This is a genomic window from Sorangium sp. So ce117 (assembly GCF_051524395.1).
Lineage (GTDB): Bacteria > Myxococcota_A > Polyangia > Polyangiales > Polyangiaceae > Sorangium > Sorangium cellulosum_B.
Window position 1 is genome coordinate 7,359,765 of sequence record NZ_CP150309.1, and the last position, 57,671, is coordinate 7,417,435.

Here is a 57,671-nt window from a genome sequence, read left to right on the forward strand (position 1 = left end):
ACCCGAGCACCATCGACGCCGCCAAGAACATCGCAATGAAGAGACGACGAACCATCACGTCCCTCCGGAGAAAGGCGGCTCGCGCCACCCGTTCTCCTCGGTGAACCACGGAAGTATCGCGACGCGCCTGGCGTCCAGACAATCCTATCCTTGGCCAGGACGGTCGCGAGATCAAGGGCTGTTTGGCCCCGGATGGCTCATGCAGGACTCATGACGAGAGCGACGACGTCGCCGTTTCGCGCCGCTTCGCCGCCCCGAGCGCTCATTTCCAGACACACGGCGGCGCGCGAGGCTGGCTGAGCGCCGGGCGGGTTCAGGCTCAGAAGAGGATACCGAGATACCAGCGCACCGTCTGTGCGGTCTCGAGATCGATCTTCTGGACCGCGTCATCACCCCTGAGCTGGCCGAGCCCGCCGAGAGGAAACAGCACGCCGTACTGCACTGCCGTGTAGAAGCCGCCCATCTTGTCGGGGTCGTCGTTGAGCGTCCCGTCCTTGGACTGGAAGTACAGCTGCGCGTTCAGCTCGATGCCGAGATCCCGGGAGTTGCCGGGAGCCTGGAGGAACTCGGAGGCGCGGCTCCAGATGGCCGCGGCGCCGAGGCCGGCGCGCTGGCCGTTCTTGTCGCGGGCGAAGTCCCAGTCGACGCCAGGGCGGAAATAATAGGCGCCCTGGACCCGAGAGAGGATGTTCCTGAAGAGGATCTGGTCGACCCGGTAATCGGGGTGGAAGCGGAATGTCGAGTACGTGCGATCGGTCGAGTTCTGGGGATCCATGGCCCCGAGCTGCGTCCCCCGCGGCTCGAGGGCGGGCGCGTCGTCGTCGCCGGTCGCGTACCCGAAGCCGAAGTGGACGCGCAGCCGGCCCTCCATCTCGGTGAGCTCGGCCTGCGTGGCGAGCCCGAACTGCCGGACGCCCCAGCCGGTGTCCTTCGGCGAGATGACGTTCGCATAATCGCTCTCGCCCTGCCCGCGCAGATCGAGGGATCCGTAGATCATCGCCGCCTCGAGCTCGAAGCGGAACTTCTTGTAAAGGAGCTGGAACCACACGTCGGGGATGATCATCTCCGCACCCCGATGCACGTACCCCGCAGCGACGTTGTCGGCGCTCTGGCCGAGCGCCGCGGACGGGGCGGTGGTGGTGGTGTCGCCGGCGGTGACGTCGTTCGCCAGCGTCTGCTGCCGGTAAGCGAAGTAGACGCCGCCGTTCATGACCATGTTGCCGCGGGCGAGCTCGAGCTTCTGGAGCTCGGGATTCTTGCGGCGGACGGCGACGAACACGTACTGATCGACGTCATCGGACTGGGCGAGGTCGTACGGCTGGCCCTCGAGGTCCTGGATCGACGCGCTCGTCGCGCCCTCGTTGGCCCAGTCCCACGCGCCGGCGAAGTAGATGTCGTATTTCTTGATGCCCGTGACGAACATCAGCCGGTCGACGGTCGACTGGTAGTCTGAGTCGTACCCGTCACCGCTGTTCGCCACCATCCCGAGGCCCCAGTGGTTCGGCATGCGGCCGAAGCGGAGGAGGCCGACGGGGGTCATGTACTCTCCCCAGATCCGTTTGACGGAGATCGAGTCCTTCGTCGAGTTGATGCCGGCGCTGGGCGCCCACTGGGTGCTGGAGAAGGCCCCGAGCGGCGAGTAGCCGCCCCGGCGGGCGACCTGGTAGCCGCCGCCCGCCGCCGGCTGGTTGGCGTAGCCGTCCGGGGTCGAGCCGAGCACCACGTTGTCGAGGAGATCGACCTGAGTGAGGATGCGCAGGTTGTCGCTGATGTGCAGCTCGGGATTGAGGCGGAACCGCATGTTCGCGCCGGCCTGGGTGTCGTTCTTGCACGAGTCGAACGAGCGGGTGCCGCCGCTCGTGGTCTCGCTCGGGTTGCAGAGCGAGATCGTGCTCTCCTTGTAGGAGTTGTCGGCCGGCTGCGGCCAGAGCGCCTCATTGCGGAGGCCGATGCGGCCGAGGGCGAAGCTGTTGAAGAGCTCCCAGCGGAGCCGGTAGTAGCCGTGGAACTCGAACGTCGGTCGCGCGTGAGACCACCAGTCCTCGGCGTAGACCTCGCTGGGCCGGGCGCCGATCTCCGCCTGGATCGCCTGTCGCTCGGGCTGCTCGGCCGCCGCAGCGGCTGCGGGCGCCTCCGAGGCCGCCGGCTGCGGCGCGGAGGGAGCGGCCGTGTCGGCCGGCGGCAGGAGCGGCTGGCGCGCCGCCGGGGGTTCGGGCGTCTCGGCGCCGGCCGGCGCCGCGCCGGGCTGCGCAGGCGTTGCGCCGGGCTGGGCCGGCGCGGCGGGCTGCGCTGCGGCGGGGGGCGCTGCGGCGGGCTGTGCCGGTGCGGCGGGCTGCGCTGCGCCGGGCTGGGCCGGCGCAGCGGGCTGGGCCGGCCGGCGTGCCGGCTGGGCGGACGCGGAAGACGCGCCCAGCACGAGCGCGAGCGCGAGGCCCGACCGGAGGCGACGGCGAGGGGTGCCAGGGCGGCACGACGTACCCGGAGACCGCGACGAGATGGGCATCTGCTTGGTTTCGTTCGCGCGTTTTCGCCCCGCGCGCAGGAAGAGGTTGAAGATCCGAGCTCTCGGTGGCCCGGAGGCCGGGGGCCGATGTCTCACGCCCGGCCTGTGTGGTCAAGGCACCGCTCGGCCCCAGGCCCTGGAACCCGGTCACGGCTGCACACCCGGGACGCATCGGAGCAGGGGCCACCGGCGCCACCTCAACCCCGGTCGGCTGGCAGGGACGGCTGGCGGGGCCACCTCAACCTCAGTCAGGGTGGCGGGGCCGGCCCAACCTCGGTCGGGTCCGCCTCAACCTCGGTCGGGTCCGCCTCAACCTCGGTCGGGTCCGCCTCAACCTCGGTCGGGTCCACCTCAACCTCGGTCGGGTCCACCTCAACCTCGGTCGGGTCCACCTCAACCTCGGTCGGGGCCGCCTCAACCTCGGTCGGGGTGGGCAACGCGCTGACGAGGCCAAGACGCGCCAGCAACGCCCGCGGCTGCGCCGCCGCCGGCGTCCCCGCTCGCGCCAGCGCCGTCGCCGACCGCGCCGCCGCCGCTCTCACCTGCGCCGCCGGAGCCCCGATCCCGCCTCACCTGCAGCGCACGGCCGCGCGGACGGGGGGATCTCGCCGTCCTCCCCTCTGGATCTCTCGCCCGAGCTGAGCGACGCTCTCGCCCGCAGCATCCCGCTCCCGCCGACGGAGCCATGGAGAAAGCGCTCATGAACCGGACACTCATTGCACTACCCCTCGCGCTGTCGTCGCTGCTCGCCGCGGGCTGCGGCCACTCCGAGCAGGAGTGGAAGTCGCAGCTCGACAAGTACAACCAGCTCCAGAACCGGAGCCAGAAGAGGGAGGCCGAGCTCGAGAAGGAGCTCGCCGACGCGAAGCAGCGCGTCGAGGAGCTCGAGAAGAAGCTCGCGGACCAGGGCGCCGACATCTCGAAGATGAGCTCGACGCTGGAGGATCGCGAGAAGGCGCTGGCCGAGTACAAGGCGCGCGCGAAGCAGCTCGAGGCGATCCAGGCGCGGTTCGACCTGCTCCGGAAGAAGCTCGAGGAGCTCGTCAAGCTCGGCCTGGAGGTCCAGGTCCGCAGGAACCGGATGGTCATCTCGCTGCCCGGAGACGTCCTGTTCGACTCGGGCAAGGACACGCTGAGCAAGGACGGCCAGCAGATCCTGAAGAAGATCTCGGACGTCATCCGGGGCGACAAGTCGCTCGTGGACCGCGACTACCAGGTCGCCGGGCACACCGACAGCCAGCCCTACAAGAGCGGCCCGTTCCAGGACAACTGGGGGCTGTCGCTGATGCGCGCCCGGGCCGTGCTGCTGTTCCTGATCGGCAAGGAGGGCCAGCTGCCGACGAGGCACTGGAGCGCGGCCGGGTTCGCGGACACGGACCCCATCGCGAGCAACAACACGCCGGCCGGCAAGCAAAAGAACCGCCGGTGCGACCTGATCGTCCTGCCGGACGTCGACGAAATGCTCGACCTGACGAAGCTGGCCACGAAGTAATCCCCGGCAGAAGAGGGGCCCGGGGCGCCGCTTCGTGCGCCACGGGCCCACCAGCGTCGTTCGACGCCCGAGCAGCGCGAGGGCTCAGCCGCCGAGCCACTGCCGCGCGAGCTCGAGCGTGCGGGCGTTGTCCGGCACGTCGCGGAGGAAGCGCTCGCGCCAGGCCGGATCGCTGAGCTGCTCGGCGCGCGCGAGCAGCGCCGTCCTGGCCGACGCGATCGCTGCCTCGGCCTCGGCGCGCCTCCCGCTCGCGGCGAGCGCCTCTGCATAGGTCAAGCGGACGAGCGACTCGCCCTCTTCCAGCGTGCCAAACTCTGCCAACCGCGCGCTCGCCTCGGCGGCAGCCCGCATCGCCTCGTCGATGCGCCCGAGCTCGATCAGCACTCGAGCGAGGATGGAGAAGGCCTGCACGCAGAGCGTCGGCGCGCTCTCGAAGAGCGCGATGGCGGCGCGCGCCTCGCGCTCGGCGGCCTCGTGGTCGCCCATGGCGAGGGCGATCTTCGCCAGGTAGCAGCGAGCGAAGAGCTCCGTGCGCACCATGCCCGCTCCCTGGCTCGACGTGACCGCCTCCTCGGCGAGCGCCCGCCCTTCGGCGAGCTGACCACGGTACCCGAGGACCTGCGCGAGGTTGGCCTGTGCAGAGACCTTCAGCTCATCCAGGTGCATCCGGTCGGTCGCCACCACGGCTGTCCGCAGCATCGACTGCGCCGTCTCGAAGTCGCCGAGCTCCATGCACACGGCGCCCAGGCTCGTCCGGGCGCTGAGCGCGTTGCGATGATCGCCAGCCTGCTCGAAGGCGAGCAACGCGGCTTCCTGGCTGCCGGCACAGGAGCCCAGGTCGCCTCTGCACATTTCGTAGGCCGCGCGCGCGTCGTTGAGGTGCGCGACCACATCGAGATCCCGCGCTGCCATGTCCGCGAGGGCGCGCTGCACCACATCGAGCAACGCGGCGCCTTCGGCGTACCGCCCCCCCAGCGCCAGCGCGCTCGCGCCCGCGGACAGACAGCGGAGCTTCGCGCTCTGCGCGTCGCCGGAGGCGGCCACGCCCACCGCCTCGGTCGTCCAGCGTCCGACCTCGTCCAGCCGACCCAGCTTGGACGTGGCCCACACCAGGGGGATGATGGCCGAGAACCACGCCGCCGAGCCGCGCTCCACCAGGCCCAGCGCCTCGCTCCCCCGCTCCGCGGAGAGCGCGAGATCGCCGCGCCACACATGAGCCTCCGCCTGGACCCAGCGGAGCCTGCCGGCGGCGTCCCCGGCCGCGCCGCAGCCGAGCCCCCGGTCGGCCCGCGCGATCGCCGCGTCGAGATCGCCGCCGCGGAGCGCCTCCTCCGCCGCGCGCAGGTACGCCTCCGCCGCCCGCGCCGGCGCGCCGCCGAGCTCGAAGTGCTCCGCCAGCACCGTCGCGTCCGCACCGCCAGCGCGGGCCAGCCAGTCGCCCGCAAGGCCGTGCCCGACGCGGCGGTCGCGCTCGGTCAGCATGCCGTAGGCCGCCTCCCGCACCAGCGCGTGCCGGAACTCGTATTCCACCTCGCCCGCGACCCGCGCCTCGCGCCGCCGCACCAGCAGCTCCCGCCGCCCCAGCTCCGCGAGCGGCTGCGCCACCGGCGCCCCGCCCACCAGGGCCGCGATGGCGCCTTCCCACGACGTCTCGCCGAACACGCTCGCCGCGCGCAGCACCCGCCGCTCCTCCACGCCCAGCGCCTCCAGCCGCGCCTGCACCATCGCCAGCGCCGTCTCCGGCATCCCCTCGCCCCGCCCCTCGGCCACCGCGCGGATCTGCTCCTCCAGCACGAACGCGTTGCCCTCGGCCCGCGCCAGCAGCTCGTCCACCTGCGCCGCGCTCACGCCGTCGCCCAGCACCTCCCGCACCAGGCGCTCGCTCGCGCGCCGGGGCAGCGCCGCGAGCCGCAGCCGGAGCCCGACCCGCTGGCGCCAGAGCTCCGGAAACAGCTCGTCCACCTCGGGGCGCGCCAGCGCCAGCACCAGCAGCGGCAGGTCCCTCGCGTGCTGGAGCGCCGCGTCGATCAGCCGCACCGTCGGCAGGTCGCCCCAGTGCAGATCCTCCAGCACCAGCAGCACAGGCTGCCGCTCGCACTCGGCCCGAACGAAGTCCTCGAACGCCTGGCGGATGCGGTCGCCCATCAGCACCGGGCTCTGGCGCGCCGCCTGCAGCTGCACATCGCCCTCGTCAGGGAACGGCGCCCCCACCAGCTCGCCGAGGAACGCCGCCACGTGCGGCCCCTTGCTCCCGAGCCCGCCGAGCCGTTCTACCCGCGCCAGCACCTTGCTCCGCCGCACCTCCAGCGCCTCGCCGTCGAGCAGCCCCATGGCGCGGCGGAGCGCCTGGGCGAGCAAGCCGAACGCCGAGCCGGCCGCCATCGGATCGGCCCTGCCGATCCAGACCTCGGCGGCCTCGCGCTGCTCCTCGATGGCGCGCAGGAACTCCCAGGCGAGGCGCGACTTGCCCAGGCCCGCGGCCCCCACGACGACCACAGCGCTCGCGGCGGGCTCGTCCACGCAATGGCGCCACTCGGCCGCGAGCTGCGAGAGCTCTCGCTCGCGCCCCACGCACGGCGTCGGCTTCCCGAGCAGCCTCGGCACCGTGTCCGGCTCCTCCTTCCGGCCGCGCAGCCAGCATCCTTCGGGCCCCCGCGCCGTATCGAAGCGGCTCGCGAGCAGGCTCGCCGTCGCGCTGTCGAGCCGGATACCCCCGGACGGCGCGCCGTCGCGCCCCACGATCAGCTGGGCCACCCGATCGACCAGCTCACCGACAGGCAGCCTCCCCTCGATCTCCGCCAGCCCCGTCGCGACCGACATGGGCGCGCCGCCAACCACGGTCCGGAGCGCGAGCGCGCAATGGGCCGCTCGCACCGCGAGGTCCGTCGGAGACTCGGCCCCCGACAGCGCGATGAGCAGCCACTTCGACTGCAGGACATCGAGCCTCCCCCCGTGGCGCGCCGCGATGTCCCGCAGCGCCTGGGCCTGCGCGACCCCGTCGGCCTCCGCCAGCGTCGCGCCGGTCTCCTCGCTGCCATGGGCGGCCAGGATGACGCACATGACCCGCCGCTCCGACGTCGTGATCTCCTCGCCGGGCGCGCGCGGCGCCGCGACCGCGCTCCCTCCCGCGGCGAGCCCCTCGCCGTCGAAGACGGCCAGCTCCGCCGCGACGGCGGCGCCGTCGCGCGGCCGGTGCTCCGCCGACTTCGACAGCATCCGGGCCACGAGGCGCTCGAGCGGCTCGGGGATGCCGTCGCGCAGCTCCCCGAGCCGCGGCGGCTCTTCCAGCACGACCTTCACGAGGAGCGACAGCAGGTTGTCGCCCAGGAACGGCCGGCGCCCCGCGAGGCACTCGAACAGGATGCACCCGAGCGCGAACACATCCGCCCGGGCGTCCACCGGCGCCTCGCCGCTCGCCTGCTCGGGGGCCATGTACCCGGCCGTCCCAAGGATCGCTCCGGGCGCTGTCAGGCTCTGCGTGAGCCAGAGCTCGCGCGCGATGCCGAAGTCGAGCAGCGTCGCTCGCTCGACCGCGCCGCCCACCAGCATCAGGTTGCTCGGCTTCAGGTCGCGGTGGACGATGCCCTGCTGGTGGACCGCGCCCAGCGTCGTCGCCACCTGCGCCGCCAGCGTCACGCTCTCCGCCATCGAGAGCGGCCCTTGAGCGAGCCTCTGCTCCAGCGTCACGCCCTCCAGCCACTCCATCGCCAGGTACGGCTGTCCTGCGCCCGTCGTCCCGTGCGCCACGTACCGCACGACCCCTGGCAGCCGGAGCGTGACGAGCGCCTTCGCCTCCCGCGCGAACCGGCGCAGATCGCTCGCGCTCGCGCCTTGGAGCACCTTGAGCGCGACCGCCTCCCCCGACCGCCGGTCCCGCGCGCGATAGACGTCCCCCATCCCGCCGGATCCGGCGAACCGCTCGATCTCGAACCGATCCTCGACCACGTCCAAATCGCGCATTGCGTCTGCGATGTCGTTCACACGGGCCTCCAGCGACGGCCCTCACCCGCAGGATCACGGTGCCCTGTCGGGAGCAAAATGTAATTTACACCACGATCACCCCGGCGTGTGGCCGATCTCGGGCGCCTGGATCGCAGAGCGACCCCAACGCGCTCTGGTGCTCGGGCGCCCGGGGACATTCGCGACGACAGCGCGTTCCGGTGCCCGGGCACCGAGCACCTGGCCCGCCGCGCAGGGCAGCGCGCGGCGTGATCTCAACCGCCGAGTCGGATCCGGAATGTCGAGGCAGGCTCGTTTCCGCACGCCGTTCCCGGCCGGCAAGGCTCGACCTCGACGCGGTATTCGCCGGGCTCGTGATCCTTGAGCGGCACACGGAGGCGCTGGACCTGGCCGCCCTTCCATGGCCCCGGCGCGAACACCTCGGGCCGCGCCGCCGGAGGCGCCTTGTCGACAGCGTACACGCCGATGCGCACGGACTCCGTATCTTGGCCAAAGGCGATCTCGACCTCCAGGGTCCCGTCGATCCGGCGCCCGAGCGCGGTGAGCTGCCTTGTCCCGACGACCCTCGCCTTCACGCGCGCGAGCGTGGTGCCCGAGGCGGCGGCCTCCTCGCTCGCCATCACCGCGGGCGCCTCGGCGGCCCCGCGCAGCGGCCACGCGAGCGGCAGCGTATCGAGCCCGCCGAAGAGGCGCGGGCGCTGCGCGTGAGTGCGGTCCTGCGCCCTGTTGAACGCCAGGCCGAGCGTGACCGCCTCGCGCTCGGGATCCACTGCCGCCGGGTCGGTCCAGGCCTCGACGAGCGCCTGCGTGAACACGCTCCCGCGCGGCGTCTCGGCGGCGTCGCTGCCGGCGCTGGCCGCGGTGACGACGCCGATGCGCTCGCTGTGGTCGTGCTCCACGCCGAGATCCTCGGGCAGCGAGAAGGCGCCGGCGCGGCCCGCGTCGAGGATGACCAGCACGCGTCCCGCCTTCGAGGCGGCGATGGCCTGAAAGAGACGCGCGGCGGGCAGCGCGTTGCGAGGATCGGCGGGCCTGGCGGGGTCGAAATCGATGGGCAGGAGGAAGCCCTCGCCGCGCTGGTCGAAGCCGTGACCGGCGAAGTAGACGAGCAGCGTCTCCCCCTCGGCGGCGCCGGCGAGAAAACCGGTCACGGTCGCCTCCAGGTTGGCCGCGTCGAGGTCCTTGGAGGCCTTGATGCGGTCGTCGTCGAGCGCCCAGCCGTCGCTGCGCTGCAGGGCGCGGCGCATCGCGTCCACGTCGGCGAGCGCGCCCGGGAGGCGCTTGACGCCCGGGGCGCGGTACGCGGCGTTGCCGATCAGCAGGGCGCGCGGGCGGAGCGCGCGGGCGCGGAGGTCGGGCTCGGGCCGGATGTCGGCGCGGGCGCTCTCGCCGCCGGGGCCGAGCACGTCGAGGCGGTGGGGCGCCGTGGACCTGTCGCCGAGGAGGAGCTCGACCTCGTACGCGGACAGGGCGGTCGGGCTCGGGGTCACGCCGCGCACGTCCCAGCGGCCGTCGAGGCGCACGCGGGGGACGCCGCGCGGGGAGAAGAGGGTGGCCCGGACGAGGACGTGCCCCTCGGCGGTGCGCGTCGCCGACGGCGGGCTGACGCCGACGTGGGGGAGCCCTCCGAGCGTCGTGACCTTGCGGGTGGCGGGGTCCTCGAAGCGCAGGCCGAGGGCGGCGCCGCTGCCGGAGCTGATGAAACGGCCGTCGGCGAACGCCGTGGCCCAGCTGCCATCGCTGAGCGGGAGGAGGTGGGCGACGAGGTCGCCCGACGGGAGCGCGCGCACCGAGACGCGGCCGTGGCCGAGGGCGGCGATGAGGTGCTTGCCGTCGGGCGTGGCGGCGAGGGAGTGGATGGGCGCGTGCTCCTCGATGCGGAGCGGCGTTGCGGCGGCATCGGCGTGAATCGACCAGCGGGCGAGCACTTCGTCGGCACCGCCGGCCCAGAGGTGCTCGGGCGTGAGGACCAGCGCGTGGACCTGACGTTTGAGCCCCTCGAAGCGGCGGGGCGGGGCGTCGCCGGGCTCGGCGTCGCGGACCGCGACGGTGCCGTCGGTGCCGGCTTCGGCGAGCCAGCGGCCGTCGGGGCTGTAGGCCAGCGCCATCACGCTCTCTCGGAGCATGGTCGCCCTTGGCCAGGATGCGTTCCGGTCTTCCTCCTGGACAAGGCTCACCCGGAGCACTCGTCCTGTCATCCCGGCGACGACCGCTTCAGGACGGCCGGGGTCCACGGCGAGGGCATAAAGCGGCCGCTGCTCGGAGAGCAGCGTGGCCGGCGCCCCGCCCTCGCCAAGCGGCAGGCGCGTCAGATCCCCTGCCGCATCGGCCGACAGGACGGACATGCCGTCAGGGCTGGGGCGGACCGCCCAGGGGAAGTTGCGCAGCCGGCCAATCCGACGAGGGGGAGCGCTGGAGACGCCGGGCATCGCGACGACGGCATGGTCGAGACCTCCAGAGACCCAGCCGCCATCGGGCAGCGCGGCCAGCGCGGTCACCTCGCCCGCGTGTGCGGACCACCGGCTCGCGAGCGACCACGTGGCCGTCGACCACGCGCTGACGTTGCCGGCGCCGTCGCCGACGAGCACGGCTTGCCCCGCCGCCACGCTGCGCATCCGCCGCTGCGCGATCCCCAGCTGCCGCACGGCGAGCTGGCGATCCGCGCCCGTGCAGTCCGCGACCCTGGCGAGCGCGACCGAGCCATCGTCGCCGGCCACCGCGAACCAGGTCCCGGTGGGGTCGAACGCAGCGGCGAAGAGGCCCGCAGATCGCTTCAGCTCACACCGGAGCGACCTGTCGGCGAGGCGGAAAACGCGAGCGCTGCCGGTGGCGTCTCCGGCGAGCAGCAGATCGCGCCGCGGGCTCACGGCGAGCCCGTACACCCAGCGCTCCAGCGCGCCGAGGCGTTCGATCGCGCCGCCGGGCTGAAGCAGCGTCACCTCGCCCTCGCCGCCGAGCGCCAGGAGCCCGCCGGGCAACGCCACCGCGCTCGCGGCGTCGTACCGGGCTGTCACCGCTTGTCGCCCATTCCACACCACGACACCGGCGTTCCCGCCCGCGAATGCGCGCCCGTCGTCGAGGTAGCCCGTGGCCCACACGACGTTGCTCTCACCAGGGCGGATGAGCGCGTCCTGCTCGAGGGTGGCCGCACCCGAGCCCAGCTCCCAGGCCCTCGCCACACCGGAGAGCGTACCGACGAGGATCTCGCCGCCATCGGGTCGCACGCTGAGCGAATTGACGGCATCGGTCGGGCTCAGGACTTCGAGCCGCCGCCGCTCGCCGCTCTTGCGATCCCAGACGAAGACCTCGCCGCCCCAGCCGCCGCTCACCACCGCGCGCCCGTCCGGCAGGAACGCACAGCCACGAACCCATCCTCCGTGCCCCTCCAGCCGCTGGACGACCTGGCCGGTCGCCACATCCCAGACGAGCAGCACCCGATCCTCGCCCCCGGACACGATCTGCCGACCGTCCGGCGAGAACGCCAGGCAGTTGACCTTCGCAATGTGCCCCTCCGGCTTCGCCAGCCGCGCTCCCGGCGGCGGCCAGACCTCCGGAGGGGCGGCCGGCGTGAGCTGCGTTCGCTGCGACGACGCCGGCGGTGCGCTGCTGCAGCCGCCGATCGCCGCCGCCAGGGCGATCGCGCCCAGCCCCGCCGCGCCGCTCCCGAATCGCCCGTTCGACATTGCCACGCATCCTATCCCATCGAGGTTCGCCGCCGGGCGAACGCGACCGGCGTCGCCGCGCTGGTCCCCCGGCGCCGCCGCCCTTAGGCTCACCGCCGCGATGCACCGCTGGTTCAACACGGCAGGCCCCTGCAATCCGGCCGATCACTACATGCTCCCGGCCGAGGAGCGCCTGCCCGGGGTGCGCGAGCTCATCGATCGCAAAGCCTGCTTCATCCTGCACGCGCCGCGGCAGATCGGAAAGACGACCTCGCTGTTGACGCTCGCCCAGGCGCTCACGCGGGAAGGGCGCTATGCCGCGGTGCTTGTTTCGATGGAGGTCGGCGCCCCCTTTCCGGACGACCCCGGCGCAGCGGAGCTCGCGGTGCTCGCGGAGTGGCGCCGCATCGCGGGGTGGCAGCTCCCGGCCGAGCTCCAGCCGCCGCCTTTCCCGGACGTGCCCCCTGGCCAGCGCATCGGGGCCGCCCTGCGCGCCTGGGCCCAGGCCGCACCGCGGCCCCTCGTCATCTTCCTCGACGAGATCGACGCCTTGCGAGATACGACGCTGATCTCCGTGCTACGTCAGCTCCGGAGCGGCTATCCGGGTCGCCCGCATGGCTTCCCGCACGCGCTCGCCCTCATCGGTCTGCGCGATGTGCGCGATTACAAGGTCGCATCCGGCAACAGCGACCGCCTCTGCACGTCGAGCCCGTTCAATATCAAGGTCGAGTCGCTCACGCTGCGCAACTTCACCCGAGATGAGATCGCCGCCCTCTACGCCCAGCACACGGCCGAGACGGGCCAGAGCTTTCACGCGAGCGCCGTGGATCGGGCCTTCGAGCTCACCCAGGGTCAGCCGTGGCTCGTCAACGCGCTCGCCCGTCAGCTCGTCGACGTCCTGGTCAAGGATCGCGCGCAGCCCATCACGGCCGCGGACGTCGATCGCGCCAGGGACATCCTGATCGAGCGGCAGGACACGCACCTCGATAGCCTGGTAGAGCGCCTGCGCGAGCCGCGCATCCGCGCCGTGATCGAGCCCATGCTCGCCGGCACCACCCTCGGCGATGTGCCCGAAGACGACCGGCGCTTCGCGGTCGACCTGGGCCTCCTGCGCCGAACGGCGGAAGGCGGTCTCGTCATCGCCAACCCCATCTACCGCGAGATCATCGTCCGTGAGCTCGCGAGCGGGGTGCGCGACTCGCTGCCGCGCATCCCGGCGACCTGGCTCACTCAGGACGGCCGCCTCGACGCCGATCGCCTGCTCGACGCCTTTCTCTCCTTCTGGCGCCAGCACGGCGAGCCGCTGCTCAGAGCGGCGCCCTACCATGAAATCGCGCCACACCTCGTCGTCATGGCCTTCCTCCACCGCGTCGTGAACGGCGGCGGCAGCATCGAGCGCGAGTACGCTATCGGTCGGGGCAGGATGGATCTCTGCGTTCGTTATGCCGGCGAGACGCTCGCGATAGAGCTCAAGGTCTGGCGCGACGGCCGGCCGGATCCCCTCGCCGAGGGGCTCGCTCAGCTCGACGAGTACCTCGCCGGGCTGGGGCTCCATCGCGGGTGGCTCATCCTCTTCGACCAGCGCTCGGGACAGCCTCCGATCGCCGAGCGCACGCGCCGCGAGCACGCGTTGACCCCCGCGGGACGCGAGGTCGTCGTGATTCGCGCCTGATCTCTCCGGGGTTCAGCGATGCGCGAGCCCACGCCAGGGGCTGCCTGCGCCTCCCGCCACCTCGGCGTGGGTCGTTGATCACAGCGCCGCCGCTGCGCTGGAACGCAGCACCTCGCGGGCACTCTGGCCAACCTTCGTGGCGCACCGGGACATGGCATGTGTGCAGGGTGCATCGACCTCGCCCAGCACCCGATCGTTCACCCGCCGAGCCACTGCCGCGCGAGCTCGAGCGTGCGGGCGTTATCCGGCACGTCCCGGAGGAAGCGCTCACGCCAAGTCGGATCGCTGAGCTTTTCGGCGCGCGCGAGTAGCGCCGTCTTGGCTGACGCGATTGCACCTGCAGCTTCTGCGTGCCTGCCGCTCGCGGCGAGCGCCTCGGCATAGGTCAGGCGGACGAGGGACTCGCCCTCTTCCAGCGTGCCAAACTCCGAGAGCCGCGCGCTCGCCTCGGCGGCAGCCCGCATCGCCTCGGCGGTGCGCCCGAGCCCGAGCAGCGTGCGCGCGAGGACGGAGAAGGCCTGCACGCCCAGGGTCGGCGCGCTCTTGAAGAGCGCGATGGCGGCGCGCGCCTCGCGCTCGGCGGCCTCGGAATCGCCCTTGGCGAGGGCGATCTTCGCCAGGTAGCAGCGAGCGAAGAGCTCCGTGCGCACCAGGCCCGCTCCCTGGCTCGACGCGACCGCGTCCTCGGCGAGCGCCCGCCCCTCGGCGAGCTGACCACGGTACCCGAGAGCGTGCGCGAGGTTGGCCTGCGCGCTGAGCTTCGCCTCGTCCAGGTGCATCCGGTCGGCCGCCTCCATGGCTGCCCGCAGCATCCACTGGGCTGTCTCGAAGTCGCCGAGCTCCGTGCACGTGGAGCCCAGGCACAACCGGATGCTGCACGCGTTGCGATGATCGCCAACCTGCTCGAAGGCGAGCAACGCCGCTTCGAGGCTGACAGCGCCGGCGCCCAGATCGCCGGTGCAGATCGCGTGGGCCGAGCGCGCCTCATGGAGGTGCGCGACCGCCTCGAGATCGAGCGCTTCCACGCCCGCGATGGCGCGCTGCGCAACGTCGAGCAGCGCGGCGCCTTCGGCGTACCGTCCCCCCAGCGACAACGCGCCCCCGCCCACGGACAGGCAGCGGAGCTTCGCGCTCTGCGCGTCGTCGGAGGCGGCCATGTCCACCGCCTCGGTCATCCAGCGCGCGACCTCGTCCGGCCGCCCCAGCTTGGACGCGCCCCATACCATGGGGGTGATGACGGAGAACCATGCAGCCGAGCCGCGCTCCAGCAGGCCCAGCGCCTCGCTCCCCCGCTCCACGGCGAGCGCGAGATCGCCGCGCCACACATGGGCCTCCGCCTGGACTTGGCGGAGCTTGCCAGCGATGTCCCCAGCCGCGCCGCAGCAGATACCCCGCTCGGCCCGCGCGATCGCTGCGCCGAGATCTCCGCCGCGCAGCGCCTCCTCTGCCGAGCGCAGGTATGACTCCGCCGCCCGCGCCAATGCGCCGCCGATCTCGAGGTGCTCCGCCAGCACCATCGCGTCCGCCCCGCCGGTCCGCGCCAGCCAGTCGCCCGCAAGGCCGTGCCCGACGCGGCGGTCGCGCTCGGTCAGCATGCTGTAGGCCGCCTCCCGCACCAGCGCGTGCCGGAACTCGTACTCCACCTCACCCGCGACGCGGGCCTCGCGCCGCCGCCGGATGAGCTCTCGGCGGGCGAGCTCGGTGAGCTGCCGCGCCACCGGCACGCCGCCGACCAGAGCGACTACCCCGCCTTCCCAGAACGTCTCGCCAAAGACGCTCGCCGCGCGCAACACGCGGCGCTCCTCGACGCCGAGCGCCCCGAGCCGCGCCTGCACCATCGCCAGCGCCGTCTCGGGCATGCCCTCGCCCTTGCCCTCGGCCACCGCACGAATCTGCTCCTCCAGCACAAACGCATTGCCCTCGGCGCGCGCGATGAGCGCATCCACCTGCTCTGGCCCGGCGCCATCGCCGAGTACCTCCCGCACGAGCCGCTCGCTTTCACGCCGGGACAGCGGCGCAAGGCGGATCCGGAGCCCGTGACGCTCGCTCCAAAGCGTCGGGAAGAGCTCGTGGACCTCCGGGCGGGCGAGCGCCAGCACGAAGAACGGCAGATTCTCGGCGCGCTGGAGCGCGGTGTCGATGAGCGTCACCGTCGGCAGGTCGCCCCAGTGCAGATCCTCAAGCACAAGGAGCACCGGCTGCTGCTGGCACTCGGCCTGCACGAAATCCTCGAACGCCTCGCGGAGACGGTCCCCCATCAACACGGGGCTCTGGCGTGCCGCCTGGAGCTGCACATCGCCCTCGTCGGGGAAGGGCGCCCCCACCAGCTCGCCGAGGAACGCCGCGAGGTGTGGGGTCCTGGCCCCGAGCTCACCGAGCCGCTCCACCCGGGCGAGCACCTTGCGCCGCCGCACCTCCAGCGGCTCGCCGTCGAGGATGCCCATGGCGCGGCGAAGCGCCTGGGCGAGGAGGCCGAACGCAGAGCCCGCCGCCATCGGATCGGCCCTGCCGAGCCAGACCTCGGCGGCCTCGCTCCTCTCATGGAGGAACTCCCAGGCGAGGCGCGACTTGCCAAGACCGGGAGCTCCAACGACGACCACGGCGCTTGCGGTGAGCTCGTCTACGCAATGGCGCCACTCGGCCGCGAGCTGCGAGAGCTCGCGCTCGCGCCCCACGCACGGCGTTGGCTTGCCGAGGAGCCGGGGCACGGTGTCCGGCTCCTCCTTCGAGCCGCGGAGCCAGGCACCTTCGTCCGCCTGCGCGATGTCGAAGGACCTGGCGAGCAGGCCTGCCGTCGCGCCGTCGAGCCGGATGCCCGACTCTGGCAAGCGAGCGCGCTGCGGGAAGAGCTGTACGACGCGGTCGATCAGCGCGCCGACCGGCAGCCGCCCGGCGACCTCGGCCATCCCCGTGGCGATGGACATGGGCACACCGCCGAGCTCAACCCGCAGCGCGAACGCGCAATGGGCCGCACGCGCGGCGAGATCGGTCGGGGCCTCGGCGCCGGACAGCGCGATGAGCAGCCACCGCGACTGAAGGAGTTCGAGGCGCCCGCCGTGACGCGCGGCAATCTGACGCAGCACCTCTGTGCGAGAGGCGCACTCGGCCTCCGAGAGCGTGGCGTCCGACTCCGCGCTGCCATCAACGGCCAGGATGACGCAGATAACCCGGCGCTCCGACGTCGTGATCTCCACGCTCGGCGCGGGCGGCTCCGCCGTCTCGCCCTCTCCGCTGGGGAGCGCTGCGCGCGCCAGGATTGCGAGCTCCTCGGCGACAGCGGCGCCGTCGCGCGGCCGGCGCTCCGCCGACTTCGACAACATCCGGGCCACGAGGCGCTCGATAGGCTCCGGGAGACCGTCGCGCAGCTCCCCAAGCCGTGGCGGCTCTTCCAGCACGACCTTCACGAGGAGCGAGAGCGCGTTGTCGCCCAGAAAGGGCGGGCGCCCCGCGAGGCACTCGAACAGCATGCAGCCGAGCGCGAACACATCGGCGCGGGCATCGACGGACGCCTCGCCGCGCGCCTGCTCGGGCGCCATGTAGCCGGGTGTGCCGAGGATCGCGCCTGGCGCCGTCAGACTCCGCGCAAGCCGGATATCCCGAGCAATGCCGAAGTCGAGCAGCGTGGCGCGCTCGACCGCGCCGCGCACGAGCATCAGGTTGCTCGGCTTGAGGTCGCGGTGGACGATGCCGAGCTGGTGGACCGCGCCGAGCGTCGCCGCCACCCGTGCTGCCAGGATCACGCTCTCGGCAATCGAGAGCGGTCCTTGAGCGAGCCTCGCGTCCAGGGTGATCCCGTCGAGCCACTCCATGGCCAGGTAGGGCCGCCCTGTGGCAGTCATCCCGTGCGCCACGTACTGCACGACCCCTGGCAGCCGGAGCGTGACGAGCGCCTCAGCCTCCCGCGAGAGCCGACTCAGGTCGCGTACGTTCGCGCTCTGCAGCACCTTGAGCGCGACCGCCTCCCCCGACCGCCGGTCCCACGCACGGTAGACGTCGCCCATCCCACCGGATCCGGCGAGCCGCTCGATCTCGAACCGATCCTCGACCACGTCCGAAGCGCGCATCGCCCTTCCTATGTACTTCGCGCGAGCCCCCGGGTGCCTGCTTCTCGCGCGCGACCGGCACAGGTCACTACAAAAACGAGGTGATTTCCATCATCTAAGCGTTGGGCTCCCCTCGAGGCCCCAGCATCCGCATGCCCCGGGATGCCGCAACGCTCTCACACCCTTCAGCAAAGCCGTAGGCCCTCGCGGAGGGAGCCCGCCGCGCGGCGCGCGCACGGGCTGTTGTCTGAGCCCATTTGACGTCCTGTGTCGGGCGCGCGCTGCGCGACGGGCACAGGACGTCTCAGGCGAGTTCAGCCCGTGCGCGCGCCGCGCAGCGGGCTCTCTCCACGAGGGCCGGGCCACCTCGATCCGGGCTACTCCGTGGCCGCCGCAGCCTCCCCCGTGCCAGCCGCCGCCGCAGCCGTCACCTCCAGCTCGCAGCGCACCACCTGGACCTCACCGTCCGCCAGCTCCGCCCGCTCCACCAGCTCGTGCGCCCCTCCTGCCCGCACCGCCGCGAGCACGTCTCCCAGCGCCGGCTTCAGCCGCGCCAGCGTCGCCGCGTTCGCTCCCAGCGCCAGATCCGTCACCACGCGCCCCACGCTCGCGCCGAGCTCGCTCTTCCGCTTGTTGACCGCCGCCATCGCCGCAGCCGCCAGCTCCAGGAGCCCCGCGTCCACCGGCGCCGCGACCTCCGCGAAATCCCCCGCCGCCGGCCACTTCGCCCGGTGGATCGACCGCTGCCCCGTCTCCTCCGCGTACACCCAGGCCCAGACCTCGTCGGTGATGTACGGGAGCACCGGCGCGAATAGCCGCAGCAGCACCGAGAGCCCGAGCCGCAGCGCAGCCACCGCCGATCCCCGCGCCGCATCACCGGCGCCGCCCTCGCCGCGCGCCCGCGCCTTGGCCAGCTCCAAGTAAGCGTCGGTGAACCAGCGCCAGAAGAAATCCTCCGTCCGCTCGAGCGCCGCCGCGAACTCCTGCGCCTCGAACGAGCGCGTCGCGTCCGCCACCACCGCCGACAGCTTGTGCAAGAACGCCCGATCCAGCTCCTCGGAGATCGGATGGACCTCCGCAGACTGGCTGAGCACGTACTTGCCCGCATTCCAGATCTTCGTGACGAGGCGCTTGCCGATCTTCAGCACCTTCTCGTCAAAGGCCGTGTCCGTGCCGAGCCGCGCGCTCGCCGACCAGTAGCGGACCGCGTCCGACGAGTAGTTGTCCAAGAGGTGCATCGGCGTCACGACATTGCCCTTGCTCTTCGACATCTTCTTGCGATCAGGGTCGAGGATCCACCCCGAGATCGCGATATGACGCCACGGCACCGACGCCTCGTGCAGCATCGCCTTCGCGATCGTGTAGAACGCCCACGTACGGATGATGTCGTGCGCCTGCGGGCGCAGATCGGCCGGGAACAGCCGCGCGTGGCGCCCCTCGTCGAGCCCCCAGTGCGAGCTGATCTGCGGCGTGAGCGAGCTCGTGAACCACGTGTCGAACACGTCGGACTCCGCCGTGAAGCCGCCCGGCTTGTCCCGCTGAGACGCGTCGTACCCGGGCGGCACGTCGACCGTCGGATCGACCGGGAGCACCTCGCGCGTCGCGAGCAGCGGCCTACCGTGATCCGGGTTGCCCTCGGCGTCGAGCGGATACCAGACCGGGAACTGCACGCCGAAATACCGCTGGCGGCTGATGCACCAGTCGCCCTGGAGCCCCTCGGTCCAGTTGCGGTACCTGAGGCGCATGAAATCCGGGTGCCACTCGATCTTGTCGCCGAACTCGAGGAGCTTTTCCTTCTTGTCGGAGAGCCGGACGAACCACTGCCGCGTGGGCACGAACTCGAGCGGCTGATCGCCCTTCTCGAAGAACTTCACCGCCCGCTCGATCGGCTTCGGCTCGCCCCGCAGCGCCGGGCCTGCGCCGGGCGCCGCCGCGTGCTCCTCGCGGCGGAGGAGCTCGACGACGGCCGTGCGCGCCTGCTTCACCCCCTTGCCCTGGAGCGGGGCATACGCGGCGTTCGCGGCGGCCGGATCGCGGCTCTGAAAGTCGCCCTCCCCGAACGTCACCGGGAGGAGTCGGCCGTTCTTGCCGAGCATCTGCCGGAGAGGGAGCTTCTGCTCCCGCCACCAGATCACGTCCGTCGCGTCGCCGAAGGTGCAGACCATCAGGATGCCCGTGCCCTTCTCGCGATCCACGAGCGTGCTCGGGAAGATGGGCACCGGCGCGCGGAAGATCGGCGTGAGCGCCGTCTTGCCGAAGAGGTGCTGATACCGCGGATCCTCGGGGTGCGCCGTCACGCCCACGCAGGCCGCCAGGAGCTCCGGGCGCGTCGTGGCGATCACGAGCTGCTCGCCCGTGCCCTCCACGGCGAACGCGATGTCGTGGAACGCGCCGGACTGCGGGCGATCCTCGACCTCCGCCTGGGCGACAGCGGTCTGGAAATCGACGTCCCACATCGTGGGCGCGAAGACCGAGTAGAGGTGACCCTTCTCGTGCAGATCCAGGAACGACAGCTGCGCCGTCCTGCGGCAGTGATCATCGATGGTGGCATACTCGTACTGCCAGTCGACCGAGAGGCCCACCCGGCGGAAGAGCGCCTTGAAGACCTGCTCGTCCTCGCGCGTGACCTTGTGGCAGAGCTCGATGAAGTTCGGCCGCGACACGATGCGCGGCTGCTCCTTCTTGAGCGCCTCCGGCGCCGCCTGCGGCAGCGAGAGGCCGCGCTCGTACGGCGTGCGCACGTCCGTGCGGACGTGGAAATAGTTCTGCACGCGCCGCTCGGTGGGCAGGCCGTTGTCGTCCCAGCCCATGGGATAGAAGATGTTGAAGCCGAGCATCCGGCGCTGCCGGACGATGACGTCCGTGTGCGTGTAGCTGAAGACGTGGCCGATGTGCAGCGAGCCCGAGGCGGTCGGCGGAGGCGTGTCGACCACGAAGGTCTCCTCGCGGGGGCGCGAGGGGTCATAACGGTACGTCCCGTCGGCCTCCCACGCGTCGGCCAGGCGCTGCTCGGCGACGGGCGAGTCGAAATGCTTCGGGAGCGTCGCTGGATCGATGGTGCGGAACGTCTTCTTGGTCGTCACGTGATCACCTGCAGAACTGACCCCGCAGGTACCGCCCGCGGGGGCGCGCATCCTACGTCGTACCCAGGGTAACGCTCAAGGCGCGCCGCGTCACCGGAGGGCGATCGGCGCTCGCGTCCGCCCGAGATCGGCGGCTCCGTCCTGGAGAGGCCGGCGGCTCCGTCGCGGCGCTCGGCGTGGACGCGCTCGCCGGGGCGGCGGGTCAGTCGTAGCGCTCGACGTGGACGTGCTTGCGGGGGACGCCGAGCTCGCCGCGGGCGAGCTCGCGCACGAGCGAGACCATCCGATCGAGGCCGCAGATGAAGACGTGCGGGGCCGGATCCCCGCTCGCCTCGGCCAGCTCCCTGTAGAGCTCGGGCACGTGCGCCTGCACGTAGCCGCGGCGGCCCGACCAGGACGGGCCGCCGCGCGAGAGCGTGATCTCGTAGCGGATCCGGTCCGAGCCGCGCGCGAGCGCCTCGAGCTCGTCGCGGTAGATGATGTCCTCCTCGAAGCGCGCGCCGAACAGGATCCACAGGTGCGCGGCCGCCCCGGCGCGCAGCGACGCGCGCAGCATGCTCCGGAGCGGCGTGACGCCGGTGCCGGTGGCGACGAACAGCGAGGGCGCAGGGCTCTCGGGATCGCGCGTGAAGAGCCCGTGCGGACCGACGGCGCGGAGCGTCGCGCCGGGCTCCAGCCGATGCAGGTGCTCCGAGCCCGCCCCGCCCTCCACCCGGGTGACCGCCAGATCGAAGCGAGGGGAGCCGTCGGGGGCAGAGGCGATGGAGTAAGCGCGCTTCACCTCACCCCCCGGGAGCGGGAGGATGAGGTTGACCCATTGCCCGGCCTCGAACAGGAACGCCCTGCCGTCAGCGCGCTCGAACGAGAGCTCTCGCACGAAGGGGCTGAGAGGCCGGACGGCGACGAGGCGGGCTTCGAACGGTTCGGCTTGGATCATGCTCGGGCCTCTGCGCGGCCACAGGCTGCCGGGCCGCGCGGGTGGCGAGGTCTTACCGCAGCCCTCGCCCCGGCCCAATCACGATCGGAGCCGTCATGGCGCAGCCGGACGGCGTGGAGTCGCGGAAGTCTAGGCCTTCCGGCTCCACGCCGCCGGCGCGCACGGCCGAACCGCCGCCCGTTCGCGGCGCTCCGGCGCCGGAGCAGCAGCGGATCTACCGCTGCACGCCCATGCGGCGGCGCTGCGGGATGTTCAGCGCCGGCCGGGAGCGATCCTGGTTCGGGAGCTTGCTCGGCGGGTGGGGCTCCCGGTGCGCGGGCTTCGGCGCGGGGACATGCCCCGTCTGCGGCGGGCGCCGCTCGGGCGTCTTGGCCGAGCCGAGCTCCTGTGCGCGCTCGGCGAGATGGGCGGGTCGCTCGGTCATGGAATCCTCCATTCGATCACTCATCACCACGGCAGAAAGAGCACCAAGGCTGAACGAACCCTTCGAAGAACCAGCTCTCATACACCCTCCATTCATCGTACGACCCCGGATTGCAGGCACACCGATGCCGCGACGGACGCTGGCTCCGGACGCCGCCCAAAGGCCGCTCGACTGGCGCTCTCGCGCGATGGACGCACCTCCACGCATCGCCGGGGCAGGGCGGTCCGCATCACCACACGCCCCCTGGCAAGGCGCCTCAGCGCCTCGCCGTCAGGAGAGATGGCGAGTCGGCCCGCCGCGCCACGAACCATCCGGCTCGGTGCTTCGCGCGAGCGGCCAGCGAGCGAGGGCCTGCGACCGCGAGGTCAGCGACCTCCAGCGCATCGGACTCGTTCGCAGTTTGGCCACGCTCCGTCCCCACGAGCACACGACCACGCTCGCGCGGGGTTCCGCGGGCGGCTGTCGTGGCTGCTCACGCGCGGCAGCAGAAGGGCGCCGTGCCTACCTGGGCAACAGGCGCTTCCCCTTCGGGGCCGCGTGACGGAGCGGTGGTATCAGAGGAAAGTGTCCATGATTGACGCGGGCGACGCGTCGACAGCAACGCTAGCACCGGAGCCAGAGATCGCCCAGCACTTTCTGCGTCTGTGGAGGAGAGCTGTGCGCGTCGAGATCTCGCGCTGTGCTCGCGGAGCGTTCGTGTCCTCTACTGCTTCTGAGGCATCCCTCAAATTCTTCGGAGACTCACAGGGAGGCGGGGAGACGGGGAGGAAAATCCTTAAATACTCCCTGTCTCCACGCCTCCTGTTCGATTTCCCCGCTGAAAGGGCCGCAAATAAGGGGATTCCTTGGCTTCTTCTCCACCCCACGAGCCGCAGGAGCTCGCGCGGGCGCGCCTGGGGGCCGGGCCGCAGCTCAGAACGCGAGGCGCAGCCCCACACCGAGGGGGACCGCTCCAGGCGACGCGGCGACGGCGCCCGGACCGACGAGGAGGCGCGCAGCGGCCAGCCCGCGCATATCGAGCCCTCTCCGCAGCACCCGCTTCTTGCCGATCACGTAGAGCGGCAGGCCGACGCCAACGGCGGCCGCGCCCCCGACCGCCGTCGCCACGGCCACCGTGTACGTGTCACGGTGCTTCGTGGAGCCCTCGTCGTGGTTCGCGGTGATCAGCACGGCGCCGGTGACGAGGGCGGCTGCTCCGAGGCCCGCGAGGACGATCCCCGAGACCATCATGACCGTGCTGTTCCGCTCGGTCGTCCGCTCCATGAAGTTGCGGAGCTCTCTCTTCGTCGCCTCGATCTCCAGCTCGATCTGGCGCCCGTGGGCGTCTCGCATGTCTTCGTCTTCAACAAAATCGTGGACGGTGTCCGCCTCGTACTTGAGCGCCTTGATCCTTGCCTCGTACGCAGCGACCGTCGCCTCCCACATGGCCTGCGGCGGGAGCTCCTCCGCGGCCGGCGCTGCAGGGGGCGCGGAGGGCGCGAGCTGCGGGGGCGGCGTGCGCTCCGCGCCCTCCGCGCCCTCCGCCGGCGCCTGCGCGGCCGCGCTCGACGCGAGCACCGCGCCGGCAAGCGCGAGCGCCCACGCGACGAGGCGGCGGCGCACCGCGGCCGCGGAAGTGGAAGACGCGCGCGCCGGGGGCGCGGGGGGATGCGCGAAACGGGAATGGACTTGTCCCATCAGCGAGCGGCATACATCAACCGTGGCGCAGGGACATCCGTCGCGTCCCGCTCGCCCGGCCTGCGCCCGCGATCGCGGCGCCCTCATCCCTCCCGCGGCCGGCCGCGGCGCTTGCTCCCCTCCCCGTCCCCGACCGGCCGCGCCTCGGCGGCCACGCGGAGCAGCTCCTGGAAGTGCCGCTCCACCGGGCCGAGGTCGATGCCATCCATGAACGAGGTGAACGCGAAATAAGGCAGCAGCGTCTGCCAGGCGCGAAGCCAGCCCGGCAGGTAGCGCGGCCGCTCCAGCACGCCGGCCGCGCGCAGCTCCGCCAGCACGGCGATGTCGTCGAGCGCGATCCGGCCGCAGACGAGCAGCTCCACCTCGTCGCGCAGGCCGCCGCGCAGGACCGCGGCCAGGAAGGCGTAGACCTCGAGCAGGCCGGCCAGGTAACAGGCGTCCTTCGTGAAGGGCGCGCCGCCCTCGACGAGCCCGCCGCGGCAGACGCGCTGGGCGTCGAAATAGGCGTCGCGGCGCCCGGCACCGCGCTCGCGCAGGTACCGGTAGAGATCGAGGAAGCTCGCGCCCTGCTCGGCCATGTCCACGAGCCGCACCCGCTCGGCGAGCCGGGTGAGGCGGCCGATGGAGAGCGAGCGGCTGTACAGCTCGGCGAAGATGGCGAGCCCCTCCTGCGTGCGCGTTGTGCGCGGGCCGCCCGACCGCAGGAACGCGCACCGCGGCTGCGCCGCGCCGTTGTGCGCGGTGAGCGCGTGTGTCTCCACCTCGTGGTGCCACAACCCCTCGGCCTCCCAGGACGCGAACGTGGCCTCCGGGCGGATGCGGACGCGGCTCATTCCCGCCACCACCTTCGCCGTGATCCGCGGGTCGAGCACGATCTCGATGTCGAGCGGCGGCGTCCGCGCGGTGACGCGGGCGGCGAGCAGATCCCGGAGCGCGCCGGCGTCGAGCGGCTCCTCGTCGGGATCGCTGGCCTCGTCCCAGCCGTGGACGCGCAGGCGCGCGGTGAGGTGCTCGGCGAGGTCGATGTTGCGGACCTCGCCGCCGAAGAACCGCGAGCGCGCGCCGCCGTAGAGCGCCCGCGACCGCTCGGCGAACTCGCGGGTCCCCGCCGCCTCGAGCAGCTCCGCGGCCTGGATCTGCGCGCGGACGTTGTCCCGGAGCCAGTCGAGCGCGGGCGCGTCGCCGTCGATCGAGCCGAGCAGCTCGCGCAGCTCGGCGATGCGCCGCGCGAGCCCGTCGCGATCGACGCGGTGCTCGACGTCGGGGAGGCGATCCTCGCCGGCGGCGAAGAAGCGCTCCTCGACCTCGCGAGGCCAGGCGATGTCCTCGAGCAGCCGGAGCGCCTTGCCCTCGGAGAGGCGGGCGCCGACCCGATCGAGCTGCTCCAGCACGGCGCGGTCGATGCTCATGGCCCCATGCTCGCGCGAACCTCAGGGCGCGGAAAGCCGCCAGCACGGACGCGTGCGGCTCCGGCGCGGATCCGGGGCTGGATCGCGAGCGCGCCTGGCTCCGCGTGCCAGCGATCCCTGACGGGACGATGTCGCGGAGGCGAACCGCCGCGATCCCGCCCGCGGGCTCTGCTGAGATCGCCCGTGCGCAGCGGTCGCGTGCCGAAGCGCCCCGGAGGCCTCCGGCAACGTGTTGTCGGCAACCAGCAGGCCTGTGCCGGAGAGGCAAGCGCGAGGGCGAGCGCCGGCGCTCCCCGTGGCCACGCCGAGCATGTTGTTCAGCTCCTCGCATCCGGGATACATTGGAGCCTGAACCTCGATGAATGATGATCCCCAGCTGGCACACTGTACAGCACGCATCGGAACGGTCCTCCGGGGCAAATGGCGCATCGATTCGCTCATCGGCGTCGGCGGGATGGCTGCGGTTTACGAGGCGACACACAGGATCGGCCGGCGCTGCGCGATCAAGATCCTCCATCCGGAAATCGCGGTCTCGAAGGAGCTTCGAGCCAGGTTCGAGCAAGAGGCGCTCGCGGTAAACCAGCTCGGTCACCCCGCAGCCGTCAATGTCCTCGACATCGACACGAGCGAAGATGGCTCGCCGTTCCTGGTGATGGAGCTGCTCGACGGTGAATCGCTCGGCAAGCGCGCCCACGGCTCCGGCGGCATCGAGGAGCGCGAGCTGCTCCGCGTCATCTCGACCGTGCTCGAGGTGCTCGATGTCGCGCACGGGCTCGGCATCGTCCATCGAGACATCAAGCCTGACAATCTGTTCTTGACCTCTTCAGGCAGCGTCAAAGTCCTCGACTTCGGGATCGCTCGAATGCAACAGGGCGGCTCCAATGTTCATACACGCACCGGCACGATGCTCGGGACTATACCTTACATGTCGCCCGAACAGCTCACTGGCGGCCAGATCGATGGGCGGGCCGACGTCTTCGCCGTTGGCGCGACGATGTTTCGAATCCTGACGAAACGCCATGTGCACGAGGGCTCCATGGAAAGCGAGCTCCTCATCAAGATGGCGACGCAGCCTGCGCCGGCCCTGCGCACCGTTGCCCCCTCTGTCAGCCCAGAGGTCTGCGCCATCGTCGATCGCGCGCTCGCTTTCGATCCATCGCGCCGCTATCCAACGGCCCGCGCCATGCGCGAAGACATCGAGCGAGCTCTGGGCACCCATGCTGCCCCTCACGCGCCAGCCCCAGTGTCGATCCGGGCCGACGTGTCGTCTCCAATCAGCGTCGATGCCCCGACGATGGCCGCTCCTGCTCCCGGCCAAGCGATGCAGGCACCGATGGTCGCACCCGTGCCGCCTCAATCTGCTGCAACCAGCCCACGAGCGAGCTCGAATTCGCCCTTCTTGATCATTGCAGTGATTGGCTCGTTTGCTGTCGCCGTTTGCCTCGCCGCTGTCTTCTTCGTTGTTCGTTCGCGAGACTCCGCCGACGACACCCGTGAGAGCGCGGACGACGAGACATCGCAAGAGGGCAAGGCGAGCGGCAACCCTCGCACGATGGCCACGTCTTCCACTACCAGCACACCGTCCCCGCCATCCCCGCCATCCTCGACCGCCGGGCCCCCATCGACGCGCCGGCCCGCCTCCGACGGCAAGTATCGCCTCCTCATCAAAGACGGCAAATATCCATTTTGCGTCACGTCGAAACTGAAACACGCCTATCCAGTACGCACGAATGACGAGGGCGTCAAAGTGTGCAGCGGCACCCCCGATGGGCCCATTCCGATTGAAGGCCTCAAAGCCTACCACCCCTCCGAGCTTCAATGGCAATAGCTTTGTGAGCAGCGGCGGCCTTCGGGGCTGGAGGTTCCGGCGATGCGGGCGGCGACCAGCGAGCTGCGGTTCGATGCACTGTGGACATCCTTGTAGGCTGACGTCGGCGTACGGAGCCAGATCCACGAACATCGCGGAATTGCACAGCTTTTCCGTACGGAGGGTGGATTGAGCAGGATGTCCACTCGGACGGCGGCGCGGTTCCTCCGCTCTCAGCGCCTCTGTGCGTGTACAGTCCTCGGCATGCCGGGGACAATCCCGCCCAAGGGGCGCTCAAGCACCGACGACGTCACGGTGCCGATGCTCGGGAAACAACGCGACGCATCCGTCGTTGAGCTCACAAGCTCGGCGCTGGTGGAAGAAATCGAGACTGCGGCGCGGCCTTGGTCGGACGACGCACCCACGGTGGTGCGCTCGGACAACAAGGCGCCAGCGCTGATCGGGAGCTTGATCTCGGAGCGGTACCGCGTCCACGAGCTCATCGGGGAGGGCGGCATGGGAGCCGTGTACCGCGGCGAGCAGGTGCACCTCCGCAAGCAGGTGGCGATCAAAGTCCTCCAGCCGGGCGCCCGGAACCTCCCCCAGATCGTGGCGCGGTTCGAGCGCGAGGCGATCGCGGGGGCGCATATCCAGCATCCGAACGTGGTCTCGGCAAGCGACTTCGGTCAGCTCGCGGATCGGTCGCACTTTCTCGTCCTCGAGTATGTCGAGGGCACCCCGCTCCAGGACGTGATCGCCTCGGCGCCGCTCCCCGCGCGACGCGCGCTCCACATCGCGCGGCAGATCGCGTCTGCTCTGGAGGCAGTGCACGCGAAGGGGATCGTGCACCGCGATGTGAAGCCGCAGAACATCCTTCTCGGCGCCCGTGATCAGGTAAAGCTCATCGATTTCGGCCTCGCCAAGGTGAACGTGGAGCTCCTGTCCACGGAGAGCCGCGAGGCCGCGCGCAAAGGCCAGGACCTCACCGCCGCCGACCAGGTCCTCGGCACGCTCAGCTATCTCGCGCCGGAGGCCGTGCGCGGCATGGATGCCGTCGATGCTCGCGCAGATCTTTATGCGCTTGGAATCATCTTGTACGAAATGCTGTCCGGGAGAAGCCCGTTCGACGCGAGCGACGGCCAATCTTCCTTCCGGCAGCGGCTCCTCGAGGATGCGCCCCCGCTCCGCCAGCGTGCTCCCGGATCAAGTATCCGCCCCGAAGTGGAGGCGCTCGTGATGCGGCTCGTCCAGCGAGACCCAATCCAGCGCTATCCGACGGCTACCAACGTGATCGCGGCCATCGACGGGGCCATTGCGGCGATGGAGAACGCGCCGAGGCAGATCGAGCCGACAGTTACGATGCAGCCCGGTGCTCCGGGGCACCAGACGAGCGCGACACCGCTCGCGTCCAGGTGGAACTCGCCGGCGATGCGGCCGTGGCTCATTGCGTCCATCGTCGTATCGCTCTTGCTCAGCGTCGCGCTCTTGATCGCCATCCTGCTCAGCTGACAGAGACTCAAAATGGCCACATCGAAGGAGCAGGCTCGTCGCTCGACGGCAGATCCATGAGCTCCGTCGGCTCGGTCCCCCCGCCGCTGACGCGCGCCACGGCCGCGCAGGGCGCCCTTCGCGAGGTGGCTCCCTCAGCGACGAGGAAGCGGGGCCCCCGCCGGGATCCGCCCTTCCTCGACGGCCACGACGTAGGGCGGCAGGCGGCCCGACCGCACCGCGCGGACGTCGGCGCGCATCGTCGCCGCGTCCGGGTAACGCTCGACCTTGTCGAACGCGAGGGCACGATCCACGACGTCGCACACCTCCGAGGGCACGTCCGGCGCGCACTGCGCGAGCGACGGCGCCCGCGCCGTCGCCGCGGCGATGAGCAGGCGCGCCTCGGCCACGTGGCCGTGGATCGCGCGACCGGAGAGCAGCCGAAACATCGTGGCGCCCAGGCCGAAGACGTCGGTCCGGCCGTCGATCTCGCGGACCATCCCCCTCGCCTGCTCTGGCGCCATGTACTCGCACGTGCCGAGCGCCACGCCCGTCTTCGTGGCCGTCTTCTCCGGCAGCTCCCCCATCCCGAAAGGAAGCGGATCGAGCACGCGGGCGATCCCGAAATCGAGCACCTTCACCCGCCCATCGCTCCCGATATGCAGGTTCTCAGGCTTGATGTCCCGGTGAACGACGCCGTACGCGTGCGCCACGACCAGCACATCGAGGACCCGCTCGGCGAGCGCCAGCACATAGCCCACCGCGAGCGTCCCCACCCGGGCCATGTGGTCGAAGACCGTCTCGCCCTCGAGCACCTCCATCGCAAGGTAAGCGGCGCCGTCGTCCGCGATGCCCGACTCCAGCACGAGCGGCAACCCCTCGCAGAGCGGGCCGACAGCCGCCAGGGCGCTGCCGATCGGGCCCTCGCGCAGGAAGCGCTTCCTAAGCTCCTCGATCTGGCTCAGCGACGGGTGCAGGACCTTCAGCGCCGCGACCTGGCCGTCAGCGCGCCGGCCAAGGAAGACGCTCGCCATCCCGCCGAAACCGAGCACGCGCTCCACCGTCCAGGTTCCGATCTGGGTGCCGATACGCCGCGCCGCGAGCTCCTCGTCGTCCATCGAACGGGCGGATGGTACCATCCCGTTCACCAGGAGCGATCACGAAAGGCCACCAGCGCCAACAAGCTCACTCGACTGTGGTACATTGTCTACACCACGCTGAGCTCGTCCAGACGCCGTCACGCACGACCCCGCAGCGCATGCGACGATCAGTCGGGGCATGGGGCCCCGCACGCCATGACGTTGCCAGGACAGGCTTCTATCTGCCCGAGACACGTGCCGATGACGCAATCAGAGCCAGGCGTGCAGTACACCAGACAGGGAGCGCTCGTCATGCAATTGACCGAGCAATCGCCTTCGCACCAGATCTTGTGCATCCCCGATCCCATGCAGTTCACCAGCGCGTCTCGGCGCGCCCCGATGTCGCAGACGCTCCCGTCCTGACAAGCAATCTGGCACGGTTCATCGCACACGTGATCGCAGTCGTTTGTCTGCATACAGCTGGTCCGCTGCGACGCGACGCGCCCTTCCTCGGGGCCGCGGCTCGGTGGACCAGGGAGGCGAGCTCTCGTGTCGCCCTTCTTCTCGGGGCCGGGATCCGGAGCCTTCGCCAGCAGGCGATCCGCCGCCGGACCGCCGGGAACCTTGGCGGGCGGTGAGGCCCCCGGTCGCTGCGCGCCGGTCGCCCCCGGCGATCTCGCGTCGGGCTCGACGTTCACCGCACGGAGAACCACGGCGGCGAGCACGCCTGCGGCGAGCAGCGGGAACGCCAGCACGGCCCATCGCAGCCTCCGTCCACGTACCGTGGTCGCCGTCCACTGCGTCGCCTGGGTGAACGCCGATGCCGCCGGTGAGGGGGCATGAGCCGGAGCGACGGCCGATCCGCCGCCCGGGACGCCCTGCGCGCTCGACATATTCGGGGCGCGGGCGATGGATACATCGCGGAGGACGCTGCCCATGTCACCCGCCGGCGGCGGGGCGGGATGCAGGCCGCCGGCGCCCGAGGCGCGCACCGAGACGGCCGAGGAAGGGGCGAGCCCCTGCGGCATCCACACCGTCGTGGCGGTGCTGAGCGCATCTGCCGCGGGGGCGGGAAGCCCGGCCGCGCCGAACCGCAGAGCAAAAGCGGGCGGCTGACCGGCCAGGACCGCGCGCACGTCCTGCTGCATGACCGTCGCGCTCGGGTAGCGCTCGCCTCGATCGAACGCGAGCGCGCGATCGACGACGCCACACACCCACTGCGGGGTCTCCGGAGCGACGCTCGCGAGCGGCGGCGCAGGCAGCGTGGCCATCTTGACGACCAGATCGGTGTCAGAGCTCGCGTCATGGATGCGGCGCTTCGTGATCAGACGAAACATCGTCGCTCCGACCGCGAACAGGTCGGCACGCGCATCGATCTCGTCGCCTCTGACTTGCTCCGGTGGCATGTAGGCGACCGTGCCGAGCGTCGTTCCCGTGCGCGTCCGAACGTAGTCGGCCGCGGCCTGCCTGACGCGGGCGACGCCGAAGTCGAGCACTTTCAGGCGCCCGTCGCGGAGGCGGAACAGGTTGTCCGGCTTGATGTCGCGGTGGATGATGCCGTGCGCATGGGCCGCTGCCAGCACGTCCAGCAGCCCGTCCACCAGGGCCAGCAGCTCGGCCATGTCCATCCTGCCCATGCGCCTGGCGTACCCGGCGAGCGACTCACCATCGAGCAGCTCCATGACGAGGAACGGGCAGCCGTCCGCCGTCGTGTCGATATCGCGTATTTCCACCGCGCCCGGATGGACGAATCGATTGACGGCCTGCGCTTCCTGATCGAACCGCGCGCGCAGCTCGGGCATGCGCGCGATCTCGGGGTGGAGGATCTTGATGGCATCTCGCCGCCCGATCTTGTGCGCGCCGACGTAGACAGCGGCCATGCCGCCCGAGCCCAACAACCGCTCGATCGTCCACTTCCCGCACAGCACGGTGCCAACTCTGCGCTGCAGTTCCTGGTCGTCCATATCCGGGTTCAGGGTTGCTAATTTGCCGAACGGAGTCCTCGCGGCGCCCCGGCACCGCCCTGACCGTCGCCCATCCTAGCCGATTGGCCGTTGCGTCGTGATCGCGCGACGTCGTCGTGACCACGCGACACGCGGCGTGCCGTCCCGGGTGTGTCGACGACCGAGCGCGGCCGCAGGCCGACCAGGCCAACAAAAGTGCCCCAGTCGAGACCAGCGCCCTGCCCTCGGCGCGCGTGTCGCGCGGAGGGAGCGTGACCGTGGATCCGCCCGAAAACCGATGGTACCGTCGCCGCGATGTCGGGGAGCGTGGACCAGCTCGAGGAACACCGCGCGGCGCTCACCGGGCACTGCTACAGGATGCTCGGTTCCGTGGTCGACGCCGACGACGCCGTCCAGGAGACGATGGTGCGCGCCTGGCGGAGCCTCGACAAGTTCGACGGGCGGTCGTCGCTGCGCACCTGGCTGTACCGCATCGCGACGAACGTCTGCCTCGACGCGCGGGCCGATCGCGCGCGCCGGGCTCGCCCGCTCGAGGAAGGCCCTGTCGGCACCGTGGACGACGAGCTCCAGACGCGCCCGCGGACGCACTGGCTGGAGCCCGTCCCCGACGCGCACGCCCTCCCGGCGGACATCGACGCCGCGGAGCGGGCGGTGCTCCGCCAGAGCATCCGCCTCGCGTTCGTCGCGGCGCTCCAGCACCTGCCGCCGAAGCAGCGCGCCGCGCTCCTGCTCACCGAGGTGCTCGGGTGGTCCGCCGCGGAGGTCGCCGACAGCCTCAGCACCTCGGTCGCCGCGATCAACAGCGCGCTCCAGCGCGCGCGGGCGACGCTCGCGAGCCGCGATCTCGGCGACATGCGCGCCACCCTGCCGGAGCCGCAGTCCACCTTGCTCGACCGCTACGTCACCGCCTTCGAGCAGTACGACGTGGACCGGCTCGCGGCGCTGCTGCACGAGGACGCGACCCTGTCGATGCCGCCTTTCACCCTCTGGCTCCGCGGCCCCGACGCCATCCGCGCGTGGCTGCTGGGCCGGGGCGCGGGCTGCCGCGGGTCGCGGCTCGTGCCGACGGCCGCCTGCGGCTCGCCGGCGTTCGGCCAGTACCGCCCCGCGCCGGAGGGCGGCCACCGGGCCTGGGCGCTCATCGTGCTCGATCTCGCGGGGGACCGCATCGCCAGCATGACGTCCTTCCTCGACACCGAGACGCTCTTCCCGCGGTTCGGCCTGCCGCTCGAGCTCCCCGCGTAGCCCCCGCGCCCGGCCGCATCGGGGCGGCGATCTTTTTTTCCGGTCGACCGATGAGTCCCGGCGCAGGCGGGTGTCTATGGGGTGAACTCCGGCACGACGGCCCTCATGGCCGCGATCGTGGCCGGCATCACCCGGCGTCCATGCTCGAACGGGAGAAGAGGACCATGACAACGAACAGCGCTCGCAAGATCTTCGTCAACCTGGCCGTCAGCGACCTGAAGCGGTCGATGGAGTTCTTCGCGAAGCTCGGCTTCGAGTTCAACCCGCAGTTCACGGACAACAACGCCGCCTGCATGATCGTCAGCCAGGAAGCCTTCGTGATGCTCCTCACGGAGCCGTTCTTCAAGGGCTTCACGAAGAGGGAGATCTGCAACACGAGCACGCACACGGAGGGGATGTTCGCGCTCTCGTGCAGCAGCCGGGCCGAGGTCGACGAGATCGTGAAGAAGGCGATCGCGGCGGGCGGGTCGCACGCCATGGATCCGCAGGATCACGGCTTCATGTACGGCTGGAGCTTCTACGACATCGATGGTCACCACTGGGAGGTCGTCTGGATGGCCCCCGAGGCGATCCAGTCGTAGCCCTGCCGGCGCGCGCTCGCTCATGCGCGCCGCTCGGCGATCACCTGCCGCAGGGTGGTGGCCTGATTTCCCCCGGAGTGATTCACATGAAGGCGGGAAGGCGGGAAGATCATTGATCTTTTCTTCCCGCCTTCCCGCCTTCATGTTCAAATCCGGCCACCACCTGCCGCAGCGTCGCGCCGCTCACGGGCTTCGTGAGGTGCAGGTCGAAGCCGGCCTGCCTCGACCTGGCCTGGTCCTCGGGTCCGCCGTAGCCCGAGATCGCCACAAGGTAGAGCGCGCCGCCCCCGGGCGCGGCCCGCGCCCGGCGGGCGACCTCGTGGCCATCGATGCCCGGCAAGCCGATGTCGATGAAGGCCACCTCGGGGCGCAGCTCCAGGAGCTTCGTCACCCCCTCCAGGCCGTCCACCGCCACCGTCACCTCGTGCCCCAGCGCCTCGATGAACTCGCTCATCACCCGGCGCACGTCCTCCACGTCCTCCACGACGAGCACCCGGCGCCGCTCGGCGATCTCCCCAGGCCGCGGGGCGGGCGGCTCGGCGCCGGGCGCGAGCGGCGGCTCGGCGCCGGGCGCGAGCGGCGGCTCGGCGCCGGGCGCGAGCGGCGGCGCCGCGCCCCGGCCGAGCGGAAGGCGCACGATGAACTCGCTGCCCTGGCCCGGTCCGGCGCTCTCCGCGACGACGCTGCCGCCGTGCATCTCCACCAGCCGCCGCACCAGCGTGAGCCCGAGGCCCAGCCCGCCCGTGCCGCGGTCGATGGTCTGCTCGACCTGCGTGAAGAGCTCGAACACCCTCTCGAGCATCACCGCCGGGATGCCGCGGCCCGTGTCGCGCACCCGCAGCACGGCCTCGGGCGCGGCGCCCGCCGCCTCGCGGGTCAGCCGCACCGAGATGGCGCCCTCCGGCGGCGTGTACTTCGCGGCGTTCGTCAGGAGGTTCGTGACCACCTGCTCCAGCCGCGTGGCGTCGGCCCGCATGCCGAAGTCCCCCGGCCCGACCTCGACCGAGAGCGCGTGGCGCCGCGCCTCCACGGCCGGGCTCACCGCGGCGGCGGCGTTCCGCACCGCCGCCGCGAGATCGACGTCCTCCAGCCGCAGCTCCACCGTGCCGCGCGTGATGCGCGACACGTCGAGGAGATCGTCCACCAGGCGCACGAGGTTGCCCACCTGCCGCCGGGCGATCTCACGGTAGCGCGCCGACCTGGGCGCCTCGCCCGCCAGGTCGCCGAGCAGCGTGAGCGACAGGCTGATGGCCGCCAGGGGGTTGCGGAGCTCGTGCGCGAGCATCGCGAGGAACTCGTCCTTGCGCTGATCGGCGAGCCTCAGCGCCTTGACGAGCGCCTCCACGCGCCGGCGGGCGCTCACCTGGTCGGTCACCTCGAAGGCGAACACGAAGATGCCCTCGATCGCCCCGTCGCGGTCGCGCATCGGCTGGCAGACGAAGTTGAAGAAGCACTCCTCCGTCGTGCCATTGCCCTGGCGGTCGAGCCGCACGGAGAGCTCCCTCCCCACGAAGGGCTCGCCGGTGCGGAACACGGTATCCAGGAGATCCGGGATGGATTGCCCCTCGAGCTCGGGCAGGGCGGCAAGGATGGGCATGCCCACGCGCGCTCGTCCGCCGACGAGCTGCTGGTAGAGCGGATTGACCACCTCGAAGACGTGCTCCGGCCCGCGGAGGATCGCGATGGGCCCCGGGGCCTGCATGAAGAGGTCGTTCAGGTACTGGCGCTGCCCCTCGGCTTCCCGCCGCCGGCGCGCGAGCTCCACGTGGATGCGGACCCGCGCGAGGAGCTCCCGCGCGGAGAACGGCTTCACGAGGAAGTCGTCGGCGCCGGCCCCGAGGCTGTCGACGCGCACCTCCTCGCCCGCGCGCGCGGAGAGCATCATCACGGCGACGCCGCGGGTGCGCTCGTCGGCGCGCAGCGCCTTGAGCAGGCCGAAGCCGTCGAGCCGCGGCATCATCACGTCGGTGAGCACGAGGTCCGGGACGTGGGCGCGGGCGCTCTCCAGCGCGGCCTGACCGTCGGCCACGGCCTCCACCGTCCACCGCTCGGCGAGGAGCAGCCGCTGCACATAGTCGCGCATGTCCGCGTTGTCGTCCGCAACGAGGATGTGCCCCGGCCGCTTCGGGGCCGGGCGCTCCTCCGCCGGCACGGCGTCCGGCGCTCGCACGTCGCGTTCCCACTGCGCGGCCTCGTCGAGGAAGGGCGCAGCGCCGCGCCCCTCCGCGGTCGGCGCCGGGGCGAGGTCGATGCGATCCGCGGGCAGGTGCGCCTTCCCGAGCGGGATCGCGACCGCGAAGCGGCTGCCCGCGCCGAGGCGGCTCTCCACGGCCACGCTGCCGCCGTGGAGCTTCGCGAGCTCTCGCACGAGCGCGAGGCCGATGCCGCTGCCCTCGTAGCTGCGGCCCCTGGCCCCCTCGACGCGGTAGAACCGGTCGAACACGCGCGGCAGCTCCTCCTCCGGAATGCCGGTGCCCGTGTCCTCGACCGACAGGACGATCCGCCCCCCGGTCTCCTCCAGCGTCACCCGGACGCCCCCCGAGAAGGTGAACTTGAAGGCGTTCGAGATGAGGTTGAGCACGATCTTCTCCCAGAGCTCGCGGTCGACGTAGGCCGGCTCGGAGAGGGGCGGGCACTGCACCGTGAGGGCGAGGCCGGCCCGATCCATGATCGAGCGGAACGAGCTCGCGAGCTCCGCGGTGAAGGAGCCGAGATCGGTAGGCTGGTAGCTGGCCCGGATGCGGCCCGCCTCGATGCGCGAGAAGTCGAGCAGCGTGTTGACGAGCCGGAGGAGCCGGAGGCTGTTGCGGTGGATGATCGCGAGGCGGTCGCGCTGCGGCGCGGGCAAGGGGTGCTCGGCGTCCGAGAGGCCGTCCTCGACGGGGCCCAGGATCAGGGTGAGCGGCGTGCGGAACTCGTGGCTGATGTTGCTGAAGAACACCGTCTTGGCGCGGTCGAGCTCGGCGAGCGCGTCCAGCCTGCGCCGCTCCTCCTCGCTGGCCCGGGCGTTCTGCAGGGCAGCCGCGCCGTGGCCGGCCAGGAGCCGCAGGAAGCGGCGGTAGTCATCGTCCAGCACCAGCCGGGGGCTGGCACCCGCCACGAGAAAGCCGCCCGGGCGGCCTCCGGCGCCGGCGCGGGGGAGCGGCAGCACCACCGCCTGGCGAGGGGCGTCCGGCCATGGGCCTCCCGGAAGGGGGCCGACGCGCGCGGGCAGCTCCGACAGATCCACCTCCACGTCCCCGCGCAGCGCGCGGCGCAGCGGCCACACCGCGCCGGCCGCCGCGGCGAGCTCCACCGCCGCCGGCGCCGCCGCGTGGCTCGGGTCGAGCCCGACGGTCCCTGCGAGTCGGGCGGGCGCGCCGTCGTCGTCCACGAGATAGATCAGGGCAAAAGGCACGTCCCGCCCGGCCTCTGCCAGGGTCTCCATCATCACCCGACAGACGTCCTGGACGCTCCTGGCGTCAGCCGCCCTCGCCGCCAGCGCCCCGAGGACCTGCAGCCGTCGCTGTCCAAGGATGTACCCTGTGCTCTCGGAGCACGCGACGAGGATACCCGCGACAACGCCGCTCTCGTCCCGGATGGGGGTCTGACCGTAGCTGAAGTAGCACTCCTCCATGAAGCCGTGCCGATCGAGGACGAGCAGGCCATCGCGGACGTAGGTGGCCCCTCCCACGAAGGCCTTCACGATCATCGGCTCGAGGATCTCCCAGATCTCCTTCCAGCACTCGCGCCCCGCCTGGCCCATGGCGGCCGGGTGCTTCGTGGATCCGAGGATCGGGCGGTAGGCGTCGTTGTAAAACTGAATGAGCTCCCGACCCCACCAGAGGAACATGGGGTGTTCGGACGAGAGCAGGATGGACAGCGCCGTCCGCAGCGACTGGGGCCATGCCTCGAGCGGGCCCAGCGCCGTCTGCGACCAGTCGATCGAGCGTATCAGCGCCCCCATCTCGCCGCCGCCCGAGAGGGCGCCGCAGGCCGGATCCGGCCCAGCCCCGGCGCTCGCTTCCTCGCCGCGGCCCGCGCCGGTTCGCTCCTCGACGCTGTCGCGCTGGCCGGTGCGCTGTCTCGTCATGGGGGACACCTGCTTTTCTACCACGGCCGAGTCCAGCCATCCTCGGCGCTGCACCTTGGGTACGATCGCCTGCTCGTCTCAACGCTGTTCTCGATGCGTACCGCGTCGATATGCCGGCCCAGCCCCATCGGGGCGACTGAATTTCCTTGACACCGCAATCACTCCACGGGCCTCAGGGCGGGATGCCTCTCTTGCCTTCGTGAACCGCGCTCACGAGCTCGCCGCCTCCCACCGCCGAATGAAACTTTGCAGGACTCCGCAAAGGCCACTCCGGCTGGACCGCTTGCTCGAGCCGAGCAAGCGGTCTAAGCTGCCTCGCATAACTTCGGAGGCAAAAACTGGCCTCCCATTGCAAGAGGAGCGTCCATGCGTCGTCTCAGCCCTGCTGCCCGCGTTCGGTACTTCTTCGCTGCCCTGACGGCAGGCACCGCGATGTTGGGCACGACTGCCCTGCTGGTCCCCTCGAGCGAGGCGGCGCCCGGGGGAAACTGCACCTATTACAGCGACGAGAGCTACACCACCGTCGTCGGCCAGTACGGCCGCGACTGCTGCAACAACCGGATCGCGTGGGGCACCACGACGCAGCACTACGAGTGCGGCGGGTGCTTCACCTGCACCCCTCCTCCTCGCTGAGGGAAGCGCGCCGGTGACGGACGGCCGGCTCGATGGCGATCGCCGGCCACGATCGTTCAGCTTGCGAGAGGAATTGAACAGGGAGGCGGGGAGACGGGGAGATTGGTTGGATCTTTCTCCCCGTCTCCCGCCTCCCTGTGAATTTTCCCGAAGATTCGGGGGATGCTTCGGGTCGGCATGAACAAGCGTCGATGGCGCCAAAGGCGCTGTCGGCCAGGCCGCCACGGCTACGTCTGGCCGAGCCACGCGATCGCGGCGTCACGCGCCTCGAACACGCCGAAATGCTGGCCGCGGCGCTCCTCGGCCACCACCTCCCCGAACCGGCTGCTGAAGTCAGCGGCCCCCGGAGGGCACACCACCGCGAGCCGGATCCGGTAGTTTCTTAGCTTCTGCAGGATCTCCCCGGCCTCCCCCGAGCTGAGGTCGAAGAAGGCCGCCGTCAGGTTCCCCGAGTGGAGGAGCGCACACTGCACGCCGCCCGAGAAACAGGCCTCGATCACGCGGTCGACGTCGCGGACGCTCGCCATGAGCCGGTGGCCCGGAGGACCTTCCACGAACTGCACACCGCCCTCGTCGACCACCGTCAGATCCATGGCATCCCTCCGACACGGCCTCTGCGCCGCGGGCTCGGCGGAGAGCTCCGCTCGACCCGCGACCAGGGGTATCCCGGCGCGCGGCCGCTGTACAGGCATCGCGCGGCGAGCAGGAGGAGGGGCCAGGCCCGCCCCCGCCGCGCGGCGCCCAGGGCTTCACTGGGCGCGCCTGACCTCGTCGGAGAACCTCACCGCCTCGCGGAGCACGTGATCGGCGAGCGCCGGATCGATGATGCTCTTGATCTGCCCCGTCTCGATGCCCTGCTCCGCCGCCGACTTGAAGTCGATGACCTCGTCGGCCATCGTCGCGAGCTGCCCGCTGTCGAGGCGGAACGCGTGCGCCTGGTACATCTGCCCGGCGCGCGCGGTCGCCTGGTCGATGAGCGCGCGCTCCTGCGGGTCGAGCAGGTGCGCGATGAACTCGAGGTGATCCGCCATGATCGTCGTCCAGAACGCCGAGACCTCGTCGCTCTGGAGCGCGATGTCGCCGTACGCGAGCCGATCGAGCCGGGCGACGAAGCGCTCGGCCTCCCGCGCGATGTGGTCGAAGAAGAGCGGCCAGACGAGGCTCCGGAGCGCGCCGCTCTCCTGCGCGCGCTGCATGCGGCGCTTGTACTCGATGAAGCGCTGGACGCTCGACCGCGTCGAGGCGAGGAGCGAGGAGATCCCGTAATCGCCATACCCCCGGTCGCGCGCCGCAAGGAAGTGCCTGGCGAAGAGGTTCTGGTACTGCCGCGCCTCGTCCCGGGGCCCGCGGAGGTGATCGCCGGGCATGAGCAGCGTGATGAACAACGCATGTTCCATCAGCTGGTCCGTCCAGAAGAGGACCTCCGAGACGGCGTGCGCTGCATAGCCGGCGCCCGGCCCGGGCAGGAAGACCGGCTTCCTCGAGCGCTGGTCCACGGAGATGCCGGGCGTGTAGGCGGCCCCTGCCGGGAGGGCGAGGGGCCCGATCGACTCGCAGACCGCGTAGCTCTTGTCGGGCAGCGCGAGGCTCGGTGTGGCGAGCAGCGAGACACCCGCGGTGGCCATCGCGCCGCCGGCGAATTGCCGGCGTCCAAGTTTCCCTTGCGGAACACGCTTCTCCATCGACGCTCCTCCAGGTTCATGCATCCGTGAGAATCGGAGCGCGAGGGTGCATGTCCCGCGCCTGAACCAAGGAGTCGACTCGCAGGGCGGTCCGCCGGCGCGCGCCCCACCGATCACGACGGCCGGCGACGCCCGGAATCACCACGCCCGAGCGCTTCGTCAGCAGAGAGGTCGCGTGGGGGCGCGCCGGACGTCATCCGCGGAATCCGCCCGTGATGGGCCGCCCTGCGATCGGCGGCCTGCGAAGGCGACACACATTCCCCCTCCTCTACCGACCACCTGCGACCACGGAGCACATCACACCGCGGAGGACACACGCTCGCGACGACAGACCTGCACACCTCCCGCGGGCGCCGCAGACGTACCTGTACCTACATGCGACCGTCCGTCGTGTCGGGGTTCGGATTTCTTCGCTATCGTCGCCCGGGATGTCGAGGACCCGCCCTCGGCTCCGACAACCCCACGAACGCGCGCCCGATCCCGGGGCGACAGCGAAGAGAAGGAGCCGATCATGAAGTACATCCTGATGATGAACACCCCGTGCGGGGGGCCGTACCAGGTCGCCAACTGGCAGCAGAAGGACTTCCAGGCGCACATCGCGTTCATGAAGAGCTTCCACGGAAAGCTCAGCGCGTCGGGCGAGCTCGTGGCGGCCGAGGGCCTGGCGGGGCCCGACCAGGCCAAGCTCGTGCGCGCTGGCAAGGACGGCCAGCCGATCACCGACGGGGTGTTCCCGGAGACCAAGGAGTTCCTCGCCGGGTACTGGATCGTGGACGTCGAGAGCCCCGAGCGCGCGTACGAGATCGCCGCGCAGGCGTCCGCCGCGCCCGGCCCCGGCGGCGCGCCGCTCAACATGGGGATCGAGGTGCGCGAGGTGATGAGCGCGCCGCCCAGCGATCTCTAGTGACCTCTCCGTCCCAGGGCGCCACGGCCGAGCGCCTGCTGCGTGATCTCGCGCCGCAGGTGCTCGGCGCCGTCATGCGGCGATTCCGAGATTTCGGCGCCGCGGAGGACGCGGTCCAGGAGGCGCTGATCGCGGCGGCCACGCAGTGGCCCCGCGAGGGCGTGCCCGACGAGCCGCGCGCCTGGCTGATCCACGTGGCGTCGCGGCGCATCGCCGATCACGTCCGGAGCGAGGCGGCGCGCCGCCGCCGCGAGGCGATCGTGGTCAGCCTCGTGCCGCCCGAGCTGCAGATCGCCCTCGCCGCGGACAGCGACGAGGCGGCGCTCGAGGACGACACGCTCACCTTGCTGTTCATGTGCTGCCACCCCGCGCTGTCCACGCCGTCCGCGATCGCGCTGACCCTGCGCGCCGTGGGCGGCCTGACGACGGCCGAGATCGCAAGGGCGTTCCTGGTCCCGGAGGCGACCATGGCGCAGCGGATCAGCCGGGCGAAGCAGAGCATCAAGGCGTCCGGCGTGCCGTTCGAGCGGCCGACGCCCGAGGCGCGCGCGGAGCGCCTCGGCGCCGTCCTGCACGTGCTCTACCTGATCTTCAACGAGGGTTACACCTCGAGCTCCGGCCCGGCGCTGCACCGCGACGATCTGTCGGGCGAGGCGATCCGCCTGACGCGCGCCGTGCACGCGCTCCTCCCGGACGACGGCGAGGTCGCGGGCCTCCTCGCGCTCATGCTCCTGACCGACGCGCGGCGCGCGGCGCGGACAGGGCCTCTGGGCGAGCTGATCCCGCTCGCGGAGCAGGATCGGGGCCTGTGGGATCAGCGGGCGATCGCCGAGGGCGTCGCGCTCGTCACGGCGGCGCTGTCGAGGGGCTCGATCGGCGCCTACCAGCTGCAAGCCGCGATCGCGGCGGTGCACGACGAGGCAGCGCGGGCCGAGGACACGGACTGGCCGCAGATCCTGGCGCTGTACGGCGTGCTGATGCGGATGTCCGACAACCCGATGGTGGCGCTCAGCCACGCGATCGCGACCGCCATGGTGCACGGCCCTCGGGCGGGGCTCGATCTGCTGGACGCGCTCGACGCCGACGCGCGCCTCTCGGGTCACCACCGCCTCGACGCCGCCCGCGCGCACCTGCTGGAGCGGGCCGGCGATCGCGCGGCGGCGATCGCGCACTACAGGCGCGCGGCCAGCCGCACGACGAGCATCCCGGAGCAGAGCTACCTGGCAACGCAGGCGGCCCGGCTGAGCGACACGCTGAAGTAGCGAGCCGCGCGGCGCGCGCAGAGGCCGCAGAGGTGTCCGGCGAGAGAGGAGCGATGCCGCGGACCTGCCGGCAGCGAGCGCTCAGCCGTTCACCAGCTCGCCGGCGAGGCGGAGCGCCGCCGCCCGATCCTCCGCGAGGTACACGCGCTGCGACCGCTCCTGGAGGCGCGCCTTGTCGAAGATCTCGCGCGGCCTGGGCAACGGACCGGCCAGGATCACCGCCTTCTGGCGCCGCGCGAGCCCGTCGAGCGCGTTCTCGAGGGCGACGAACCCCGTGCTGTCGATGAACGGCACCTTGCCGAGGTCGAGGATCATCACCTCGTAGCTGTCCCCGCGGATGACGTGCAGCGCCGCCATCGCCTTCTGGGCGGCGCCGAAGAACAGCGGGCCGTTGATCTCGTAGAGGGCGACCCGCCTCGGGAGCTCGACTTCGCTGGAACCGCCGGCGGCGTCCAGCACCGTCCGGCTCCCTGTCAGCTCGGCCATCCGGCGCATGAAGAGGATGGCGGCGAGGATCACGCCGGCCGACACCGCGATCACCATGTCCAGGATGACGGTGAGCCCATAACAGGTCAGGAGTACGAACACATCGCTCCTCGGCGCGAGCCTCACGATACGGATGAAATGGTGGAGCTCGGACATGTTCCACGCGACGAGCAGCAGCAGCGCCGCCAGCGACGCCATGGGGACGTAGGCCACGAGCGGGGCGAAGACGAGGATCGACAGGAGGACGACCACGGCGTGGGTCACGGACGCGATCGGAGAGCGCGCGCCAGCCCGGATGTTCGTGGCCGTCCGCGCGAGCGCTCCAGTCGCCGCGATGCCGCCGAAGATCGGCGCAACGATGTTCCCGATACCGAGGCCGATGAGCTCCGAGTCCGGATCGTGCTTGGTCCCTGTCATGCCGTCGGCGATGACCGCCGACAGCAGCGATTCGATGGCGCCGAGCATGGCGATCGCGAAGGCGGCGGGGAGCAGCTCCCTCACGAGCTCGAGCGAGAGCCCATCGCCCCACGGCAGCGAGGGCGTCGGGAGGATCGACGGGATCCCGGCGATCTCCACGCCGCCGACGGTGACGCGAAAGCGGCTGCCGATCGTCGCCACGGAGAACGCGGGGTAAACCGCGTCGACGGCCACCGCGGCGAGCGACACGGCGGTGATGGCGATGAGGGGCGCCGGCACCTTCTTGATGACGCGGGGGACGAGCAAGAGCAGGGCGAGCGTCGAGGCGGCGACCGCCAGCTCGAAGAGGTCGGCCGTCCCGCGCGCGGCCCACAAGGCCGCCACCTTGGCGGTGTAGTGCTCCGGGAGCGGCGCGGACTGGAGGCCCAGGACGTCCTTCACCTGGAGCGTCGCGATCACGGTGGCGATCCCGGCGGTGAAGCCCGTGGTCACCGGATACGGGATGTATTCGATGAGCCGGCCGAGCCGCGCGAGCCCCATGATCACGAGGAGCACGCCGGCCAGGAGCCCCGCCGTCATCAGCCCGGACAGCCCGTGCTCCGCCACGATGGGCGCGAGGATCACCACGAAGGCCGCCGTCGGGCCGGTGACCTGGAACTTGCAGCCGCCCAGCAGCGCCACCAGCGCGCCGGCCACGATCGCCGTGTAGAGCCCGTGCTGAGGAGGAGCCCCCACCGCGATGGCGAGGGCCATGGAGAGAGGGAGCGCCACGACGCCGACGACGGTGCCTGCCAAGAGGTCGGCCTGGAGATCCCCGAGGCCGTACCCGTTGCCAAGGCAGCGCCGGAGCGCCGACGCCACCGGGATCCGACGCCGCGCCGGAGCAGGCTGCGAGGTGGGCGGCCGGGGCGCTTCGCCGCCCTGGCCCGGCCGATCAATCGCTGCAGCGACGCGCTCGGACCTCAACGTCATCGTCACACCTCCATCGAAGCTCGTGGATGTTGAGCAACATCGGATGTGTTGAGCAACATCGGTGCCACGCGACGATGTCCTCTGTTGGTCGCTCGATGCGCGCCGTTTCATGGCGGACCGCGGGCTCGAACCGTCTTTACGACAGATTGTCGCAATGAATTCATTGCGTCATGGCCATAACGACAACTTGACGCGGTCGTCGAGCCCGTCGCCGTCGTGCCGTATCACGGGCGCTCGGCGAGCGCTGTGCTCACCCAGCTCACCCCGCTCGTCTCGCGGTCCACGGCGGATGGCGGATGATAGACTCGCTCGGGCATGCCGTCTTCCCCGTCGCGGCCCACGGTGTCCATGGCCATCGTCGGCCGGCTGATCTCGTATGCCGCCTCTCGCGGCCTCCGCCACGGCGATCTTCTCGAGGTCGCCGGCGTCTCCGCCGAGTCGCTGACCGACGCGGACAGCCGCATACCGGTGACGTCGCTCGACGCCCTGTGGGCGCACATGGTACGCGCGCTCGACGATCCCGGGGCGCCCATCCGCCTCGCCGCGCGGACGCGCATGGAGGAGATGCACGTCATGGGCTTCGCGGTCATGACGAGCGCGAGCGCCCGTGAGTCGCTCGACCGTGTCGACCGCTACATGGTGCTCCTGCAGGATACACCGCGCTGGGTGACCGATACCACGACGGACCGGGACGCTCCGTTCGCGGAGATGCACCGCTCGCCCCGCTTCACGCTGGGCGCGCGCGTCGCGACCGAGCACAGCCTGGCGGTGTACATCCGTTGCTTCCGCCAGTGCGCCGGCGTCGAGTTCTCGCCGCTCCGGGTCAGCTTCCGCCACCCCGCGCCGCGCGATCTCGCCGCGCACCGGGACTTCTTCCGCTGCCCTGTCGAGTTCGACGCGCCCCGCGATGGCTTTGCCTTCCCACCGTCGTTGCTGGACCTCGTGCCTCGCGACGCGAACCCGGCCCTGAGCGCGTTCTTCCACCAGCACGCGGAGGAGCTGCGCCGCCGTCGCGTCGCCGACGCGTCGCCCAAGTCCGATCGGGTGCGTGACGTCATCGCGCACCTCCTCGCCTCGGGCGAGCCGTCGGCGACCGCCATCGCGCGGCGGCTCGGGACGAGCGAGCGCACGCTGCGGCGGCACCTCGAGGACGAGGGGACGACGCTGCGGCAGATCGTCGGCGACGTGCGCCGTCAGACCGCCGAGGAGCTGCTCCGCGAGAGCGACACGTCGATGTCGGAGATCGCCTTTCTGCTGGGGTTCTCGGAGGTGACGGCCTTCGCGCGGGCCTTCAAGCGCTGGTCCGGGAGGACGCCCGGCCGGTTCCGTGAGGAGGCGCGCGGCGCCCCGGGGCGCCGCGCCGCAGCGGGCGTGGACCGCGCGGCGGACGACGGCTGACCGCCGGGGCGATGGCCCGCCTGGCCCGAGGCCTCGGGCCGCGGCCGTCCAGCGCGCCCGGCCTCAGTACGATATCTCGGCGGCGGCGACCTTCGCTCTCGCCGCTTCCCACGACATCGGGAGATCACCCGCGCCGACGGTCCACTGGGTCACGACGCCGTGGACGCTGACCGCGCTCGCCGCGCTCATCGCCGAGAGGTGGGCGTCCGACATCACGAACTTCCCCATCGCCTCTTCGTCCTTCCACACCGTGATCGTCCTCGCATAGCCGCACTTCGCCGAGGTTCCGAGCGTGAAGCCGATCAGCCCTTCCTGCGTAGGCAGCTGGGCGAGGATGGGCCCCATCAGCTCGCCGAACCTCTGCTGCGCCGCCGCGTCGGGCTTCATCCAGAGCAGGGTCGACGAGGCGACATAGGAGTCCTGCGCGGCGCCCGTGAGCGCGCCGTCGGCGAACCCGGGCCCGCCGAACGGCGGGCTCTGCAGATCGTCATCTGTGCACGTGAACTCGGAGGCGGCGGTCTGCGTGCCCGAGCCGCCGCTCGGGTTGCTCGGTGTCCCGTCGTCCGCGCCGCACGCCGGGACGAAGGCGGCGACCGCGACGAGGAGCGGGAGAAGCGCGACGCGAGAGAGGGAGAAGTCAATTCGATACATGATGAACCTCATGACAGGAAAGAAGGTGATGTTGTCGGGTGCGAATCAGCGTTCGTCCGCGCGCACGGGCGAGACCACGCCGAAGACGAGAACGGGGAAGGTCCGCTGGAGGCGGCGAGACGCGAACTCCGTGCGCCGGCCGAAGCTCCTGACCGAGACGCGCGCGCCCACCGGCTGTCCGCTGCCCAGGGTCACGGCCCACATCGGGCTGCCGCCGTCCGGCCGCACGGCGAGGTAGGTGTAACTCCCTGCCGCGAGCCGCTCCTCGACGATGCCGACCACGGGCGCCAGGTCGCCGAGGGATCTCGATAGGTCGCCGAGCGGGCTGCCGGGCGGCGCGTCTCCGGCGACGTTCCGGTCAGCGTGCGTCCCAGGATGCGCAGCGGCGTGGACCACGAGCGAGCCGCCGGCGGCCACGAGCCCGACCAGCAGGGCAGCGGCCACGAGGGCGCGGGTCTGAAGGAAGCGCGAGGTGCGATGAGCGGCGAGCAGCATGCCGGGAAGCTACGCGCCGAGGCCGGCGCCGGCCTTTGCCCGTGCGGCCAAGTTGTTGGCCCGCTCGGCCACGCCGCCGGCCGCCGATCCGACCCAGGTTGGCCGACCCGACCCGGATTGGCCGACCCGACCCAGGTTGGCCGACCCTGGCCGACCCGACCCAGGTTGCCCAGCCCGACCCAGGTTGGGGCCGAGCCGCCCACCCAGGTTGGGGCCGAGCCGCCCACCCAGGTTGGGGCCGAGCCGCCGACCCAGGTTGGGGCCGAGCCGCCCACCCAGGTTGGGGCCGAGCCGCAGGTGGCCGACCCGACCCAGGTTGGGGCCGAGCCGCAGGTTGGCCGGCCCGACCCAGGTTGGGGCCGAGCCGACCCAGGTTGGCCGCCCCCCCGGTCCACTCCGGGGATCTACGCCAGCCGCTCCTCGACGATCATCCGCACACCGTGCGCCGGCCCGACGTTGGCCGCGCGCACCTTCCCTGTGTCGGGTCGCAGCGACGCGAGCCGCAGCCGGAAGCGCCGCAGGACCGTGCCCAGCACCAGCCGCATCTCATAGCCGGCCAGCGCCGCGCCAAGACAGCGCCTCGCCCCGCCGCCGAACGGCATGAACTCGAAGGGCGTGAACTTGCGCTCGAGAAAACGTTCGGGACGGAAGCGCAGTGGCTCCGGGTAGAGGTCCTCGCGGAAGTGCGCGACTCCGATGGCCACGCTCACACCCACGCCAGCTGGCAATGTGTAACCCATCAGCTCCAGCGGACGCAGCAGCCTGCGCGGGCTCGGCGCAGGTGCAAGCGGAAAGCGCCGCAGCGTCTCGTGGCATACGGCCTCGAGGTACGGCTGCTTGTCGAGCTTCTCTGCCTCCGGGTCGGGTCCGAGCGCCCACAGCTCGGCGCGAAGCCGCTCGAGGGCGGCGGCGTTCTCGGGCCGGTGCAATGCATAGAGGGCCCACGCGATCGAGATGGCCGTTGTCTCGTGCCCGGCGATCACCAGCAAGATCAGCTGATCCATGACCTCCTCGTCGGTCATGGGCTGGCCCTCCTCGTCGCGCGCCTCGACCAGCAGGCTCAGGATGTCCTCGCGTGGCCCGGCCGCGCGCGCCGCCGCGATGAGCGTGCGGAGCTGCTCGTGCAGGAGGCGCTGCCGCCGCAGGAACGCCGCGAAGGGACCGACCCCACCGAGCTCGCGCCGCAACGAAGGGAGGAGCACGAGGAGAGGAGAGAACCCGTTGATGAGCTCCAGCAGCAGACCGGCGAGCGCTGCCTTGCGCGCCGGCTCGCTCACGCCGAAGACGGCCTGCAGAATCACGTCGAGCGAGATCTGCTGCGCGACCTCGTACGCCATGACCTGCTGATCCGGCTTCCAGCCCGCTGTGTGCCGCTCGGCCAGGTGGCATATCGCCTCGCCGTAGGCACGCATGCGCGCGCCATGGAACGGCGGCATCATGAGCTTGCGCAGCCGGCGGTGCTCGGCGCCGTCGATCAGGAGAAGCGAGGTGCGGCCGAGGAACACCGCCATGTCCTTCGACAGAGGGGCGAACGAGTCCGTTTCCGCCGTGTAGATGGCCTTGATGCCCGCGGGATCCCCGGTGCACACCATCGGGGGTTTGCCAGGAAACGAGAAGGGATCTCCGTACTTCCGCGCGAGTGGCACCATGCAGCCGATGGGGTCCCGGAGATAGCCGATCAGGCTCCATAACTGGCTGCGCGGCCCCGGCGGTAAGGTGAGCATGGGCGGAGGATACCAGTCTCCCGGCCTCCCGCCTCTCTGTTCAATTTTCCGCTGAAGTGACAGCGCGATGAGGGGATTTGTCAGATCGGCGGGCCCAGGTCGAGCCGGCCAGACCGGTTCCGCCGCTCAATCCACGGGGAATTGTTCCGCGATCCAGGCTTCCCAGCCCGGCGGCGCTCGGGTGGCCTCGAGGTAGCGACGCAGCTGGTGGGCGTCGTCGAAGGCGGACATTCCCCACAGGCGAAACGCGTCGACATAACCCATGTCGTCCTCGAACGAATCGGCGAAGTCGGCGAGCTCCAAGCCGAGCTGCCAGGGCGCCTTGACGTGCCCGGCGCAGAGCAGTCGCGCCAGCGAAAGGAGCCCGTCGCGAGGCGCGATCGGATCTGCGTCGCCGCTCGCGAGCGCCGTGGCGCACGCTCGCCAACCCTCCGGTACGGCGGGAGGCGTCCACCCGTCGCGTTTCCGGAGCTCGGCGACCTGGCGCGACCAGAACCAGAGCTCGCGGGTGTTGTAGCGAGCCGCCTTCTCGGGCGTCTCGTACGATTCCCACGGCCAACGCACGCCGTCCTGCTGGCTGAGCCAGATGGTGAAGGAGACGTCGACCGCGATGAACCCCTGCTCCAGGAGCGCCGATCGACGCGAGGCCGCCGCGCTCGGGTCCTCCTCGTCGCCGTCCTCCTCGTCGCCGTCCTCGTCATCTGCCCGTTCCTCCGTCGGGTGCAAGACCTTGTGAACGGCCTCTGCCCAGGTGATCGGCGCGGGAGGGTGGCGTCGCAGGTAGGCGATGCGTGTTTCGCGGTCCGGCGCGAGCTGTTCGAGAAAGACGCCCCACATCCCCAACCAGTCTTCACCGGAGCCCATGCGCCATCCGATCGTGTAGCGCTCGTAGTCGGGGAAGCGCTCCCACGGAGGAGCGATGTCGCCGTGCTGGTCGACGTGCTCGCGGAGGCGGGAGCGACAGCTCTCTTTCCAGTCCATGACAGCAGCATACAACAGTTCACGGCCGTCGTCGTCGACAGCGGTGTCAAGACGCCACCGACCGAAAGCGCGTGGACCTGGACACGACAGACGCTCTGCGCCGGCCGTGAACCTCTACATCAGAGCCGGCGGAGCCATACGGCGCGCACGGCGTGATCGGGCCCCTTCTCCAGCACGACGTCAGCGCGTGCCCGCGTCGGCAGGATGTTCTCGGTCAGGTTGGGACCGTTGATCGTGCGCCAGACCTGCAACGCGAAGGCGCGCGCCTCGTCGTCCCCCATCGCCGCATAACGGTGGAAATACGAGGAGGGGTCACGAAAGGCCGTGGCCCGCAGCGCGAAGAAGCGCTCGATGTACCATCGCTCGATGTCGGCCTCGTCCGCGTGGACATAGATCCCGATGTCGAAGAAGTCGCTGACGGCGATCGCCGCGGCGCGGTCGGGGCCCTGCAGCACGTTCAGGCCCTCGAGGATCACGACGTCGGGCTGCCTCACGGTCTGCACCTTCCCGGCGATCACGTCGTAGGTGGCGTGCGAGTAGACCGGCACGTCGATCGCTTCGACCCCCGCCTCGAGGTCGGCGAGGAACTTCACCAGCCGCCCGAGATCGTAGCTCTCGGGAAACCCCTTGCGGTGCAGGCCGCCGCGCGAGGCGAGCACCGCGTTGGGGTACAGGAAGCCGTCGGTGGTCACCAGGTCCACCCGCGGGTGGTCAGGCCATCGCGCGAGCAGCGCTTGCAGCACGCGCGCGGTCGTGCTCTTGCCCACCGCGACCGACCCGGCAATGCCGATCACGAAAGGCCGCCGCGCAATGGGGCGGCCAAGGAAGGTGTCCTTCACGCGGCGGAGCTGCTGCGCCGCGCCTACGTGCAGGTTGAGCAGCCGCGAGAGCGGCAAGTAAATCGTCGCGACCTCGTCGAGCGAGAGCCGATCATTGAGGCCCCGCAAGACCACGAGGTCGGCCTCGGTGAGGGTGAGCGGCGTGGCCGCGCGCAGGCAACCCCACTGCGCAGCGGCGAAGACCTCGTACGTCGTGGAGGCGGCGTCCATGATGGGTCGGAGCCGAGTGTACGCTTCCGAGCGTGCGATCCGAAGCAATCTCGCGCGCGGGAGCAAGCCCCGGCGCCTTGGTCAGGTCGTGACCCGCTCGTTGCTCGCGGCCGATTCGAGCTGCTGTTGCGCCGACTCGGGATGTTGCGGCACGACCACGGCAGAGGCGTGTTCCGTCGCTGGCCGCCAGTTGCCCGCTGCCACCAGCGCAGCCTGCGCGCGTTCCAACCAGAGCTTGGCGCGGCGACGCTCCAGGACGGACAGCGCTTGCGGCCCCTCGCTCGTGTTGATGGCGGCCCAGAAGCTCGAACCGAAACGGTCGATCTTGTACATCACCGACGAGTCGAGCTCGGGCAATGTCACGATTTGCCCGCCGCGTTCGAGCAGGCGTTGGTACGCGGGAGACGCGTCGAGCTGGCTGAAGTCCCTCGAGCGACCTTGGTTCTTCACCACGATATGCTGCAGCCCGTCGCCCGGCGCCGCGAGGACCTGCTCGAGGTGGGACACCGAATCGAAGCCGCCGTCGGTGACGTGCCAGGACACGAGCTGGACGCCCATTTCCCGCGCGTAGTTGAGGACGTCGGTCGACTCGATCCAGCGCTCGAGCGCCCGGTGGCTCTGCGCAGGCAGGTCGACGAGGACCACGCGATCGCCGCCGAGCGCGCTGTCCAGGATCTGATCGGCGCTATCGAGCTGATCGAGATCCACGCGCTGCGTGTAGTCCGCGTAGTAACGGCGGAGCGCGCCATGCGACAGATCCGCATCGAGCGCCACGAACGGAAGCGCTCGGTCGATGAATAGCTGCGCCAGCAGCCGAGCGACCACGCTCTTGCCGACGCCACCTTTCTCGCCGCCCACAAAATGTACAGTACTCATGCACCTCCCCCTTCGGCTACCATGTCGCGGAAGTCAAGCCATTCGTTGCAATGGCGCTCCGGCGTCGCTATGCGCCGGTGGCGCGACGTCGAGGCGACGCGATCGGGGTCGAGCGGCGCGCGCGACGCCTCCGCGACCTGGCTCACGAAGGCGTCGCGCGAGAGCGTGCGGATCCAACGCGACCCGGGTCGCCCGCCGCCGTCGCTCAGAAGAAGCTGTAGAGGGACAGCTTGATGCGCTCGTTGGTCGCGGTCACGTCGTCCGCGAAGGTCTGCTCCGAGTACTGGAACGAGAGGCCCGCGCGGATGGCCGGCGTGATGTCGGCGAACAGGTTGCCGTCGATGTAGCGCGACTTGTGGTAGGCCGTGCGGAGCGCGCCGTAGCCGTTCTCCGCGGTCACCCGGTCGTTCGAGCCCTGGGTGAAGTTGCCGGAGACGGAGAAGCGCCCCGAGGGCGGCAGATAGTACTGGAGCCCGACCATGAACCCTGTCCAGCCGATCGTCTTCAGCCTGTTGTTCGCGTCGTACACGACGAGGCCGTTGTCGATGTTCGGCGTATAGACAGCTCCCTCCTCAGGGAGCGGCGGGTGCGGCACGTTGCTCGCGACGCCGACGATGTCCGCGATGCCCGTGCCAGAGAAGAACGAGCCAGTCAACGTCAGCGCGTTCCCGGCGTCGTCCAGCGCCTTGGCCGGGATGATCGGGATCATCGCGTCGACCGAGAGCCCGTAGCCGTTGGCCGAGCGCAGCTCGCGCGGGGTCGCGGAGTGCTCGTTGACCCTGAGGTGGCGGAACACGCCCGAGACGCCGATCGACAGCGGGTCGTGCAACATCCCGCCGGCGCCGAGCGTGTGGATTCCCTTCCAGCCGTTGACGCCGATGCGCAACCCCGCCTGCATGTCCGGCACCTCGGAGTCGCGCTGCGGCGGCTTGAGGACGGCAGCGGCGATCTCCACGTTGGCGGCGTCCGACTTGAAGTTGTGGCCGACGCGCAGCTGCGGCATCCTCCCGAAGACCTGGTTCATCACCGGGAAGAAGGACGTCGTGGCCGGGAAGAAGAACGGCTGCCACCCGAACAGGTGATAGCCCTGTCCAATCAGCAGGTCGACGTAGTCCGACTCGACCTTGATGTGGGCCTGACGCAAGCGGAAGGTGCCGCTGCTCACCAGCGAGGCCTCGGAGACGGTGGGCGGCTGATTGCCGAAGAAGTCGAGCTCCAGCACGGCCGTGGTCTTGATCCCGGACACCTCGGGCGCGTTCACCCTGACGCCGAACCTGGAGTTCCGCGCCGTGAAGTGCGTGCGGCCGTGCGAGCCGGCGTAGGTGTCCTCGCGCTGGATGACCGTGGCCCCCACCGACTCCCCGAAGCTCTCGGTGGTGTCGTGCATGATGTCGAACTCCGCCATCCCGTAGATCGTGGCCTTCCACTTGGAGGTCACCGGAACAGGATCCTTGGAGGCCGGCTTGACGGCCTCCGCCGGCGGCGCCGCCGGAGCAGCCACGTCCGCAGGCGGCGTGGCCGGCGCCTGCGCGTCCGTCGCCGTGGCCGGCGCAGCGGCCTGCGGAGCGGCCGTGTCCGGCGCCGGCGGGGGAGTCTGGGCGTGCGCGACCGCCGCCACGAAGAAAATCGACGCACCGACTAGGTTCGCAACCTTCGATTGATTCATGTTCGAAGCCCCTGGGTTATCCATGGCGCCAGGAATCCCCTGCAAACGCCGCAATGGTGAGTTCAACGAAGTTTCACGTCGCACCGCGCAGATCGCGGCCCGGGCGCCGCAGCCGCCTCCCCGGCGGATCAGCCGGCGTCGAGGCGGCAAACGGCGTTCGCGCCGCCTGCGCGATTCCTCAAGATGCGCGGCCCGCGTCGCAGAACGCGCGGGCGCGGGCGACGAGCTCGTCGCGCCGCCCGTCACGCAGGAGCTTGAGATCCACGAGGTTGCCGCCGACGCCGACCGCCACCGCGCCCGCCGCGAAGAAGGCGCCCACGTTCTCCAGCGTCACGCCGCCCGTGGGCATGAGCGGGATATGGGGCAGCGGCGCCTTGAGCGCCTTGAGGTACGAGGCGCCGCCGAGGGCGTCGCACGGGAACACCTTCACGACGTCTCCGCCCGCACGGTGCGCCGCCACGACCTCGGTGGGCGTGAGCGCGCCGGGAGCGTGGACGACGTTCATCGCGACGCACGCCCTCACCGTCGCCTCGTCGAGCGCAGGGCTGACCACGAAGCGCGCCCCGGCCTCGACACAGGCCTCGGCGGTGCGGGCGTCGAGCACCGTGCCCGCGCCCACGAGCGCCCGATCGCCGTGGCGCGCGGCGACCTCGCGCACGACCTCGACCGCGCCGGGCACGGTCATCGTGATCTCGAGCACGTCGATCCCCCCCTCGAGGAGGGCCTCGACCGCCTGCAGCGCCTCGTCGGCCGAGCCGGCGCGCACCACAGGGACGATGCGCCCGCGCGCGATCCACTCGAGCACCGATTGCTTGTTCATCGGTCCACCCGGGCCGTGCCCAGCTTCATCGCCTTGAGCACCTCGTCGAGGGTCGCCATCGTCGTGTCGCCGGGCGTCGTCATCGCGAGCGCCCCGTGCGCCGCGCCGCAATCGACCGCCCACTGCGGCCCCTTGCCCATCAAGAAGCCGTAGATGAGCCCCGAGGCGAACGAGTCGCCGCCGCCCACGCGATCGAAGATCTCCAGGTCCTTGCGCTCGGGCGCCTTGTAGAGCTGGCCGCCGTGGTACAGCACCGCGCTCCAGTCGTTGCGCGTCGCCGAGGTCGCCACACGGAGCGTCGTCGCCACCGCCCGGATGTTCGGAAACACCCCGATGACGCGCTCGATCATGCTCTCGAACGCGCCGACACGCAGGTTGGCGTGCCCCTCGTCGACGCCCTCGACCTCGAAGCCCAGGGCAGCCGTGAAATCCTCCTCGTTGCCCAGCATCACATCGACGTACGGCGCGAGCGCTCGATTGACCTCCTGCGCGCGGGCCTGACCACCGATCGACTTCCAGAGCGACGGGCGGTAGTTGAGATCGTAGGAGATGACGACGCCGTGCCGCCTGGCCGCCTCCATCGCCTCCTTCGCGACGGAAGGCGTGGTCTCGGAGAGCGCGGCGAAGATACCGCCGGTATGGAACCACCGCGCCCCCTGGGCGCCGAAGATCGTATCCCAGTCGATCTCGCCGGGCTTCAGCTGAGACGCGGCCGTGTGGCCACGGTCCGAGAGGCCGACCGCCCCGCGAATGCCGAAGCCCCGCTCGGTGAAGTTCAGGCCGTTGCGCACGAGGCGCCCCACGCCGTCGTGCGTCGCCCAGCGAACGTGCGTGAGATCCACGCCGCCCTGCAGCATCAGATCTTCGAGCAGGCGGCCGACGGGGTTGTCCGCGAGGGCGGTCACGATGGCCGACCTGAGCCGGAAACAGCGGCGCATGCCGCGGGCGACGTTGTACTCGCCGCCTCCCTCCCAGGCCTGGAAGCTGCGGGCTGTGGAGATCCGCCCGTCGCCGGGATCGAGGCGCAGCATGACCTCGCCGAGGGACACGAGATCCCAGCGGCAGGTGGAAGGATCACGGAGCGTGAAGGACATGGATACCTTGCAGTGGCGCAGGCCGCGTGGCGGAAGAGCTGGTGGACAAGCAGGGTTCAAGGGGGCGCCGCCATCGCGGAGATGCGATGCGGCGCGCCGATGGCGGTGATTACCGATCGCCTCCTGGCGCGCGGGACGACTCGACCTCCGCGGCGGACGGGCCCGTGTAGCCCTTGGCGGCGGCGCCCTTCCCCTCGACGATGGGTCGCCCATCGCGGTCGAACTTGACGAGCTCCGCCTTGGTCCCCGCGGCCGTCGGCCAGAGGTACCAGCGCGCGTCCATCCAGCCCACGTGCGCGGCGGGGCCCTCGACCGGCGCGCCCGTCGCTTTCAGCTGGGCCGGCCGCGTCGCCCGGTACTGGTCGACCGAGGTGTACGCAGGACGGTTGAGGGCGAATTGCAGCCCCGCGATGCTGGCGAGCATCACCAGGCCGCCGGCGACGATCGCCGCGTTCGGCACGCGCCGCTTCGGCGCGACCGGCTCGACGCGCGGCAGGATGAGGTGCAGCGCGAGCAGGCCGACGAGGTACAGCGTCCCCGCGAGCAGGAACGGCAGGGCGTACGAGCCCGTGGCCGTGAGCGCCCAGCCGACGAAGATCTGGAAGAGCGCCCCGCCGACGACGCCGAACGCGGTCATGACGCCGACCACCGTGGCCATCGCGGGGCGCGGGAGGGCATCCGAGACGAGCGTGTAGAGGTTGCTGCTCCAGCCCTGGTGCGCTGCCGCGGCGAGCGACAGGATCGCGACCGCGACGTAGATCGTGGGGATGCCCGCGACGCTCGGGACATCGACGAGGAGCCCGACGGACATGACGGGCACCGCGGAGAGCGCACACGCGAGCATCGCGAGCTTCCGCGCCGTGCCGACCGAGCGGCCGCTCGCGATGAGCCTGGAGGACAGCCAGCCGCCGCCGATCGCGCCGCCGTCCGCCACGAGGAACACGACCGGGATGGCGTAGGCCATGAAGGCCGGCTTCAGGTTGAACTCGCTGACAAGGAACTTCGGTAGCCAGGTGAGGTAGAACCACCACGGCGCGTCGGTGAAGAACTTCGCCGCCGCGACCGCGTAGACGGGCCGCATCCCGAACACCTCGCCGACGCCGAGGGACTCAGTCGCTTCCTTCGGGTCGGAGCGGATGTGCGCGAGCTCCTCGGGCGACACCTTCGGGTGCTCCTCGGGCCGCCGGTAGAGGCGCGTCCAGAAGAAGATCCACACGACGCCGACGCCGCCCAGGATGAGGAAGCAGGTCCGCCATCCGTACGCCTCCGCGATGCGCACCGCCAGGAGCGGGGCCAGGATGGCGCCGACGTTCGAGCCGCAGTTGAACAGCCCGGTCGCGAGCGCCCTCTCCTTCTTGGGGAACCACTCGGCCACGGTGCGGACGGCGGCCGGGAAGTTGCCGGCCTCGCCGACCCCGAGCAGGAAGCGGATCCCGGCGAAGCCGGCGAAGCTGCCGACGATGGCGTGGCCGGCCGAGGCGATGTTCCAGAGCAGGAACGTCGCGCTGAGCCCCTTGCGCGGCCCGACGCGGTCGATCCAGCGACCGACGAACACCATGCCGAAGCCGTAGGAGAGCAGGAAGCTCACGTTGATGAGCGCGAGGTCCGTCGGCCCGAGGCGCAGCTCGTTCTCGAAGAACGGTATCAGCAGGGAGAACAGCTGCCGATCGAGGTAGTTGATCGTCGTCGCGAAGAAGAGGAGCGCGCAGATGGTCCAGCGCGTGCGGGACATGACGCCGGCGGTCGCCGGGGCCACGGGAGACGCTGCGGTCATTGGTTCACCCCGGAGGCGAGGAATCCACCGTCGACTGTGATGCTCGTACCGGTGATGAAGCTCACCGCGTCAGAGCAGAGAAAGAGGGCCGCTCCGACCAGCTCCTGCGTGTCGCCGAAGCGGCCGAGGGGCGTGCGAGCGAGCAGCTCCTGCCCGCGCCCTGTGCCGTTGAGCAGGGCGCGGTTGAGGTCCGTCACGAACACGCCCGGCACGAGCGCGTTCGTCCGGATACCGTGCTTCGCCCACTCGGCGCCGAGGCTCCGGGTGAGCGCCAGCACCGCCGCCTTCGACGCCCCGTAGGCCGCGACCTCGTGGAACGCGACGAAGCTCGACAGCGAGGCGATGTTGACGATGCGGCCCCGGCCGCTGTCCTTCAACGGTCCATGGAAGGCCTGGCAGGCGCGCAGCATGCCAGTGACGTTCGTGTCGAGCAGGCTGCCCCACTCGGCCTCTCCGACCTCGGCGGTGGGCTTCCGGAAGGTCCGACCGGCGCAGTTGACGAGGATGTCGACGCCGCCGAACGCCTCGATCACGCGGTCGCGCAGGGCGTCGAGCGTCGCGCGATCGCTGACGTCGCACGCCGCCTCGATCGAGCGGACGCCCCGCTCGCGGATCTCGGCGGCGACCGCCTGCACGCGGTCCGCGCGGGTGCCCGTGGCGACGGTGTGGGCGCCCGCCTCGGCGAGCCCGAGGGCGATCGCGCGCCCGATACCGGAGGTGCCACCGACCACGACGGCCGTGCGGCCCGAGATGTCGAAGCGATTCGTCATGCTCCCAGCCAGTCCTTCGCGATGCCCCCGAGGAGCGCCTGCGCGTCGCGCTCGATCTGCGCGTCGGTCGGCGGGACGGGCATCGCCCCGTAGCGCCGGGTCAGCGCTGAAGCGATCGATCGCCGCGAGTGGCGCCACTTGTAGATCAGCTGATCGAGGACGCGCGCGTCGGAGTGCTGCGGCACGAAGGTCGGCCCGAGCATCTCCAGGCGCATCATCGTCGTCTCCTCGATGAGGCTCGGGTTGTTCATGAACCACCAGCAGCCGAACGGCAGGACGTTGGCGAACTTGCGCGCCACGACGCAGAGAGGGTGCGTGTTCTCGCGCGCGAGCGTCGTGACGAGGAAGCGCACGTCGGGGTTCTCCGCGGCGAGCCGCTCGAGCGGGGTCAGGTCGACCGTGCTCACCCCGTCGCCGGCCACGCCGAGGCGGGGGTTCACCGCGCGCCGGACGCCGATCATCATGGCGAACGGCAGCCCGTGGTCGCGGCACGCGTCCAGCACGGCCCGGGGCGGCGCGGAGACCTCGTTGACCGAGATCGCCAGGTAGCGCGGCCGCATGCGGGCGATCCACCGCTCGAGCTCGGGCGCGAGATCGTCCGTGTGGATGAGCCGATCGAGGCGCAGCGCCGTGTAAAACCGGGGATCGGGCGTGGCGCCCGAGTCCCAGATCGCGCGCTCCGCCGGGTCGGTCGGATCGTTCGTCATCGCGAGCGCGCTCACGCCCGAGAGCCGCAGCACGTCCTCGAGGTGATCCTCGACCCGGCGCTCGGCGAAGAAGGCGCGGGCCTCGCGAAGATCCGGCGCGGCGGGGTCGAGCCCGAACGCGGCGAGCACCGTCGCGACGCCCGCGGTGGCCTCGGACAGCGGCGATCGGCGGACGAAGAGCGACGCCCACACGAGATCGGCCTGCGCCTTCT

Annotated in this window: 39 protein-coding genes (2 of these 39 cut by a window edge); 10 read left to right on the forward strand and 29 right to left on the reverse strand. The window is 71.1% G+C overall.

What is annotated here, in order from left to right; translation table 11 throughout:
- From WMF46_RS27510 to WMF46_RS27520, 3 genes are all read right to left on the reverse strand, one after another.
- Positions 1–55, reverse strand: the beginning of a protein-coding gene (locus WMF46_RS27510) for a HEAT repeat domain-containing protein (protein ID WP_437979911.1). 785 nt of this gene lie to the left of the window's left edge; 55 of the gene's 840 nt are visible here — the first part of the coding sequence; it begins with the start codon at positions 53–55; the stop codon falls past the left edge of the window.
- A 264-nt stretch (positions 56–319) separates the two neighbouring features.
- A complete protein-coding gene (locus tag WMF46_RS27515) occupies positions 320–2,503 on the reverse strand; it encodes a TIGR04551 family protein (protein WP_437979912.1) in 2,184 nt (727 codons plus the stop codon).
- A 248-nt stretch (positions 2,504–2,751) separates the two neighbouring features.
- Complete coding sequence (locus tag WMF46_RS27520) at positions 2,752–3,045, reverse strand: hypothetical protein (protein ID WP_437979913.1); 294 nt, start codon at positions 3,043–3,045, stop codon at positions 2,752–2,754.
- Between the two features lie 158 nt (positions 3,046–3,203).
- Here WMF46_RS27520 and WMF46_RS27525 point away from each other — a divergent pair, with 158 nt between their 5' ends.
- Positions 3,204–3,995, forward strand: a complete 792-nt coding sequence (locus tag WMF46_RS27525) for an OmpA family protein (RefSeq protein WP_012237759.1) — start codon at positions 3,204–3,206, stop codon at positions 3,993–3,995.
- Positions 3,996–4,079: 84 nt separating this feature from the next.
- On the opposite strand, the gene WMF46_RS27530 is transcribed toward WMF46_RS27525, so the two are convergent.
- Together WMF46_RS27530 and WMF46_RS27535 are read right to left on the reverse strand one after the other, a co-directional pair.
- Positions 4,080–7,955 carry a protein kinase domain-containing protein gene (locus WMF46_RS27530; RefSeq protein ID WP_437979914.1) on the reverse strand — a complete coding sequence of 1,292 codons (3,876 nt, stop codon included), beginning with the start codon at positions 7,953–7,955 and terminating at the stop codon, positions 4,080–4,082.
- A gap of 254 nt (positions 7,956–8,209) precedes the next feature.
- Positions 8,210–11,638 (reverse strand): caspase family protein, encoded by a 3,429-nt coding sequence (locus WMF46_RS27535; RefSeq protein ID WP_437979915.1) that lies wholly within the window; start codon positions 11,636–11,638, stop codon positions 8,210–8,212.
- Between the two features lie 100 nt (positions 11,639–11,738).
- Here WMF46_RS27535 and WMF46_RS27540 point away from each other — a divergent pair, with 100 nt between their 5' ends.
- Complete coding sequence (locus WMF46_RS27540; protein ID WP_437979916.1) at positions 11,739–13,289, forward strand: ATP-binding protein; 1,551 nt, start codon at positions 11,739–11,741, stop codon at positions 13,287–13,289.
- 197 nt (positions 13,290–13,486) lie between these two features.
- On the opposite strand, the gene WMF46_RS27545 is transcribed toward WMF46_RS27540, so the two are convergent.
- From WMF46_RS27545 to WMF46_RS27570, 6 genes are all read right to left on the reverse strand, one after another.
- Positions 13,487–17,353: a protein kinase domain-containing protein gene (locus WMF46_RS27545; protein ID WP_437979917.1), complete on the reverse strand. Its 3,867-nt coding sequence runs from the start codon at positions 17,351–17,353 to the stop codon at positions 13,487–13,489.
- Between the two features lie 356 nt (positions 17,354–17,709).
- A complete protein-coding gene (valS, locus tag WMF46_RS27550; protein ID WP_437979918.1) occupies positions 17,710–20,415 on the reverse strand; it encodes a valine--tRNA ligase in 2,706 nt (901 codons plus the stop codon).
- Positions 20,416–20,617: 202 nt separating this feature from the next.
- A complete protein-coding gene (locus WMF46_RS27555; protein WP_437979919.1) occupies positions 20,618–21,352 on the reverse strand; it encodes a ferredoxin--NADP reductase in 735 nt (244 codons plus the stop codon).
- Between the two features lie 214 nt (positions 21,353–21,566).
- Positions 21,567–21,776 (reverse strand): hypothetical protein, encoded by a 210-nt coding sequence (locus WMF46_RS27560; protein ID WP_437979920.1) that lies wholly within the window; start codon positions 21,774–21,776, stop codon positions 21,567–21,569.
- 912 nt (positions 21,777–22,688) lie between these two features.
- Positions 22,689–23,378 (reverse strand): hypothetical protein, encoded by a 690-nt coding sequence (locus tag WMF46_RS27565; protein WP_437979921.1) that lies wholly within the window; start codon positions 23,376–23,378, stop codon positions 22,689–22,691.
- A gap of 158 nt (positions 23,379–23,536) precedes the next feature.
- The gene (locus WMF46_RS27570) at positions 23,537–24,862 is read right to left on the reverse strand and encodes a flavohemoglobin expression-modulating QEGLA motif protein (protein WP_437979922.1); all 1,326 of its coding nucleotides are present in this window, start codon (positions 24,860–24,862) and stop codon (positions 23,537–23,539) included.
- A gap of 358 nt (positions 24,863–25,220) precedes the next feature.
- Here WMF46_RS27570 and WMF46_RS27575 point away from each other — a divergent pair, with 358 nt between their 5' ends.
- Both WMF46_RS27575 and WMF46_RS27580 read left to right on the forward strand, forming a co-directional pair.
- The gene (locus WMF46_RS27575) at positions 25,221–26,690 is read left to right on the forward strand and encodes a serine/threonine protein kinase (protein ID WP_437979923.1); all 1,470 of its coding nucleotides are present in this window, start codon (positions 25,221–25,223) and stop codon (positions 26,688–26,690) included.
- Positions 26,691–26,933: 243 nt separating this feature from the next.
- On the forward strand, positions 26,934–28,178 hold the full coding sequence (locus tag WMF46_RS27580) for a serine/threonine-protein kinase (protein ID WP_437979924.1): 1,245 nt from the start codon (positions 26,934–26,936) through the stop codon (positions 28,176–28,178).
- Between the two features lie 134 nt (positions 28,179–28,312).
- Here the strand turns inward: WMF46_RS27580 and WMF46_RS27585 are convergent, their stop codons facing one another.
- Positions 28,313–29,275 carry a serine/threonine-protein kinase gene (locus WMF46_RS27585; RefSeq protein ID WP_437979925.1) on the reverse strand — a complete coding sequence of 321 codons (963 nt, stop codon included), beginning with the start codon at positions 29,273–29,275 and terminating at the stop codon, positions 28,313–28,315.
- A 149-nt stretch (positions 29,276–29,424) separates the two neighbouring features.
- Positions 29,425–31,200 (reverse strand): serine/threonine protein kinase, encoded by a 1,776-nt coding sequence (locus WMF46_RS27590; protein ID WP_437979926.1) that lies wholly within the window; start codon positions 31,198–31,200, stop codon positions 29,425–29,427.
- 294 nt (positions 31,201–31,494) lie between these two features.
- On the opposite strand from WMF46_RS27590, the gene WMF46_RS27595 reads away from it, so the two are divergent.
- Entirely contained in the window at positions 31,495–32,445 is a 951-nt protein-coding gene (locus tag WMF46_RS27595) for a sigma-70 family RNA polymerase sigma factor (protein WP_437979927.1), read from the forward strand.
- A 164-nt stretch (positions 32,446–32,609) separates the two neighbouring features.
- The gene (locus WMF46_RS27600; RefSeq protein ID WP_437541726.1) at positions 32,610–33,026 is read left to right on the forward strand and encodes a VOC family protein; all 417 of its coding nucleotides are present in this window, start codon (positions 32,610–32,612) and stop codon (positions 33,024–33,026) included.
- A 109-nt stretch (positions 33,027–33,135) separates the two neighbouring features.
- Here the strand turns inward: WMF46_RS27600 and WMF46_RS27605 are convergent, their stop codons facing one another.
- The gene (locus WMF46_RS27605; protein WP_437979928.1) at positions 33,136–37,098 is read right to left on the reverse strand and encodes an ATP-binding protein; all 3,963 of its coding nucleotides are present in this window, start codon (positions 37,096–37,098) and stop codon (positions 33,136–33,138) included.
- Positions 37,099–37,464: 366 nt separating this feature from the next.
- Here WMF46_RS27605 and WMF46_RS27610 point away from each other — a divergent pair, with 366 nt between their 5' ends.
- Positions 37,465–37,731, forward strand: a complete 267-nt coding sequence (locus WMF46_RS27610) for a DUF6289 family protein (RefSeq protein ID WP_437293048.1) — start codon at positions 37,465–37,467, stop codon at positions 37,729–37,731.
- A gap of 227 nt (positions 37,732–37,958) precedes the next feature.
- Here WMF46_RS27610 and WMF46_RS27615 read toward each other — a convergent pair whose 3' ends face one another.
- A complete protein-coding gene (locus tag WMF46_RS27615) occupies positions 37,959–38,324 on the reverse strand; it encodes a DUF4180 domain-containing protein (RefSeq protein ID WP_437979929.1) in 366 nt (121 codons plus the stop codon).
- Between the two features lie 156 nt (positions 38,325–38,480).
- Entirely contained in the window at positions 38,481–39,413 is a 933-nt protein-coding gene (locus WMF46_RS27620; protein ID WP_437979930.1) for a DUF2935 domain-containing protein, read from the reverse strand.
- A 511-nt stretch (positions 39,414–39,924) separates the two neighbouring features.
- On the opposite strand from WMF46_RS27620, the gene WMF46_RS27625 reads away from it, so the two are divergent.
- Together WMF46_RS27625 and WMF46_RS27630 are read left to right on the forward strand one after the other, a co-directional pair.
- A complete protein-coding gene (locus tag WMF46_RS27625; RefSeq protein ID WP_437979931.1) occupies positions 39,925–40,317 on the forward strand; it encodes a YciI family protein in 393 nt (130 codons plus the stop codon).
- Entirely contained in the window at positions 40,317–41,579 is a 1,263-nt protein-coding gene (locus WMF46_RS27630) for an RNA polymerase sigma factor (RefSeq protein ID WP_437979932.1), read from the forward strand. The genes WMF46_RS27625 and WMF46_RS27630 overlap by 1 nt, the downstream gene beginning before the upstream one ends.
- Positions 41,580–41,660: 81 nt before the next feature.
- On the opposite strand, the gene dauA is transcribed toward WMF46_RS27630, so the two are convergent.
- On the reverse strand, positions 41,661–43,454 hold the full coding sequence (dauA, locus tag WMF46_RS27635; protein ID WP_437979933.1) for a C4-dicarboxylic acid transporter DauA: 1,794 nt from the start codon (positions 43,452–43,454) through the stop codon (positions 41,661–41,663).
- Between the two features lie 315 nt (positions 43,455–43,769).
- Between dauA and WMF46_RS27640 the strand changes: the two genes are divergently transcribed.
- Positions 43,770–44,852 (forward strand): AraC family transcriptional regulator, encoded by a 1,083-nt coding sequence (locus WMF46_RS27640; protein WP_437541741.1) that lies wholly within the window; start codon positions 43,770–43,772, stop codon positions 44,850–44,852.
- Between the two features lie 63 nt (positions 44,853–44,915).
- On the opposite strand, the gene WMF46_RS27645 is transcribed toward WMF46_RS27640, so the two are convergent.
- From WMF46_RS27645 to WMF46_RS27700, 12 genes are all read right to left on the reverse strand, one after another.
- On the reverse strand, positions 44,916–45,503 hold the full coding sequence (locus WMF46_RS27645; protein WP_437979934.1) for a hypothetical protein: 588 nt from the start codon (positions 45,501–45,503) through the stop codon (positions 44,916–44,918).
- Between the two features lie 45 nt (positions 45,504–45,548).
- Positions 45,549–45,998 carry a hypothetical protein gene (locus WMF46_RS27650; RefSeq protein ID WP_437979935.1) on the reverse strand — a complete coding sequence of 150 codons (450 nt, stop codon included), beginning with the start codon at positions 45,996–45,998 and terminating at the stop codon, positions 45,549–45,551.
- Positions 45,999–46,402: 404 nt separating this feature from the next.
- Positions 46,403–47,722: a cytochrome P450 gene (locus WMF46_RS27655; protein ID WP_437979936.1), complete on the reverse strand. Its 1,320-nt coding sequence runs from the start codon at positions 47,720–47,722 to the stop codon at positions 46,403–46,405.
- Positions 47,723–47,848: 126 nt separating this feature from the next.
- Complete coding sequence (locus WMF46_RS27660; protein WP_437979937.1) at positions 47,849–48,703, reverse strand: hypothetical protein; 855 nt, start codon at positions 48,701–48,703, stop codon at positions 47,849–47,851.
- Positions 48,704–48,822: 119 nt separating this feature from the next.
- Positions 48,823–49,752, reverse strand: a complete 930-nt coding sequence (gene coaA / locus WMF46_RS27665) for a type I pantothenate kinase (RefSeq protein ID WP_437979938.1) — start codon at positions 49,750–49,752, stop codon at positions 48,823–48,825.
- A gap of 81 nt (positions 49,753–49,833) precedes the next feature.
- On the reverse strand, positions 49,834–50,628 hold the full coding sequence (locus WMF46_RS27670) for a mobilization protein (RefSeq protein WP_437979939.1): 795 nt from the start codon (positions 50,626–50,628) through the stop codon (positions 49,834–49,836).
- A 205-nt stretch (positions 50,629–50,833) separates the two neighbouring features.
- Entirely contained in the window at positions 50,834–52,294 is a 1,461-nt protein-coding gene (locus WMF46_RS27675) for a hypothetical protein (RefSeq protein ID WP_437979940.1), read from the reverse strand.
- A gap of 178 nt (positions 52,295–52,472) precedes the next feature.
- Entirely contained in the window at positions 52,473–53,114 is a 642-nt protein-coding gene (locus tag WMF46_RS27680; protein ID WP_437541758.1) for a bifunctional 4-hydroxy-2-oxoglutarate aldolase/2-dehydro-3-deoxy-phosphogluconate aldolase, read from the reverse strand.
- A complete protein-coding gene (locus tag WMF46_RS27685; protein ID WP_437979941.1) occupies positions 53,111–54,208 on the reverse strand; it encodes a PfkB family carbohydrate kinase in 1,098 nt (365 codons plus the stop codon). The genes WMF46_RS27680 and WMF46_RS27685 overlap by 4 nt, the downstream gene beginning before the upstream one ends.
- A gap of 109 nt (positions 54,209–54,317) precedes the next feature.
- Positions 54,318–55,982 carry an MFS transporter gene (locus WMF46_RS27690; RefSeq protein ID WP_437979942.1) on the reverse strand — a complete coding sequence of 555 codons (1,665 nt, stop codon included), beginning with the start codon at positions 55,980–55,982 and terminating at the stop codon, positions 54,318–54,320.
- Complete coding sequence (locus WMF46_RS27695) at positions 55,979–56,752, reverse strand: SDR family NAD(P)-dependent oxidoreductase (RefSeq protein ID WP_437979943.1); 774 nt, start codon at positions 56,750–56,752, stop codon at positions 55,979–55,981. Before WMF46_RS27695 ends, WMF46_RS27690 begins: the two co-directional genes overlap by 4 nt.
- Positions 56,749–57,671: the 3' portion of a hypothetical protein gene (locus WMF46_RS27700; RefSeq protein WP_437979944.1), read on the reverse strand. 196 nt of this gene lie beyond the right edge of the window; 923 of the gene's 1,119 nt are visible here — the last part of the coding sequence; its start codon lies beyond the right edge, outside the window — the gene reads right to left on this strand; it ends in the stop codon at positions 56,749–56,751. Before WMF46_RS27700 ends, WMF46_RS27695 begins: the two co-directional genes overlap by 4 nt.

Coding starts and splice junctions, on each gene's coding strand:
- WMF46_RS27525 (WP_012237759.1), top strand. CDS start 3,204: ATGAACCGGACACTCATTGCACTACCCCTCGCGCTGTCGTCGCTGCTC.
- WMF46_RS27605 (WP_437979928.1), bottom strand. CDS start 37,098: ATGACGAGACAGCGCACCGGCCAGCGCGACAGCGTCGAGGAGCGAACC.
- WMF46_RS27625 (WP_437979931.1), top strand. CDS start 39,925: ATGAAGTACATCCTGATGATGAACACCCCGTGCGGGGGGCCGTACCAG.
- WMF46_RS27590 (WP_437979926.1), bottom strand. CDS start 31,200: ATGGACGACCAGGAACTGCAGCGCAGAGTTGGCACCGTGCTGTGCGGG.
- WMF46_RS27600 (WP_437541726.1), top strand. CDS start 32,610: ATGACAACGAACAGCGCTCGCAAGATCTTCGTCAACCTGGCCGTCAGC.
- WMF46_RS27575 (WP_437979923.1), top strand. CDS start 25,221: ATGAATGATGATCCCCAGCTGGCACACTGTACAGCACGCATCGGAACG.
- WMF46_RS27545 (WP_437979917.1), bottom strand. CDS start 17,353: ATGCGCGCTTCGGACGTGGTCGAGGATCGGTTCGAGATCGAGCGGCTC.
- WMF46_RS27560 (WP_437979920.1), bottom strand. CDS start 21,776: ATGACCGAGCGACCCGCCCATCTCGCCGAGCGCGCACAGGAGCTCGGC.
- WMF46_RS27680 (WP_437541758.1), bottom strand. CDS start 53,114: ATGAACAAGCAATCGGTGCTCGAGTGGATCGCGCGCGGGCGCATCGTC.
- WMF46_RS27515 (WP_437979912.1), bottom strand. CDS start 2,503: ATGCCCATCTCGTCGCGGTCTCCGGGTACGTCGTGCCGCCCTGGCACC.
- WMF46_RS27640 (WP_437541741.1), top strand. CDS start 43,770: ATGCCGTCTTCCCCGTCGCGGCCCACGGTGTCCATGGCCATCGTCGGC.
- WMF46_RS27530 (WP_437979914.1), bottom strand. CDS start 7,955: ATGCGCGATTTGGACGTGGTCGAGGATCGGTTCGAGATCGAGCGGTTC.
- WMF46_RS27645 (WP_437979934.1), bottom strand. CDS start 45,503: ATGTATCGAATTGACTTCTCCCTCTCTCGCGTCGCGCTTCTCCCGCTC.
- WMF46_RS27675 (WP_437979940.1), bottom strand. CDS start 52,294: ATGAATCAATCGAAGGTTGCGAACCTAGTCGGTGCGTCGATTTTCTTC.
- WMF46_RS27570 (WP_437979922.1), bottom strand. CDS start 24,862: ATGAGCATCGACCGCGCCGTGCTGGAGCAGCTCGATCGGGTCGGCGCC.
- WMF46_RS27695 (WP_437979943.1), bottom strand. CDS start 56,752: ATGACGAATCGCTTCGACATCTCGGGCCGCACGGCCGTCGTGGTCGGT.
- WMF46_RS27585 (WP_437979925.1), bottom strand. CDS start 29,275: ATGGACGACGAGGAGCTCGCGGCGCGGCGTATCGGCACCCAGATCGGA.
- WMF46_RS27555 (WP_437979919.1), bottom strand. CDS start 21,352: ATGATCCAAGCCGAACCGTTCGAAGCCCGCCTCGTCGCCGTCCGGCCT.
- WMF46_RS27660 (WP_437979937.1), bottom strand. CDS start 48,703: ATGGACTGGAAAGAGAGCTGTCGCTCCCGCCTCCGCGAGCACGTCGAC.
- WMF46_RS27595 (WP_437979927.1), top strand. CDS start 31,495: ATGTCGGGGAGCGTGGACCAGCTCGAGGAACACCGCGCGGCGCTCACC.
- WMF46_RS27655 (WP_437979936.1), bottom strand. CDS start 47,722: ATGCTCACCTTACCGCCGGGGCCGCGCAGCCAGTTATGGAGCCTGATC.
- WMF46_RS27540 (WP_437979916.1), top strand. CDS start 11,739: ATGCACCGCTGGTTCAACACGGCAGGCCCCTGCAATCCGGCCGATCAC.
- WMF46_RS27670 (WP_437979939.1), bottom strand. CDS start 50,628: ATGAGTACTGTACATTTTGTGGGCGGCGAGAAAGGTGGCGTCGGCAAG.
- dauA (WP_437979933.1), bottom strand. CDS start 43,454: ATGACGTTGAGGTCCGAGCGCGTCGCTGCAGCGATTGATCGGCCGGGC.
- WMF46_RS27580 (WP_437979924.1), top strand. CDS start 26,934: ATGCCGGGGACAATCCCGCCCAAGGGGCGCTCAAGCACCGACGACGTC.
- WMF46_RS27615 (WP_437979929.1), bottom strand. CDS start 38,324: ATGGATCTGACGGTGGTCGACGAGGGCGGTGTGCAGTTCGTGGAAGGT.
- WMF46_RS27610 (WP_437293048.1), top strand. CDS start 37,465: ATGCGTCGTCTCAGCCCTGCTGCCCGCGTTCGGTACTTCTTCGCTGCC.
- WMF46_RS27535 (WP_437979915.1), bottom strand. CDS start 11,638: ATGTCGAACGGGCGATTCGGGAGCGGCGCGGCGGGGCTGGGCGCGATC.
- WMF46_RS27690 (WP_437979942.1), bottom strand. CDS start 55,982: ATGACCGCAGCGTCTCCCGTGGCCCCGGCGACCGCCGGCGTCATGTCC.
- coaA (WP_437979938.1), bottom strand. CDS start 49,752: ATGGACGCCGCCTCCACGACGTACGAGGTCTTCGCCGCTGCGCAGTGG.
- WMF46_RS27620 (WP_437979930.1), bottom strand. CDS start 39,413: ATGGAGAAGCGTGTTCCGCAAGGGAAACTTGGACGCCGGCAATTCGCC.
- WMF46_RS27685 (WP_437979941.1), bottom strand. CDS start 54,208: ATGTCCTTCACGCTCCGTGATCCTTCCACCTGCCGCTGGGATCTCGTG.
- WMF46_RS27650 (WP_437979935.1), bottom strand. CDS start 45,998: ATGCTGCTCGCCGCTCATCGCACCTCGCGCTTCCTTCAGACCCGCGCC.